The sequence below is a fragment of the Winogradskyella psychrotolerans RS-3 genome, assembly GCF_000427335.1.
Taxonomy (GTDB): Bacteria; Bacteroidota; Bacteroidia; order Flavobacteriales; family Flavobacteriaceae; genus Winogradskyella; species Winogradskyella psychrotolerans.
This window is the reverse complement of sequence record NZ_ATMR01000002.1, coordinates 1-57,671: the sequence shown is the minus strand read 5'-3', so window position 1 is coordinate 57,671 and position 57,671 is coordinate 1. Positions and strand designations below refer to the sequence as shown.

The 57,671-nt window shown below is 33.1% G+C and carries 50 protein-coding genes and 5 pseudogenes (1 of these 55 running past the window's edge); 34 read left to right on the top strand and 21 right to left on the bottom strand.

Annotated features, from left to right (window positions below):
* Both ADIWIN_RS00265 and ADIWIN_RS00260 read right to left on the bottom strand, forming a co-directional pair.
* Window positions 1-2,199, bottom strand: partial view of a hypothetical protein gene (locus tag ADIWIN_RS00265; protein WP_020896542.1) — the 5' portion only. The gene continues 1,314 nt to the left of window position 1, outside the view; 2,199 of the gene's 3,513 nt are visible here — the first part of the coding sequence; the start codon lies at window positions 2,197-2,199; the stop codon falls past the left edge of the window.
* Window positions 2,200-2,520: 321 nt separating this feature from the next.
* Window positions 2,521-4,686, bottom strand: coding sequence for a LysM peptidoglycan-binding domain-containing protein (locus ADIWIN_RS00260; protein WP_020896541.1), 2,166 nt, complete (start codon window positions 4,684-4,686; stop codon window positions 2,521-2,523).
* 351 nt (window positions 4,687-5,037) lie between these two features.
* Between ADIWIN_RS00260 and der the strand changes: the two genes are divergently transcribed.
* From der to ADIWIN_RS00245, 3 genes are all read left to right on the top strand, one after another.
* Window positions 5,038-6,342, top strand: a complete 1,305-nt coding sequence (der, locus tag ADIWIN_RS00255; protein WP_020896540.1) for a ribosome biogenesis GTPase Der — start codon at window positions 5,038-5,040, stop codon at window positions 6,340-6,342.
* A gap of 56 nt (window positions 6,343-6,398) precedes the next feature.
* Complete coding sequence (locus ADIWIN_RS19230) at window positions 6,399-8,795, top strand: T9SS type B sorting domain-containing protein (RefSeq protein WP_051155368.1); 2,397 nt, start codon at window positions 6,399-6,401, stop codon at window positions 8,793-8,795.
* Between the two features lie 87 nt (window positions 8,796-8,882).
* The gene (locus tag ADIWIN_RS00245; protein WP_020896538.1) at window positions 8,883-11,663 is read left to right on the top strand and encodes an outer membrane beta-barrel protein; all 2,781 of its coding nucleotides are present in this window, start codon (window positions 8,883-8,885) and stop codon (window positions 11,661-11,663) included.
* Here ADIWIN_RS00245 and ADIWIN_RS21005 read toward each other — a convergent pair.
* The 6 genes and pseudogenes from ADIWIN_RS21005 to ADIWIN_RS00215 all read right to left on the bottom strand — a co-directional run bounded on the left by ADIWIN_RS21005 (window position 11,660) and on the right by ADIWIN_RS00215 (window position 15,413).
* Window positions 11,660-12,169 (bottom strand): annotated as a pseudogene (locus ADIWIN_RS21005) (TPM domain-containing protein). The gene ADIWIN_RS00245 and the pseudogene ADIWIN_RS21005 overlap by 4 nt on opposite strands.
* A 68-nt stretch (window positions 12,170-12,237) precedes the next feature.
* Window positions 12,238-13,053 (bottom strand): TPM domain-containing protein, encoded by an 816-nt coding sequence (locus ADIWIN_RS00235; RefSeq protein WP_020896535.1) that lies wholly within the window; start codon window positions 13,051-13,053, stop codon window positions 12,238-12,240.
* A complete protein-coding gene (locus tag ADIWIN_RS00230; RefSeq protein ID WP_020896534.1) occupies window positions 13,053-13,490 on the bottom strand; it encodes a TPM domain-containing protein in 438 nt (145 codons plus the stop codon). Before ADIWIN_RS00230 ends, ADIWIN_RS00235 begins: the two co-directional genes overlap by 1 nt.
* Before the next feature lie 12 nt (window positions 13,491-13,502).
* Window positions 13,503-14,099 (bottom strand): LemA family protein, encoded by a 597-nt coding sequence (locus ADIWIN_RS00225; RefSeq protein ID WP_020896533.1) that lies wholly within the window; start codon window positions 14,097-14,099, stop codon window positions 13,503-13,505.
* 12 nt (window positions 14,100-14,111) lie between these two features.
* A pseudogene (locus tag ADIWIN_RS00220) lies at window positions 14,112-14,440 on the bottom strand (MerR family transcriptional regulator).
* A 1-nt stretch (window position 14,441) separates the two neighbouring features.
* Window positions 14,442-15,413, bottom strand: coding sequence for a M23 family metallopeptidase (locus ADIWIN_RS00215; protein WP_020896531.1), 972 nt, complete (start codon window positions 15,411-15,413; stop codon window positions 14,442-14,444).
* A 132-nt stretch (window positions 15,414-15,545) separates the two neighbouring features.
* Here ADIWIN_RS00215 and alaS point away from each other — a divergent pair, with 132 nt between their 5' ends.
* Both alaS and ADIWIN_RS00205 read left to right on the top strand, forming a co-directional pair.
* Window positions 15,546-18,158, top strand: coding sequence for an alanine--tRNA ligase (alaS, locus tag ADIWIN_RS00210; RefSeq protein ID WP_020896530.1), 2,613 nt, complete (start codon window positions 15,546-15,548; stop codon window positions 18,156-18,158).
* 227 nt (window positions 18,159-18,385) lie between these two features.
* Window positions 18,386-19,336 carry a GSCFA domain-containing protein gene (locus tag ADIWIN_RS00205; protein ID WP_020896529.1) on the top strand — a complete coding sequence of 317 codons (951 nt, stop codon included), beginning with the start codon at window positions 18,386-18,388 and terminating at the stop codon, window positions 19,334-19,336.
* 131 nt (window positions 19,337-19,467) lie between these two features.
* On the opposite strand, the gene ADIWIN_RS00200 is transcribed toward ADIWIN_RS00205, so the two are convergent.
* The 3 genes and pseudogenes from ADIWIN_RS00200 to ADIWIN_RS00190 form a co-directional block, all read right to left on the bottom strand.
* Window positions 19,468-20,130: a hypothetical protein gene (locus tag ADIWIN_RS00200; protein WP_020896528.1), complete on the bottom strand. Its 663-nt coding sequence runs from the start codon at window positions 20,128-20,130 to the stop codon at window positions 19,468-19,470.
* 39 nt (window positions 20,131-20,169) lie between these two features.
* Complete coding sequence (gene coaD / locus ADIWIN_RS00195; RefSeq protein ID WP_020896527.1) at window positions 20,170-20,631, bottom strand: pantetheine-phosphate adenylyltransferase; 462 nt, start codon at window positions 20,629-20,631, stop codon at window positions 20,170-20,172.
* 59 nt (window positions 20,632-20,690) lie between these two features.
* Window positions 20,691-21,667, bottom strand: a pseudogene (locus ADIWIN_RS00190) (D-alanine--D-alanine ligase).
* A 126-nt stretch (window positions 21,668-21,793) separates the two neighbouring features.
* Between ADIWIN_RS00190 and ADIWIN_RS00185 the strand changes: the two are divergent.
* The 14 genes from ADIWIN_RS00185 to ADIWIN_RS00120 all read left to right on the top strand — a co-directional run bounded on the left by ADIWIN_RS00185 (window position 21,794) and on the right by ADIWIN_RS00120 (window position 33,828).
* Window positions 21,794-22,342 carry a PASTA domain-containing protein gene (locus tag ADIWIN_RS00185; protein WP_020896524.1) on the top strand — a complete coding sequence of 183 codons (549 nt, stop codon included), beginning with the start codon at window positions 21,794-21,796 and terminating at the stop codon, window positions 22,340-22,342.
* 9 nt (window positions 22,343-22,351) lie between these two features.
* A complete protein-coding gene (locus ADIWIN_RS00180) occupies window positions 22,352-23,389 on the top strand; it encodes an RluA family pseudouridine synthase (protein WP_020896523.1) in 1,038 nt (345 codons plus the stop codon).
* Between the two features lie 403 nt (window positions 23,390-23,792).
* Complete coding sequence (gene yaaA / locus ADIWIN_RS00175) at window positions 23,793-24,551, top strand: peroxide stress protein YaaA (RefSeq protein ID WP_040756043.1); 759 nt, start codon at window positions 23,793-23,795, stop codon at window positions 24,549-24,551.
* Window positions 24,552-24,581: 30 nt separating this feature from the next.
* Complete coding sequence (locus ADIWIN_RS00170) at window positions 24,582-24,785, top strand: hypothetical protein (RefSeq protein WP_020896521.1); 204 nt, start codon at window positions 24,582-24,584, stop codon at window positions 24,783-24,785.
* A gap of 53 nt (window positions 24,786-24,838) precedes the next feature.
* Window positions 24,839-25,300, top strand: coding sequence for a hypothetical protein (locus ADIWIN_RS00165; RefSeq protein WP_020896520.1), 462 nt, complete (start codon window positions 24,839-24,841; stop codon window positions 25,298-25,300).
* A 337-nt stretch (window positions 25,301-25,637) separates the two neighbouring features.
* On the top strand, window positions 25,638-26,969 hold the full coding sequence (locus ADIWIN_RS00160) for an MBOAT family O-acyltransferase (RefSeq protein ID WP_020896519.1): 1,332 nt from the start codon (window positions 25,638-25,640) through the stop codon (window positions 26,967-26,969).
* Complete coding sequence (locus ADIWIN_RS00155) at window positions 26,969-28,216, top strand: alginate O-acetyltransferase AlgX-related protein (RefSeq protein WP_020896518.1); 1,248 nt, start codon at window positions 26,969-26,971, stop codon at window positions 28,214-28,216. Before ADIWIN_RS00160 ends, ADIWIN_RS00155 begins: the two co-directional genes overlap by 1 nt.
* Window positions 28,200-28,631: an alginate O-acetyltransferase AlgX-related protein gene (locus tag ADIWIN_RS00150; RefSeq protein ID WP_020896517.1), complete on the top strand. Its 432-nt coding sequence runs from the start codon at window positions 28,200-28,202 to the stop codon at window positions 28,629-28,631. The genes ADIWIN_RS00155 and ADIWIN_RS00150 overlap by 17 nt, the downstream gene beginning before the upstream one ends.
* Before the next feature lie 366 nt (window positions 28,632-28,997).
* On the top strand, window positions 28,998-30,656 hold the full coding sequence (locus ADIWIN_RS00145; RefSeq protein ID WP_020896516.1) for a tetratricopeptide repeat protein: 1,659 nt from the start codon (window positions 28,998-29,000) through the stop codon (window positions 30,654-30,656).
* Between the two features lie 107 nt (window positions 30,657-30,763).
* Window positions 30,764-31,030, top strand: coding sequence for a sensor histidine kinase (locus ADIWIN_RS00140; protein ID WP_020896515.1), 267 nt, complete (start codon window positions 30,764-30,766; stop codon window positions 31,028-31,030).
* Between the two features lie 4 nt (window positions 31,031-31,034).
* Window positions 31,035-31,679, top strand: coding sequence for a response regulator transcription factor (locus tag ADIWIN_RS00135; protein ID WP_020896514.1), 645 nt, complete (start codon window positions 31,035-31,037; stop codon window positions 31,677-31,679).
* 350 nt (window positions 31,680-32,029) lie between these two features.
* Window positions 32,030-32,329, top strand: coding sequence for a hypothetical protein (locus ADIWIN_RS00130; RefSeq protein ID WP_020896513.1), 300 nt, complete (start codon window positions 32,030-32,032; stop codon window positions 32,327-32,329).
* Window positions 32,330-32,485: 156 nt separating this feature from the next.
* Complete coding sequence (locus ADIWIN_RS00125) at window positions 32,486-33,103, top strand: SIMPL domain-containing protein (protein WP_020896512.1); 618 nt, start codon at window positions 32,486-32,488, stop codon at window positions 33,101-33,103.
* A gap of 44 nt (window positions 33,104-33,147) precedes the next feature.
* Window positions 33,148-33,828 carry a Lipl32 family lipoprotein gene (locus ADIWIN_RS00120; RefSeq protein WP_020896511.1) on the top strand — a complete coding sequence of 227 codons (681 nt, stop codon included), beginning with the start codon at window positions 33,148-33,150 and terminating at the stop codon, window positions 33,826-33,828.
* A gap of 82 nt (window positions 33,829-33,910) precedes the next feature.
* On the opposite strand, the gene ADIWIN_RS00115 is transcribed toward ADIWIN_RS00120, so the two are convergent.
* Window positions 33,911-34,477: a hypothetical protein gene (locus ADIWIN_RS00115; protein WP_020896510.1), complete on the bottom strand. Its 567-nt coding sequence runs from the start codon at window positions 34,475-34,477 to the stop codon at window positions 33,911-33,913.
* Window positions 34,478-34,705: 228 nt separating this feature from the next.
* Here ADIWIN_RS00115 and ADIWIN_RS00110 point away from each other — a divergent pair, with 228 nt between their 5' ends.
* From ADIWIN_RS00110 to ADIWIN_RS00095, 5 genes and pseudogenes are all read left to right on the top strand, one after another.
* The gene (locus tag ADIWIN_RS00110; RefSeq protein WP_020896509.1) at window positions 34,706-35,467 is read left to right on the top strand and encodes a TspO-related membrane protein; all 762 of its coding nucleotides are present in this window, start codon (window positions 34,706-34,708) and stop codon (window positions 35,465-35,467) included.
* Window positions 35,468-35,616: 149 nt separating this feature from the next.
* The gene (locus ADIWIN_RS00105) at window positions 35,617-36,912 is read left to right on the top strand and encodes a DEAD/DEAH box helicase (RefSeq protein ID WP_020896508.1); all 1,296 of its coding nucleotides are present in this window, start codon (window positions 35,617-35,619) and stop codon (window positions 36,910-36,912) included.
* A gap of 3 nt (window positions 36,913-36,915) precedes the next feature.
* Window positions 36,916-37,041, top strand: coding sequence for a DUF6500 family protein (locus ADIWIN_RS21000; protein ID WP_020896507.1), 126 nt, complete (start codon window positions 36,916-36,918; stop codon window positions 37,039-37,041).
* Window positions 37,021-37,127, top strand: a pseudogene (locus tag ADIWIN_RS20995) (DUF6500 family protein); the annotation flags it as partial. The gene ADIWIN_RS21000 and the pseudogene ADIWIN_RS20995, both read left to right, overlap by 21 nt.
* 94 nt (window positions 37,128-37,221) lie before the next feature.
* Window positions 37,222-37,449: a VF530 family protein gene (locus ADIWIN_RS00095; protein ID WP_020896506.1), complete on the top strand. Its 228-nt coding sequence runs from the start codon at window positions 37,222-37,224 to the stop codon at window positions 37,447-37,449.
* Here ADIWIN_RS00095 and ADIWIN_RS00090 read toward each other — a convergent pair.
* The 7 genes and pseudogenes from ADIWIN_RS00090 to trpA form a co-directional block, all read right to left on the bottom strand.
* Entirely contained in the window at window positions 37,446-38,105 is a 660-nt protein-coding gene (locus ADIWIN_RS00090) for a hypothetical protein (RefSeq protein WP_020896505.1), read from the bottom strand. The genes ADIWIN_RS00095 and ADIWIN_RS00090 overlap by 4 nt on opposite strands.
* Window positions 38,106-38,367: 262 nt before the next feature.
* Window positions 38,368-38,616 carry a DUF2179 domain-containing protein gene (locus tag ADIWIN_RS20990; protein WP_235046946.1) on the bottom strand — a complete coding sequence of 83 codons (249 nt, stop codon included), beginning with the start codon at window positions 38,614-38,616 and terminating at the stop codon, window positions 38,368-38,370.
* Between the two features lie 57 nt (window positions 38,617-38,673).
* Window positions 38,674-39,257 (bottom strand): annotated as a pseudogene (locus ADIWIN_RS20985) (YitT family protein); the annotation flags it as partial.
* Between the two features lie 194 nt (window positions 39,258-39,451).
* Window positions 39,452-39,904: a tRNA (cytidine(34)-2'-O)-methyltransferase gene (locus ADIWIN_RS00080; RefSeq protein WP_020896502.1), complete on the bottom strand. Its 453-nt coding sequence runs from the start codon at window positions 39,902-39,904 to the stop codon at window positions 39,452-39,454.
* Window positions 39,894-40,118 carry a hypothetical protein gene (locus tag ADIWIN_RS00075; protein ID WP_020896501.1) on the bottom strand — a complete coding sequence of 75 codons (225 nt, stop codon included), beginning with the start codon at window positions 40,116-40,118 and terminating at the stop codon, window positions 39,894-39,896. Before ADIWIN_RS00075 ends, ADIWIN_RS00080 begins: the two co-directional genes overlap by 11 nt.
* A gap of 60 nt (window positions 40,119-40,178) precedes the next feature.
* Window positions 40,179-40,322: a hypothetical protein gene (locus ADIWIN_RS20690; protein ID WP_020896500.1), complete on the bottom strand. Its 144-nt coding sequence runs from the start codon at window positions 40,320-40,322 to the stop codon at window positions 40,179-40,181.
* A gap of 97 nt (window positions 40,323-40,419) precedes the next feature.
* A complete protein-coding gene (gene trpA, locus ADIWIN_RS00070) occupies window positions 40,420-41,190 on the bottom strand; it encodes a tryptophan synthase subunit alpha (RefSeq protein ID WP_020896499.1) in 771 nt (256 codons plus the stop codon).
* A gap of 334 nt (window positions 41,191-41,524) precedes the next feature.
* On the opposite strand from trpA, the gene ADIWIN_RS00065 reads away from it, so the two are divergent.
* From ADIWIN_RS00065 to ADIWIN_RS00055, 3 genes are all read left to right on the top strand, one after another.
* Window positions 41,525-44,548, top strand: a complete 3,024-nt coding sequence (locus ADIWIN_RS00065) for a tetratricopeptide repeat protein (protein WP_020896498.1) — start codon at window positions 41,525-41,527, stop codon at window positions 44,546-44,548.
* A gap of 57 nt (window positions 44,549-44,605) precedes the next feature.
* The gene (locus ADIWIN_RS00060; protein WP_020896497.1) at window positions 44,606-46,336 is read left to right on the top strand and encodes a TonB-dependent receptor; all 1,731 of its coding nucleotides are present in this window, start codon (window positions 44,606-44,608) and stop codon (window positions 46,334-46,336) included.
* A gap of 134 nt (window positions 46,337-46,470) precedes the next feature.
* Window positions 46,471-48,135: an amidohydrolase gene (locus ADIWIN_RS00055; protein ID WP_020896496.1), complete on the top strand. Its 1,665-nt coding sequence runs from the start codon at window positions 46,471-46,473 to the stop codon at window positions 48,133-48,135.
* 323 nt (window positions 48,136-48,458) lie between these two features.
* On the opposite strand, the gene ADIWIN_RS00050 is transcribed toward ADIWIN_RS00055, so the two are convergent.
* Entirely contained in the window at window positions 48,459-49,157 is a 699-nt protein-coding gene (locus tag ADIWIN_RS00050) for a class I SAM-dependent methyltransferase (RefSeq protein ID WP_040756040.1), read from the bottom strand.
* 71 nt (window positions 49,158-49,228) lie between these two features.
* Between ADIWIN_RS00050 and ADIWIN_RS00045 the strand changes: the two genes are divergently transcribed.
* Genes ADIWIN_RS00045 through ADIWIN_RS00030 form a run of 4 tightly spaced genes read left to right on the top strand, consistent with a single transcriptional unit; the run spans window position 49,229 to window position 52,375 of the window.
* Window positions 49,229-49,723: a YkgJ family cysteine cluster protein gene (locus ADIWIN_RS00045; protein WP_020896494.1), complete on the top strand. Its 495-nt coding sequence runs from the start codon at window positions 49,229-49,231 to the stop codon at window positions 49,721-49,723.
* Window positions 49,724-49,774: 51 nt separating this feature from the next.
* Window positions 49,775-50,674, top strand: a complete 900-nt coding sequence (locus tag ADIWIN_RS00040; RefSeq protein WP_152487182.1) for a hypothetical protein — start codon at window positions 49,775-49,777, stop codon at window positions 50,672-50,674.
* Between the two features lie 5 nt (window positions 50,675-50,679).
* On the top strand, window positions 50,680-51,519 hold the full coding sequence (locus ADIWIN_RS00035; RefSeq protein WP_020896492.1) for a sterol desaturase family protein: 840 nt from the start codon (window positions 50,680-50,682) through the stop codon (window positions 51,517-51,519).
* Window positions 51,509-52,375, top strand: a complete 867-nt coding sequence (locus ADIWIN_RS00030; protein ID WP_235046943.1) for a glycerophosphodiester phosphodiesterase — start codon at window positions 51,509-51,511, stop codon at window positions 52,373-52,375. The genes ADIWIN_RS00035 and ADIWIN_RS00030 overlap by 11 nt, the downstream gene beginning before the upstream one ends.
* Window positions 52,376-52,377: 2 nt before the next feature.
* Here ADIWIN_RS00030 and ADIWIN_RS00025 read toward each other — a convergent pair whose 3' ends face one another.
* Window positions 52,378-53,655, bottom strand: coding sequence for an exo-beta-N-acetylmuramidase NamZ family protein (locus tag ADIWIN_RS00025; protein ID WP_020896490.1), 1,278 nt, complete (start codon window positions 53,653-53,655; stop codon window positions 52,378-52,380).
* An 8-nt stretch (window positions 53,656-53,663) separates the two neighbouring features.
* Between ADIWIN_RS00025 and ADIWIN_RS00020 the strand changes: the two genes are divergently transcribed.
* From ADIWIN_RS00020 to ADIWIN_RS00010, 3 genes are all read left to right on the top strand, one after another.
* Entirely contained in the window at window positions 53,664-54,896 is a 1,233-nt protein-coding gene (locus tag ADIWIN_RS00020; RefSeq protein WP_020896489.1) for an ABC transporter permease, read from the top strand.
* Between the two features lie 398 nt (window positions 54,897-55,294).
* Window positions 55,295-56,275: a PLP-dependent cysteine synthase family protein gene (locus ADIWIN_RS00015; RefSeq protein ID WP_020896488.1), complete on the top strand. Its 981-nt coding sequence runs from the start codon at window positions 55,295-55,297 to the stop codon at window positions 56,273-56,275.
* 237 nt (window positions 56,276-56,512) lie between these two features.
* The gene (locus tag ADIWIN_RS00010) at window positions 56,513-57,550 is read left to right on the top strand and encodes a Rossmann-like fold-containing protein (RefSeq protein ID WP_020896487.1); all 1,038 of its coding nucleotides are present in this window, start codon (window positions 56,513-56,515) and stop codon (window positions 57,548-57,550) included.
* The last annotated feature ends 121 nt before the right edge of the window (window positions 57,551-57,671 follow it).

The following is a 57,671-nucleotide window of genomic DNA, read 5'->3' as shown; positions in this document are numbered from 1 at the left end:
AATGGCAGAATCATCTAAACACGGTGCTGTTCCCGTAGTTGAATAGGTATAAGTACCTCCAGAATCAATACTAGGATCAAATATTCCTGTTCCACTAGATAAAGAAGGAGACCATGTTCCTCCAATTTGAGGCGTTCCTCCAAGACTATCAAAAAGATCAATTGTGCCATCATCACTACAAACTGTAACAGCTCCATCTATTCCTGCGTCAAGGAATGGAGTAACGGTTAATGTAATTGTTGCAGTTGCGTCTGCACATGGAGTTATTCCGGCTACTGTATATATGTATGTATCATCTGTATCGATTAAAGGGTCATATATGCCAGTTCCGCTTGCAAGTGCTGGCGACCAAGTTCCTCCAATTTCAGGTGTACCTCCCAGATAGTCAAATAAGTCAAATGTTCCGTTGTTACTACAGATATCGATTGTAGCGTCTGAACCAGCATTTGGTTCTGGTATAATGGTGACGTTAACATTTGCTGAAGCATCCGGACAAGGAGAAATACCATTTACTGTATAAGTATAAATTCCTGCTGTATCAATCGAAGGATCAAAAACTCCAGTTCCACCATTAAGGGAGGGAAGCCATGTGCCACCAGTTTCAGGAGTACCACCTAGACTATCAAATAAATCTACTGTTGTTAAATCATTACTACAAATTTCTAATATTCCATTTGAACCCGCATTTGGCAATGGATTCACAATGACCGTAACTGTAGAGGATTCATCAGGGCAAGGCGCATTTCCTGTAAATTCATATGTGTAAACTCCTGGACTATCAATAGAAGGGTCAAAAATTCCTGTTCCACTATTTAATGCAGGCGACCAAACACCACCAGTATCTGGTGTGCCTCCTAAACTATTAAACAAATCTATACTTCCTGTAGTATCGCAAATGTCTATAGTTCCATCTTCTCCAGCATCCTTATAAGGAGTTACCGAAACATTTACTGTTGCAGTTGCGTCTATACAAGGTAGAGTACCGCTCACTGTATACGTGTAAATACCATCTGAATCTATAGTTGGGTTAAATTCACCAGTACCGCTTGCCAGTGCAGGTGACCAAACACCACCAGTTTCAGGTGTGCCTCCTAAGCTTAAAAATAAATCGATGACATCATTATTACTACATAAATCTAAAGTTCCGTCTGTACCAGCATTAGGTTCTGGAATTAAAGTTACAGTCACTATTGCAGATTCATCAGGACAGCTATTATTGGAACTTACGGTATAAGTATATATGCCTTCAGTATCAATATTTGGATCAAAAATACCTGTACCACTATTTAAAGTTGGTGTCCAGACTCCTCCAGAATCAGGAGTGCCTTGAAGTTCTGTAAATAGATTGATTGTAGAGTTTGTATTATCACATAAATCTAAAGTACCATCCTCACCAGCATTTGGAGCGATATCTAAAATAGCTAAAACGGATAAACGTCCTGTACTTTCACAAGGAGGATCTAAAGTTGTAGCATAATACGTTTGCCCACTTATTAAAGGAGTAGAAGGTGGTAATTCTAATGCGGAAAACAATGATATATACCAATTGTTGTTACCGCTTGCTACTAAATCACCAACTGTAGGTGTGAATTCTGGCGTAACACAAAAATTTTGAACCATATCTCCAGTTGGTATAGGTGTAGAGCCAACCAATACTAAAACAGATAATCTTGATGTTCTACAGCTTCCATCTGCACTTGCTTGATCTGCGTAATATATAGTGTTATCATTTAAAATATCGGTCTCATTTAAAGGAGTACCTCCGGAAGGTGATAAATACCATTGAACATCATTTCCTATAGCCACTAAGCTGCTAACCGTAGCTAAAGAAGGGTCGTCTAAACAAACTCCTTGAAAGTTGTCTCCAACAGGTGGTCCGTAAATTGTAATATCTACCCTCGCTCTTGTACCACAGCTTCCTGAATTGTCGTCTGCATAATAATCTTGACCGTTAATAAGACTTTCTGAATTGAGTAAAGGAACAGTTGAAGTAGGTGAGTCGTACCAAACAATGCCACCTCCATTATCAATAGCTTGTAAATCACCAACGAGTACAGATTCTATATCACAAAGTGATTGCGAACTATTGGTAACTGTGGGACACTGAGCATTAACGGTTGTTAATCCACAGAATATTGAAATAACAAGAAATGCTAATAGTATAGGATATCTTTTAAAACTGTACTGTTTGGCTTTCATTAAAAAAATTTATAATAATTACTTTTGTTGTAATCAACGCCATATATTTAAGAACAGCAAGTTCTCTTGTCTTGCTATATTGAGAGATCGAGGGAAAACAAATATATGTAAATAGCCCTTACATAGCAAAATTAAAACCTACAGTTTTGTAGTTTTTTTATTGGTCTCAAATGTTAGCTAAAACTAGGTGTTTGAAGGAGTTTTTGTTTTTATTCTTTACAATTTTAGTTGTAAATTATATTGTTTTGCCTAGGTCTATACTATTTATAGATGCATAATTCTCAGTTTATATGCTTGTAGGAATTAGTAATGTAATTGATTTTAATTACCATTGATAAGTTCTATCATGCCTTCGTTAGAATTATATTGCATTAAATAGATACCCGTGTTTGAATAGTTTCTATCTGTGGTTTTTTGATAATCAAACTTTAAATGGGGCTGTTCTGAAAGTGTTGTGTTTATAATGTCTTCAAATGAAGAGTTTTGAGAAATCCTTAATAAAATATCAAAGGTTACATTAAATCCTAAAATGGCATTTTGCGAAGGTTTAGAACTAAATTCATCCTCGTATTTAATTTCAAAAGCGGTAATATCTTCTTTGTTTTGTGGATTTGTAATTGCTGGAAAAATGAGTTGTAGAATTCTAAATCTCATATCTGAAACCTCACTTTGTTTTGGCAGTAGTGAAGATTCAAGCATTACTAATTGAATATTATGATCAGATAATTTACCCATCAAGGCTGTAGTTGTATTGAGGAGAACAATAGTTTTTTCGCTATCAAAAACGATATAGTTGAGTTTGTCTGTGCTCAGTTCATTATTTAATGCGTCAGATTTAAAAAAACCTGCATTATCAACTTTTAGGAACTTAGCATCAGGGATTGCATTTAAAATTAAACCTTTATTTCTAGCGTTATTAAGGTCACTAATTACAATAACATTTGCATTTTGTTTTGCTAAATAGTTTAATGTTTTCGTTTTTTGAATGGTATCTGAAGGAATTGATCTGTATACATTAATGCTGTCTTTCGAAACTAAATTAGATTCAATATCAATTATAGCTATTGGAGTGTTAGATTCAATACTAGGGAAATTTGACTTATTGTCTATAAATGGGACAAGAATAGCATTTTTACTATGAGGACTATCGATTGTGATTTTTGATTTTGCAATATTTTTCTTGATCAGCGTAACATCAAAATCGAGATTAAGTGCTTTAGCAGAATCAATAGCGACTTGAGCACCTTGGAAAAAATCGATATACTTTTGAAAATCGGCATTGATGCTGATCATCTTCTGTCGTTCTTCTGAAGAACCAAGCTCTTCACTAGAAAAAGGAGAGTAGAAATACAGTCCGGTTGACGTTTCTGTAACTAAGTTAGTAAATAAAGCTTCGTTTTTATTCGAGTGAATTTTCGTTGTTGCATTTTTTGTGTTAGTATCAACAGTATCAACAGTATCAACAGTATCAACAGTATCAACAGTATCAACAGCATCTGTAGTCGCTATAGTTTGTGAGGGATTAATAGGCATTTTAATAATGTCACCATTATTAACTGACGTCAGTAGTTTAGGATTTAGATTTGTAAAATCTTCAATCGTCATGCCTGCTTTTTTAGCCAAGCCAAAAAGTGTTTCTTTTGGTTCTATGACGTAATTCTTATAGCCATTAGTAGTGTTTATAGAATCTACTTTAGTAATTGCAACTTCATTTGTGTTCGGAATTTCTTCAGAATTATTTACGTCTGAGTTATCTACATTTAATCTGTGACCTGCCATTAACATTGGGACGGTGTGCGGATTTTTTTCTTCAAGCTCAGCTATAGTCATGTTAAAATGTTTAGCTAATTGAAACTTTGTGTCACCTCGTTGCACTAAATAACCTTCATCAGTAGAACTTTCTGAATCTTTAGTTGGTATAATTAAAGTTTGTCCTATTTGTAAGAATTCGGACAAACGTCCATAATTTGCAGCCTCTAATTGCGCAAGACTAATACCGTTATTTCTTGCAATTCCCCAAAGTGTTTCACCTTTTACCACATAGTGCTCTCCTTTTTTTGCTGTACGTGGATTTTCTTTTATAGTTTTGTCTACATTAAGAATATGACCTGCCTGAAGCATCGCTATAATGTGAGGATTTTGTTGTTCTAAGAGGTTGATACTAACGCCAAAACGTCGAGAGAGACCAGATTTTGTTTCGCCCGATTTTACAACATAGTTACTGATGTTGTCATCGTTAATAACAGTGTTATAGGTTGGGGTACTTGTATTGCTAGAATTTGGGATGCGTAAAGTACTGCCAGCGTAAATTACATCTTCAGAACCTGGGTTAAGTTCAAAAATGGCATTGACACTTACTCCATATTGTCTAGAGATCTTATAAACATTTTCGCCTTTTTGTATAGTATGATCTGTATAATTATCTTGAGCGAAACTAAGATTAGAGCCTAAAATAAATAACAATATAAGCGTAAAAAATCTCCTCATTATTTTTTGTAATTTAAATATAACACATTGTTTTTTATGTGTTTGCGTGAAATGTGTTTTGCCGTTATGAATAAAAGTAAGTCTACAAGAAAGGAGCAGTTCTTGGGGAAATAGACCTCTAAATCTGGCACTACAAATGTAAATAAAATCCTATTTAATACACGCATTAAAAATACTAAAAATTAACCCTATCTATCTTAAATTAATACTTGTTATCAACAGGATGTTAACAATATTGTAAGCTAACTTTCATTTCGTTTTATTAGGTTTTAAGATATACAGTGAAAAGTCAATAATAGTTCACTATAAAACGTAAGTATATAGTATCTTTGTAGCCTTAAATAAAAATCAATGAGCAATATAGTAGCGGTCGTAGGTCGTCCTAATGTAGGGAAATCCACATTTTTTAATCGTCTAATAAAAAGGCGTGAAGCTATTGTTGATGCTGTTAGTGGTGTCACAAGAGATCGTCATTACGGCAAAACAGATTGGAACGGTAAAGAATTTTCTTTAATTGATACAGGCGGATACGTTGTAGGTAGCGATGATATTTTTGAGGCAGAAATAGACAAGCAAGTAGAATTAGCTATTGATGAAGCAGATGCTATAGTTTTTATGGTAGATGTTGAGACTGGTGTTACAGGAATGGATGTAGACGTTGCTCAATTATTGAGGAAAGTTAAAAAACCGGTGTTCTTAGTTGTCAATAAGGTCGATAATAATAAACGTCTAGAAGATGCTGTTGAGTTTTATTCTCTTGGTTTAGGTGAGTATTTTGCGATTGCAAGTATCAACGGAAGTGGAACAGGAGATTTATTAGATGCTATCGTAGAGGCGTTGCCAGAAAAGGAAGAAGTTGAGGAAGATCAGTTGCCTCGTTTTGCAGTAGTTGGAAGACCAAATGCTGGGAAATCTTCGTTTATTAATGCATTAATTGGAGAAGAACGTTATATCGTTACTGATATTGCAGGTACTACTCGTGATTCTATTGATACAAAATATAACCGTTTTGGATTTGAATTTAATTTAGTGGATACGGCAGGTATACGTCGTAAAACTAAAGTGAAGGACGATTTAGAGTTCTATTCTGTAATGCGAAGTGTGAGAGCTATAGAACACAGTGATGTTTGTTTAGTAATGTTGGATGCTAATCGTGGATTTGATGGACAGGTTCAAAATATATTTTGGTTAGCCGAACGCAACCGAAAAGGTATTGTGATTCTTGTTAATAAATGGGATTTAGTTGAAAAAGACACTAAAACAGCTAAAGAATTTGAACAGCATATTAGACGAGAAATTGCACCGTTTACGGATGTGCCAATCGTTTTTATATCAGTACTAAATAAGCAACGTATTTTTAAAGCTATTGAAACAGCTGTCGAAGTCTATAATAATAGAACTAAGCGAATTAAGACAAGTGTACTTAATGAAGCATTATTGCCTATTATAGAGCATCAGCCACCACCAGCAAATAAAGGTAAGTTTGTGAAAATAAAATACATTATGCAGTTGCCAACTCCGCAACCTCAGTTTGCATTTTTCTGTAATTTACCGCAATATGTAAAAGAGCCATATAAGCGTTTTTTAGAGAATAAATTAAGAGAGCAGTTTGATTTTAATGGTGTTCCAGTAAGTGTGTATATGAGAAAAAAATAGTAGCTTTAATTTTTTTATGAAAAAATAAAGTTATTTATTTTATTTTATGTTTCTGGTTGTGTCATTTCTATGGGGTTACTCAAAATCTTCCTCCGGAAATAATCGTTACTGGCGAACAAGTGTATTGTCCAGAATCACAAACGGCAATAGTGAGTTCTGTAGCGATTACAGATCCTAATCCCGAAGATACATCGTTATCCGAGATTTTTGTGCAAATAGCTGAAGGTTATCAGAACGGACAAGATACTCTAGAATTAATAGGAATCAATCCTAATATTACGTCTAGTTGGAATCCTGTAGAGGGTCTTTTAACCTTAACAGGGCCAGCAACTTTTGCTGAGTTTGACAATGCTATCGAAAATGTTGTTTTTTATACAACGCAAACGGTATTTACTCAAGATAGACAGTTTTCAATTAATTTAGGAGACGCTAATTACTTGCCAAGTACTGGGCATTATTATTTTTATGTGTCAGAACCAGGAATTTCATGGACAGAAGCTAGAGATGCTGCTGCACAACAAACTTATTTTGGTTTACAAGGCTATTTAGCCACACTAACAACACTAGAAGAATCGCAATTAGCAGGTGAGCAAAGTGCCGGAACGGGATGGATTGGAGGTTCTGATGCCGAAATTGAAGGTACATGGAAATGGGTAACAGGCCCGGAAGCAGGTACTGTATTTTGGCAGGGTAACGCTAATGGGAGTGCACCCAATAATGAATTTGCATTTTGGAATTATAATGAGCCTAATAATGTAGGTAACGAAGATTATGCACATATTACAGATCCATCAATAGGAGTCTTAGGTGCATGGAATGATTTAGCTAATTCAGGTGACCTAGATGTCAATAACCCTTATCACCCACAAGGCTATATTGTTGAATATGGCGGTATGCCTAATGAACCTGATATTAGCTTATCCGCAAGTACAACACTTATAATGCCAAGAGTTTTGGATAATGATATTGCTGTTTGTGGGGCAGATACGTTTGCATTAACGGCTGAAGCTTCAACTTCAGAGGTTTGGTGGTTTGAAACGTCAACTTCAATGACACCAATTCATGTTGGGTTAAATTATGATGTAAATATTAATTCTACGACAACCTATTGGTTATTGCCAGTTGTGCCAGGTTGTACAACTAATACAGAACGATATCCGTTAACAATAACCATAAATGCTATACCAAGTGTCAATAACATTACGATTAGCCAATGTGAGGATGATGTAATGGATGGTATTTCTAATTTTAATCTTAGTACTTATAACGATGTTATTGTCAACGGTGATTTAAATAATTTAGACGTTAATTTTTTTGAAACACTAGACTTATCGAATCCTTTAGATAATGATAGTTATACCAATCTAACCAATAATCAAGTGGTTTATGCACACATATTAAATACTATAACTGATTGTGGTGCAATAGCAGAAGTACTTTTATCTGTAAATACAAATGTTTCAAGTTATACTGTTTTAAATGAATGCGACAATTTAAACGAGATGGGCTTAGTTAGCTTTGACTTAACACTAGCAGAAAGTCAAATTTTAAATTCTCTTGCATCAGATGTTGTTGTTTTAGGCTATTATGAAACACATAGTGACGCATTGCTTCAAGAAAATCAATTGAATAGTAGTTTTACTAATACTGAACCTTATAATCAAATCATTTTTGCGAGATTAGAACAAAATGGAAGTTGTTATAGTATTGCAGAGGTAAATTTAAATGTTCAACATTTGCCAAACCTACTTGAAGACGAAACTGTTTTTTATTGTACAAATACATTTCCAGATACTATATCACTTAATGGAGGTATAGTGGATGATGTTCCAAATAATTTTTATTATAATTGGTCTACAGGTGAAACGACAATGACTATTGAGGTTAATGCTCCAGGTACTTATACCGTAGAAGTAACAAAACCTTTCGGTTGTACTAATATGAGGACAATTACAGTGTTGCCATCAGATACCGCAACTTTTGAAACGATTGATGTTACGGATTTATCTGATAATAATACGATATCAGTGGTGGTTTCAGGAGATGGAGATTATGTTTATGCCTTAGATGACGAAAACGGTATATATCAAGATTCAAATAGTTTTGAAAATGTACCAGCAGGAATTCATTCAGTTTACGTTAAAGATATAAAAGCCGACTGTGGAATTGTATCAACGGATGTTGTTGTTTTAGGATTTCAAAAATTCTTCACACCAAATGGCGATACTGTAAATGATACTTGGCAAATTAAAGGTTTTTCTCTAGAATTATCTGAAAATGTACGTATTGAAATATTCAATCGTTATGGGAAACTAGTGGGATTAATAAATTCTTCGAACCCAAAATGGGACGGTTCTCTCAATGGAGAATTACTACCAACCGATGACTATTGGTTTACTGCAACACTACCAGATGGTAGAACCTTTAGAGGTCATTTTAGCCTTAAAAGATAACTTTACAATAATTTTAAGAAATTTCATACGATTTCTAGCTTTCTTGCGTTTCTAAATCAGCTATTCATCAATCAACCAATCAATCACATGAAAAAACTAACTCTAGTTTTTGCATTTTTATTTGCATTACAATCATTTTCTCAAGAAAAATCATTCGAAATTACAGGAACACTAAAAGCAGAGGATACTGAGTTATCTTTAGAATCTGCAACCGTTTATTTAGAGCGTGTAAAAGACAGTTCGGTAGTTACCTATACCATTTCAGATAAGGATGGGAAATTTAAAATTGAAAATTCAACCTATGATAAAGATCTAAATTTCTACGTCTCATATGTTGGCTATAGAACATATTTTAAGAAAATAGCAATAGATAAAGAGAAAATCGATTTAGGCACAATTGTAATGCCTCTAGATAATCAACTAGGGGAAGTTCTAGTGAAATCTACAGCTCCGATAACGATTAAAAAAGATACTTTAGAGTTTAACGTAAAATCGTTTAAAACGAAAAAAGATGCCAACGTTGAAGATTTATTGAAACAATTACCAGGAGTAGAAGTAGATGAGGAAGGTAATATTACGGTTAATGGAAAATCAGTAAATAAAATTTTAGTGAATGGTAAGCCCTTTTTTGGTGATGATCCTACCATTACCACTAAGAATTTAACCAAAGATATTATTGAAAAAATTCAGATTGTAGATACCAAAACAAAATCGGAAGCCTTCACAGGAGAAGAAGGTGATGATGAGAATAAAACCATTAACCTTACCATTAAAGAAGAAAATAATAAAGGAATTTTTGGGCGTGTTTCTGCAGGTGCTGGTACAGATGATCGCTACGAATTTGCAGGTATGGTTAATCTTTTTGATAATGATAGAAGAGTTAGTGTTCTTGTCGGTGGGAACAATATTAATACGCCAGGTTTTAGCTTTGGTGAGATTTCTAAAATGTTTGGTAATGGAGGTGGAGTTTCTTTTAATAGCAATGGTTCGTTTTCTATAGGAGGTCGATCTTTTGGTGGAGGAGAAGGGATTACAACCTCACAAAATGCTGGTGTAAACTACGCAGATATTATTGGTAAAAACACAGATATAGCAGCAGATTATTTTTATGCGTCCAGTAATTCTGAAAACGAATCCTCATCACAGCGTGAAACCATTTTATCCGATTCCCGCTTTTTTACCAACTCTAATTCAAGGTCAGATAATGATACTGATAATCATTCGGTTAATTTAGAATTTGAAATTGAAACAGATTCTACATTTATGATTAGTATTCAGCCGTCTTTTGGGTATTCAAAATCAAGAACGAGATATTATAGCAACGAAGAGACCTTAGACGAAGACTTAGTGTTAACAAATCAGTCTGAAGTCAACTCTAATGTTGAAAGTTATGCGAAGGAATTTTCTAATCAAATTTCTGCGACAAAACGTTTCGGTAATAAAGGGGCTTTTATTAAAGCGGAAATAGAGACAAGTGTTAACCAACAAGACAGTGATGATTTTTTAAATTCGAACACCGAAGTATTTGGCGCTAATCCAGAGCTGATTGATCGTAATCAATTTACAGACGGTGAAAAGAACAGTTATGGAGTGTCCACAGAATTATCTTACCGATTGCCCATTATTGCAAAAAAGTTCTTTTTAAATTTTGAATACGAATACGCTAGAGATAAAGATAAAAGTAAGGAAAGTACTTATGATTATAATAACACCTCACAAGGTTTTACAGATTTTAGTACAGACTTAAGTACAGATTTTAAATACACAGACTCTCGGAGTATCCCAACGTTTGGGTTAACCTATAATGGTGAAAAATTATATACACGCTTTAACCTTGGTTATAACTTACGTACATTAAAAAATGAAGATGTGTTAAGACCACAATTTAATGTTGAACGAAAATTTGAAAACATAGAAGCCAATTACAGGTTTAATTATAGATTTAGTCCAAAAGCATCTGTTTACGCGAGTTATTGGTTAGATAATAATCCACCAGGCCTACGACAATTGCAAGCCTATGAAGATGTGTCTAATCCATTACAGACTATTATTGGTAATCCAAACTTGGAACCGTCAAACAGACACAGTTTTTACGCAGGTTATAATGGATTCGACTGGCAAAAACGAACTGGTTTTTATGCTAATGTGAATGCTAGCACAACTAACAATCAAGTTGTTTCAAAAACGATTGTAGATCCCGAAACATTAAAGCGAACTACCACTTACGAAAATGTAGATGGTAATTATAATTATGGTCTTTCGGGTAATTATACGAAAGATATAAAATTAGATACCTTAAGGACTCTAAAATTAAAGTTTAGAGCGCGCTATAATTTTTCTGAAAGAATCAATTTTAATAATGACGTAAAATATGCAAGTCAGGTTAAAACGGTTTCACCTAGAATCGGTGTCGATTTCATTTGGGATAAAGTAATGGAGTTTAAACCGTATTACGAATTAAATTTCACTAACAACGCTTATGATATTGCAGCTTTCGAAGATCGCGAATTTACAAGTCATAATGCTGGATTAAGAACGGCAACTTTTTTACCTAAAAAACTAGAGTGGAGAAATGATATCAGCTTTAATTATAATCCTAATGTGGCTGATGATTTTCAGAAAAGCGCATGGTTTTGGAATTCAACTTTGGCCTACAGCATGTTTAAGGATAAAGCCATAATTACGCTAAAAGTTTATGACTTACTAAATCAAAATACAAACGCAAGACGTATTGCTACACAAGATTATATTGAAGATAAACAGAGTACCGTATTAAGGAGGTATTTCATGTTAAGCTTAAGTTATAAGTTTAATAGTTTGGGAAGTAAAGGAGAAACAGGTGGTGGTGATATGATCTATTTTGATTAACCCCAAAGCGTAAATAAAGAGTTTAAAGCTTTGCTGACTCCTTTGTAGTAATTACCTGTACTAAATTCTGGAATCATTATATCATCAATGATGACTTTACATTCGTAATCAGAAATGGTTTGTTTTGTTCCAATTCCTGTTGAAATTGCCATGCTTCTATCGTAATTAGAAATTGTGATGAGTAGACCGTTGTCTTTTTGTTTTGTGCCAACTCCCTATTTTTTACCAACTTCAGTTCCAAATTTCTGAATGTTTGTATTTTTGGGTAAGGAATCTATGGTTAGAATCGCAATTTGGTTGGTCGTTTGTGTTTCGTATTGAATGATTTTGTAAGCTAAAGAATCGCTTTCGACTTTTGAAAATAAATGAGCTAAATCTACAACTCGTTTTTGAGATGAGTTTAATGGAATATGCGATGGGATTGTTTCGACATTAGTCTGCTTTTCTTTACAATTCGAAAATAAAAAGAAGAGCAATATAATTTGAAAGGCTAGTTTTAAGCGCATGAATAAAATCTGAAAGTGAAACAATTTTTTTAAAATAGTGTACTAGAAGCAGAAGGCTGTGATTAAAATTACCAGCCACCTGAAGCGCCTCCACCACCAAAGCTTCCGCCTCCAAAGCCTCCTCCAAAACCACCTCCGCCACCAAAACCTCCTCCTGAGCTGCCGCCAAAGCCACCTGAAGATGACCCTCTAGAATAACTTCCACGTCCCATATTACTTAAAATAATGGCTTCGAGAAGTCCTCCGCTTCCAGCGCGATTTCCTCCATTTCCTCCTCCACGAGTTTTAGAAATGGCGATTATAAAAATGATGAAAATGATAAATAGGAAAAAGATAACTTCAGTTGGGAATCCGTTTTCGGTTTGTCGTGTGCCTTTGTATTCACCAGTCATGACTTCAAAAATCACATCTGTAGCACGGTTTAATCCACCGTAATAATCATTTTTTTTAAAGTAAGGAATGATATCATTATTTATAATACGCTTACTTAAAGCATCCGTTAGTAAGTGTTCAACGCCTTTACCAGTGCTGATATTTATTTTTCGATCGTTTCTAGCTAAAAGAATAAAAATACCGTTGTCTTTATCAGCTTGGCCAATTCCCCATGCTTCTCCCCATTGTGCGCCTAAATAATTAATATATTCCCCATTGGTAGAACCAATGATTGCGACAACAATTTGTGTTGAGGTTGAATCAGAATAGCGTATTAGTTTTTGTTCTAAACTACTTTTTTCTGACGCTGATAATAAATTAATGTCATCATCGTAAACACTAGTTTGAAACTTTGGTTTTTCTGGAATATTATATTGTGCTAATCCAATGAATGGACTCGCCAAAAGTAATAGAACTAAGACTTTAAATACTATGTGTTTTGTTTGTTGCATTATCCTTTTGAGATTGTATTATCCAACTCGTCTTTATCGTTATGATCCCAAGGAAAATATAGCGACAATGCTTTGCCTGCCTCCTGAATACCATCAATTAAACCTTGTTTAAAACGGCCTGACTTAAACTGACTAGAAATTTTATCGCGTGTAGAATTCCAAAAATCGGCACCAACACTATTGTTAATGCCTTGGTCTCCAAAAATCACAAAAGATTTATTGTCTACCGCAACATAGATGAGTACACCATTGCGCTGAATGGTATTATCCATTTTTAAATAATGAAACACTTCTAAGGCATGTTCGTAGACATCAATATCACATTTCTGTTCTATATGTACACGAATTTCACCAGAGGTTTTGCCTTCAGCAATTCTAATAGCTTCAACAATTTCGGCTTCTTCTTTGATTGTTAGGAACTGCTCAATATTTGGCATAAATAGATTTAATTAAAAGTCGAAATTAACGTCTGGAGCATTTTCGCTACCAGCATCTGCTTTATATCTAGGCATTTCTTCAAAGCCAAACCAACCAGCTAAAACTGATCCTGGAAATTTTGACGTATGGATATCATAAATATTTACCTTTTCATTAAAGCGATCTCTTGCTATATTAATTCGGTTTTCAGTACCTTCTAGTTGACTTTGAAGTTCTAAGAAATTTTGATTCGCTTTTAATTCAGGGTAACGCTCTACAGACACTAATAATTTGGATAATGCTCCGCTTAATCCACTTTGCGCTTGTTGAAATTGCGCCATATTATCAGCAGTTAAATTGCTGGCATCAATTGTTGTAGATGTTGCTTTTGCTCTCGCTTCTATTACAGCTGTTAAGGTTGATTTTTCAAAATCAGCAGCGCCTTGTACAGTTTTAACTAAATTACCAATAAGGTCATTTCGTCTTTGGTAAGAACTCTCAACATTAGACCAAGCTGTCTCTGCATTAGCTTCATATTCTACAGCAGTGTTGTTAAATCCTACAGCCCATTGATAAATTGCAAAGCCTAATAGTGCGATAATAATAACTGGAATTAGCCATTTTTTCATGATAGTTTAGTTTTAAAGTTGTGTTTTAATTTTGTTAAGTTGTGCCTTGATGCTTTCAAGTTTCTCGATAATTTCAAATTTCTCTAAAGCTTGTTTTTTTCTTCTTTAAGATGTGTTTTTGCACCTTCAAGTGTAAATCCTCTTTCTTTTACTAAATGGTAAATAAACTTGAGATTTTTAATGTCTTCTGGAGTGAATTTCCTGTTCCCTTTAGCATTCTTCTTTGGTTTTAAAGCATCGAATTCTTTTTCCCAAAATCGAATTAAAGAGGCATTCACTTTAAAAGCTTTAGCTACTTCTCCAATACCGTAATATCGTTTTTCTGGTAAGTCTATATGCATCTTAATCGAGGGATTGGTTTTCTAATGACGCTTTCTTAAGTAAGATATCGTATTCTTCAGCAGATAAGTTACCATAATAAAAATTAATAGGATTGATACGCTCACCATCTTTAAAGACTTCGTAATGCAAATGCGGTGCTTCAGAACGACCTGTACTTCCTACAAAGCCTATTAAATCACCACGTTTTACGCGTTGGTTAACCTTAACATTATATTTATATAAATGGGCGTATAAAGATATGTAACCATAACCATGATCTATTCTAATATGATTTCCATACCCTGTAGATTGGCTATCTGCACGGGTAATTACTCCATCTCCAGAAGCGTAAATCGGTGTGCCACGTGGTGCTGTAAAATCCATACCGTAATGAAATTTCCGAACCTTAGTAAATGGATCCGTTCTATAACCATAACCAGATGCCATACGCGTCATGTTCTCATTGCTTATAGGTTGAATGGCAGGTATCGCTTCTAAAAACTTTTCTTTGTCTTCTGCTAATTTTGCAATTTCATCTAACGATTTAGATTGCACAACAACAGCTTTTTCTAAAATATCTAAACGCTTATTACTTTCAGCAATTAATTTACTGTTATCAAAACCTTCATACTTTTTATAACGGTTAATACCACCAAATCCTGCTCTTCGTTGTTCTGTTGGTATAGGGTTGGCCTCAAAATAGAGTCTATAAATAGCATTGTCGCGCTCTTCAACATTTTCTAAAGCAGCAAAAGCATCATCTGTTCGCTTATTTAACAATTCGTATTGCAATTCCATATTTTGCAATTCTCTTGCCATTTGTCTCTCTTTTGGCGACTCAATATATTGACTAGCAATAAAAACCATCAAAAAAGCAAATAAGGCAGCAGCAGTTAAAAATACAGCAGCATACTTAAGAGTTGTTGCTTTTTTACGCTTTATCTTTCGGTAAGAAAGCGTTTCGGAATCATAATAATATTTTACTTTAGCCATGTTTGAATTTATGCTATTTTTGCAGTATTACAGACATAATTTCGGTTTGTAATTTATTCGCAAAGCAACCAAAGATAAAAAATTGTTTTGCATTTGTGGTAATTAAATACAAACAAGCTATAAATTCAGTATATGAAGTCTCAAGACGTACGATCTAAATTTTTAAAATTCTTTGAAGGAAAACAACATCTTATTGTGCCTTCTGCACCAATGGTATTAAAGAATGACCCAACATTAATGTTTGTTAATGCAGGTATGGTGCCTTTTAAAGAATACTTTTTAGGGAATTCAGAACCAAAGAAAAATAGAATTTCGGATTCACAAAAGTGTTTACGTGTTTCTGGTAAACACAATGACTTAGAGGAAGTTGGTTATGATACCTATCATCATACCTTGTTTGAAATGTTAGGTAACTGGAGTTTTGGAGATTACTTTAAAGAGGAAGCGATCGCTTGGGCTTGGGAATTGCTTACCGAAGTTTACGGGGTTGATAAAAGCATACTTTATGTAACCGTTTTTGAAGGAAGTGATGATGAGGATAACCTTAAAATGGATACGGAGGCTTACGATATTTGGAAGAAATATATTTCTGAAGACCGCATTTTAAAAGGTAATAAAAAGGATAATTTCTGGGAAATGGGAGATCAGGGGCCTTGTGGACCTTGTAGTGAAATTCACGTCGATATTAGATCTGCAGAAGAAAAAGCAAAGGTTGATGCCAAAACTTTGATAAACATGGATCATCCGCATGTGGTTGAAATATGGAACCTTGTTTTTATGCAATACAATCGTAAAGCAAATGGTTCTTTAGAGGCTTTACCAAATAAGCATATTGATACAGGAATGGGTTTTGAACGCTTGTGTATGGTATTACAAGGAGTGCAATCTAATTATGATACCGATGTTTTTACACCGATTATTCGTGAAATAGAAACCATTACAGGTAAGACCTATGGTGATAACGAGGAAGTTGATATTGCAATACGCGTTATTTCTGACCACGTTAGAGCTGTAGCATTTTCTATTGCAGACGGCCAATTACCTAGTAATACAGGTTCTGGTTACGTTATTCGTAGAATTTTACGAAGAGCTGTGCGATATGGATTTACATTCTTAGATAAAAAAGAACCATTAATATATCGTTTAGTAGATGTGTTAAGTAAAAAAATGGGTGAGGCGTTCCCTGAAATAAGAGCACAAAAAGTTTTAATTGAAAATGTAATTAAAGAAGAAGAAGCTTCTTTTTTAAGAACATTAGATCAAGGTTTAGTATTATTAAATCGAATTGTTGAAGAAACAAAAGGAGATACCGTTTCAGGTGAAAAGGCTTTTGAGTTGTATGACACTTACGGATTTCCTATTGATTTAACGGCTTTAATTTTATCTGAAAAGAATTTAAAATTAGACGAAAAAGGATTTAACGAGCAATTACAAAAGCAGAAAGAACGATCGCGCTCTGCTAGTGAAACGTCAACCGAAGATTGGACGGTTTTATTTGAAGACGATGTTCAAGAATTTATTGGGTATGACACTCAAGAAGCTAATGTAAAAATTGCAAGATACCGAAAAGTAACCTCTAAAAAAGATGGTGAAATGTATCAGTTAGTTTTCAATTTAACACCATTTTATCCGGAAGGAGGTGGACAAGTTGGAGACAAAGGAGTATTGCAAGATACACATGGAGATGTGGTTTATATTTTAGATACTAAAAAGGAAAATAATGTTATTATCCATTTATGTAAAAATTTACCAGAACATTTAAACGAAAGCTTTAAAGCTGTAGTGAATAGTGAACACCGTGCATTATCTTCTAGTAATCATACAGCGACACATTTATTGCACCAAGCTTTACGAACAGTATTAGGAGAGCATGTAGAGCAAAAAGGATCTTTGGTGAAACCAAAATCATTACGATTCGATTTTTCTCATTTTTCAAAAGTAACACCAGAGCAATTACAAGAAATAGAAGATTTTGTAAATGCCAGAATTGAAGGCAAGTTACCTTTAGAGGAACATCGAAATATCCCAATGGAAAAAGCTATTGAAGAAGGAGCTATGGCTTTATTCGGAGAGAAATATGGCGATACGGTTAGAACGATTCGTTTTGGGAAATCAATGGAGTTGTGTGGTGGAATTCATGTAAAAAACACCTCAGACATCTGGCATTTTAAAATTGTGTCAGAAGGAGCTGTTGCAGCTGGTATTAGACGAATTGAAGCTATTACAAATAAATCGGTTAGGGATTATTTCGCTGAAAATAACACGGCTTATCTTGAAATGAAAGGCTTGTTGAATAATGCTAAAGAACCTGTAAAAGCATTAGAAAATCTTCAAGGTGAAAACAGCGACTTAAAAAAGCAAATAGAAGAACTTTTAAAGGATAAAGCAAAAAATATTAAAGGTGAGCTTAAAAGTGAATTAACTGAAATTAATGGAATTCAGTTTTTAGCTAAGAAACTAGATTTAAATGCATCTGGAGTTAAAGATGTGTGTTTTGAATTAGGAAGTCAGTTTGATAACTTATTCTTATTGTTTGGTGCTGAAAATGATGGGAAGGCCATTTTGTCTTGTTATATTTCTAAGGAATTAGTGGCGAGCAAAAACTTAAATGCTGGTACAATCGTCAGAGAATTAGGAAAACACATCCAAGGTGGAGGTGGAGGTCAGCCGTTCTTTGCCACTGCGGGAGGTAAGAATCCTAATGGAATTGAGGCTGCTTTGGAGGCTGCTAAGGATTATTTATAGAACGGTTGTAACACAGAGTTTCGCAGAGCAAAAGCGCAGAGATTCACAGAGGGTTAATTTTAAATTTTCATGATTACGTTTTTTTTTTTTTAACTGTACTAAATGCTTGAAACACTTTTAAAAACTAAAAAAAAATGTGATTTGAATTCCTGTTTTTCTCAGTGAATATCTGAGAGACTCCGCGAATCTTTGTGTAATAACTTTAAACCCTAAGTAATAATTAACAAATGAATCTTCAAACTCAGATACCATTAAAACCACAACAGTATAATCAAATAGATTATAACTCTAAAGTGTTGTTGCTTGGTTCATGCTTTTCTGAAAACATTGGAAATAAGTTTGCATATCATAAATTTCAATCTATAATTAATCCGTTTGGAATTTTATTTCATCCTATAGCGATAGAACATCTAATTACGCGTGCCATAAATAAAGACTATTATTCTGAAGATGACGTATGCTTTCATAACGAACAATGGTTTTGCTTAGATGCACACTCAAAATTAAACAAGGCCTCAAAAGACGAATTGCTAAGTGTTTTAAATTCTCAAATTGATGAGACTCTCGATAATTTAGTTAATGCAAGTCATGTTATAATAACCTTAGGAACAAGTTGGGTTTATAGACATATTGAATCGGATAAAGTTGTTGCTAATTGTCACAAATTACCTCAAAAACAGTTTCTAAAAGAATTAGGTTCTGTCGATACGATTACTGAATCACTTCAAGCAATTATCACATTAATTAAAAGTGTAAATCCCAAAGTAAATCTTCTATTTACAGTATCGCCTGTAAGACATATTAAGGATGGTTTTATTGAAAACACGCAGAGTAAAGCACATTTAATTACAGCAATTCACAATGTTGTTGAACCTAGACAGCAACTTTATTATTTTCCTTCTTATGAAATTATGATGGATGAATTACGGGATTATAGATTTTATAGTTCAGATATGCTTCATCCAAACGATGTTGCAATAAATTATATTTGGGAGAAATTTAAAACAGTTTGGTTATCAGTAGATGCTTTACAAACCTTAGATAAAATTGCAGCCATCCAAACAAAAAAGGAGCATCGTCCTTTTAATTCAAATTCTGAATCACATCAAAAATTTTTATCAAAACTTCACCTAGAAGAGGCAGATATATGTGCAAAATTCCCTCATATATCGTTTTAAATTTAATAGCATAATAATCTTATGCTTTCTGAGGTAGTATTAGAAAGCCGATTGAGTATATAGAGGAAGTTACAAGTAAAAAAAACTCAAATATTATAGGTTAAGTGTTTTTTTGTGATAAAGCTTCTGGGTTAATTTAAAATTTGACTCACTACTCTAAAAAGTATGGTAGTTGGTGCAATGACTAAACTTATATAGAATATATATTTTCCGTGTTTTCTGTCATTCTCAGCATAAGTGTAAATCTTCTGTCCATCTGGTAGGGTTTTTTTAGATGTCCATAAAAAATAACCGATTATTAAGCCTAGAAAACCGCCTAAAAAAGCAAAAAAATAGCCTGCAATAATCCAAGGTTTTTGGTTGCCCTCAGGTTCTGCTAATTGCTTTAAGCGTTCATCTTTTAAAGAATTGAGCAAGTCTTTATCTATAGGTTTTCCTCGTTGTAACAATATTTTTTGGGCAAGGGTATAATCAAAGGCATTCCATTCGTCTGACTTTAATAAAATGTCATAAAGTTCTTCATCTGTAAATTCAAATAAATAATAATCTTTATCTATGGTTTCAATTAAATTCTCAACCTCTTTTTCAAGAATACTTTCAGCTTTTTTAAAGTCGGTTTGTTTAATCCTGACTTCAATCTCATTCTGTAAAGTATTTCCGGTGAAGGTAACATCAACAGAAGGTGCATTGTCGTCAAGTATGGTTTCAATGTTATTTTCGTTCAACAAAGCTTTTAATTCAGAGGCTTGTTCTAAACTCGGGAATTTTCTAAATATCGAATAATTATCTTCCATTTGTTGATTTGTTAAATTGATTAATAATCTAAATTCAATTTATTTATCATCAACCCTAACACTATCTGGCACCAAAACAGTGTAGTCTCCATTATTCCTTATCACATCGCGTACAATAGATGACGAAATAAATGAGGTTTTAGCTGCTGTTAACAAGAATACAGTTTCAATTTTTGATAACTTTCTATTGGTATGTGCTATGGCTTTTTCAAATTCAAAATCAGCAGGATTTCTTAGTCCTCTTAGTATAAATTCGGCATCAATTTCTTTACAGAAATCAATTGTTAAACCTTTGTAGGTTAGTACTTTTACTTTAGGTTCATCTTTAAAGGCGTCTTCAAGAAATGCTTTTCGGTCTTCTAAAGAAAACATGTATTTTTTTTCGGCATTAATACCAATAGCAACCACCACTTCATCGAACAATTTAATACCACGTAATATAATATCGTGGTGACCGTTTGTAATAGGATCAAAGGATCCAGGGAATATTGCTCGTTTCATAAACTTGGTTTTAATGTTTCTGTAATAATTGAAAACATTTATAATTTCAAATATAATTATTATTTATTCAAAGCTTCCTCAATGGCATTTCCAAATAAGTCTTTCAGACTAATGCCAGCTTCTGTAGCTTGCTGAGGTAATATGCTTTCTTTTGTTAAACCAGGAACCGTGTTTACTTCCAATAAATAAGGGTCATCATTTTTAAAAATAAATTCACTTCTAGAAAAGCCTTTCATTTTTAAAGTTTCATATATCTTTTTAGCTTCGGTTCTTACTTTATTCGCATAATTATCAGATATGCGTGCAGGAGTAATTTCTTGTGATTGCCCCAAATATTTTGCTTCATAGTCAAAGAAATCATTATCAGAAACGATTTCTGTAATAGGTAAAACGAGTGTTTCACCTTTATACGAGATAACACCAACAGAAACTTCTACACCATCTAAAAACTGTTCGATAATAATTTCATTATCTTCTTTAAAAGAGTTGTCAATGGCCGTTTGTAAATCTTCTTTTTTATAGACTTTAGAAATTCCAAAACTACTACCAGCTTTATTGGCCTTTACAAAACAAGGGAGTCCAACCTTTGCAACTATGGCGTCTTCATTTATGGTGTCGCCAAAATTGAGATAATAGCTTTCAGCTGTTTTAATACCATAAGGTTTTAAAGTCGCTAACAAATCGCGCTTGTTAAAAGTTAATGCCGCTTGGTACATGGAGCAACTGGTTTGTGGCATTCCTAATAATTCAAAATAGGCCTGCATATAACCATCTTCACCTGGCGAACCATGGATGGTATTAAAAACACAATCGAATTCAATTTTTGTTTCGTTTACTAAACCGAAAAATTATTTTTATCTATCGGAAATTCTTCGTCCAAATCATTAACAAAAACCCATTTATCTTCAAAAATATGAATGCGATACGCATTGTATTTATCATTGTCTAGAGTATCAAAAACGACGTTACCACTCTTAAGGGAGATCTGGTATTCACTAGAATAACCGCCCATTATAATTGCAATATTTTTCTTCATTATTTAATTTAAAAATGTCACAGTGTAAAAGTATCATTTATTTTCAATAATCTAATTCTCTTATTCATACGTATTTTATTTTTGTGTCGTTATTATTTCTTAGTTTTGTCAACAATTATTTTACATATGAGTTTTGTTAAGTTTCTTACGAGTAAAGTGTTTTTTAAACAACTGGCATTAGCCCTTATAGCCCTTGTGGTGATTTGTTTTATAGCCCTAAAATGGTTAAGTGTAACCACTAATCATGGTGAATTTGTAATTGTACCAGATTTAAAAGGAAAATCTTTAGAGACCGTTGGTATCGAATTAAAGGACCATGATTTAGCAATGGAAATACAAGATTCTGCGAATTATAATCCAAAATATCCGAAGTATTCTGTTATTGAACAAAACCCAATTGCAGGATCAGAAGTTAAGGAAAACCGCAAAATATATTTAATATTAAACCCTTCTGGTTACCGTAAAGTTGAAGTGCCAAATATTTTAAAACGTACGTTTAGACAAGCGAAACCTCAATTAGAAGCTCTGGAGTTTGAAATAGGAGACATCACCTATAAAGATGCCATTGGTGAAGGTGTAATTTCTATGTCTCACAAAGGTAAAACATTAAAACCAGGTACATCATTACCCTTAACTTCTAAGATAGACTTGGTATTAGGTAACGGTAAACTATAAATTAAAATAATGCCAAATATTTCTGATATCTCAGACCAAGACGAAAACGAATTATACGAGCATCATGCTTTTAGAGTTGTTGCAGGTCAGCAAGCACTTCGTATCGATAAATACTTAATGAATTTTATTGAAAATGCGACGCGTAATAAAATTCAAGCTGCCGCAAAAGACGGTAGCATTTTTGTGAATAATGTACCCGTTAAGTCCAATTACAAAGTAAAGCCCAACGATTATATTACCGTTAAGTTTGAACACCCTCCTCACGAAAATCTTCTAATTGCTGAAGATATTCCTATCGATGTGGTTTACGAAGACGATGATTTGTTGGTGGTGAATAAACCTGCAGGTATGGTAGTACATCCAGGACACGGTAATTATTCTGGGACTCTAATAAATGCACTTATTTTTCATTTCGAAAATTTGCCTAATAACTCTAGTGAAAGACCAGGTTTGGTTCATAGAATTGATAAAGATACCAGTGGGTTATTAGTAGTCGCAAAGACCGAACTAGCTATGGCTCATCTGTCTAATCAGTTTGCTAAAAAAACGAGTGAGCGCGAATATATTGCCATTGTTTGGGGTAATGTAGAAGATGAGGAAGGTACTATTGAAGGTAATATTGGTCGTCATCCAAAGAACAGATTACAAAATACAGTGTTCTTAGATGATGAAGACGAACAAGGAAAACCAGCCGTAACACATTATAAAGTTCTTGAGCGTTTAGGTTATGTCACTTTAGTAACTTGTAAGCTTGAAACTGGTCGGACACACCAAATTCGTGTCCACATGAAACATATCGGTCACACTTTATTTAACGATGAGCGTTATGGTGGAGAGCGTATTTTAAAAGGGACTACATTTACTAAATATAAGCAGTTTGTAGATAACTGTTTTAAAATTTTGCCACGCCAAGCTTTACATGCTAAAACATTAGGGTTTGTACATCCAACTACAAATGAATTCATGAGATTTGAATCTGAAGTTCCTGATGATATGACACAATGTATCGAGAAATGGAGGCATTATGCCAAGCATGCCAAAGACTAATGTTTTTATAGCGTTTCATTTTTACTAGAAGGTTTAAAATTTTAAACCTTCTAGTAAAAATGACCAGGCTGTCCATTATATCTTTTTATTTGGTAGCTTCGATTTCGCTCAGCTACCAAATAAAAGGATGCCATTTCCATCCTTAACGCTCCTTACAATAAGTGATAGCGTAAAGATTAACTAAAAATGCACCATTTTTATATTGGTGCATTTTTAGTTATAGGTGCTTTATAGCTAAGCTTTATAACACTATCAATATTAGTTTTCACTAATGTTAGAAATTTTTTCATTTACATCGTATTTTTACAATGAGAAAGAAAAATTGTTTAACCTTTAATGAGACACGTGCTTTTATGAGTGTTGATTTAAATTTAAAGAGATACCCACTTTCGTGGGCATTATTATGAAACTAGTATTGTCACCAGCAAAATCGTTAGACTTCGACACTAAACTACCAACTTCTAAAACCACAGAAGGTATTTTTTTAGACGAAGCAGAACGTTTAAATAAAGAGTTAAAAAAGAAGTCTGCAAAGCGTTTATCAGCGCTTATGCACATATCAGATAATTTAGGACAACTGAATTACGAACGCAATCAAGAGTGGGAATTACCCTTTACAAAAGATAATGCACGGCAAGCTATTTACGCGTTTAGCGGAGATGTGTACAGAGGATTAGATGCGTATACGATTGATACCGAAAAGTTAGATAAAGTAGAAGATACCGTTCGGATTCTTTCAGGGTTATATGGTGTATTAAAACCCTTAGATTTAATGCAGCCCTACCGACTAGAAATGGGAACAAAAATGCCAGTTGGTAAAAATAAAAACCTATATGAATTTTGGCAAAAGAAAGTGACAAAGGCTTTAAATGAGGAGTTAGACGACGACGAAATTTTCCTGAATTTAGCAAGTCAAGAGTATTTTAAAGCCATAGATACAAAAGCCTTAAAAGTGCCTGTTATAAATGTGGCATTTAAAGAGTTTAAAAATGATAAATATAAAATCATAGCCATCTTTGCAAAATTAGCTAGAGGTTTAATGGCGAGATATATTATTGATACCAACGCAAAAACCTTAGATGATATTAAGGGATTTAATTACGATAATTACGGATTTAGTGAAGCCTTATCTTCAGAAAATGAATTGGTTTTTACGAGATAAAATAGACTTATATTCGCTTAAATTTTAATTATGTATTACTTACTTATAATTGTTCAAGTATTTTGCTTGTATCATGCTTATAAAAATCGCAAGCCCTATTATTGGTATTTTCTAATATTCTTTATTCCTGCGATTGGTTCTTTAATTTACATTATTACTCAGATCTATAATAAGAGTGATGCAGAAAAAATTCAAGAAGAAATCACTACGGTTCTTAATCCAACCAAAAAATAAAAGACTTAGAAAAGAAGTTAGAGTTTGTTGATACGTACACTAACAGAATTGAATTGGCTGATGCTTATTTTATAAATAAAGATATTCCTAATGCTATTGTTAATTATAAGAAAACATTAGAAGATACCGTTCAAGATGATTTATATGCACGGCAGAATTTGATGTTGTGTTATTTTCAATTTAAGGATTATAACGCCGTCATTGAACAGGCAGAATTTATAAAAGATAAATCGGAATTTAAAGGTTCAAAACAGCAATTTTGTTATGGTTTAGCTTTAAACGAATTGGGTAAACCCGATGAAGCTGAAGCACAATTAAAACAAATAGACAGACCGTATTCTAATTATGCAGAACGTTTAGAGCTGGCAAAATTTTATGTAGAAAACAATAGAACTTCCGAAGGAAAGGAACTGTTAAATGAGATTTCTACTGAATCGAAACGTTTAACAAAACCAAACAGAAAACTTTACGGAGCAACCATTGTTGAGGTTGAGCGTATGTTGGCTGCGCTTTAGTTACCACACTGATTTGCTGAAACTCTAATTTTGTCATATAGAGTATCTTCGTTCGTATATTGCTTTTACACTGTAGTAAGTCATTATTCCCTCTAGCTTTTTTATACTTTTTAGACTGGTTGCTTTTGTTAGTATGTGCGAAATCAGTAATCACTTGAGTCTTTTTTCTTTTAGATGGAAAATTAGAAAGTTTAATTTAATATATTCGCTTTTTGCAATATTGATAACAATCTTTATTCTTTTAAAGATATTTTTTTACTCAATTATTAGAATGTATGGTTTTTAGTTCCTTACTGTTTGTTTTTGTTTTTTACCCTTTGTTTTATTACTAAATAAATTGCTACCAGCCAGTTGGAGAAATTATTTTCTGTTAATTGTCAGTTTAACGTTTTATGCTATTGGTGAAGAAGAACTAGTGTTGGTAATGATTGGTTCTATCATTGTGAATTATATCGCAGGTATATTAATTAATCGTTATAGACACTCTAAAAGTGGTAAATTTTACTTGGGTTTAGCCATATGTTTAAATTTAGGAACGCTAATTTATTTTAAATACACTAATTTCATTTTTGATCAATTTGCTTTTAAAATTGAGAATATCCATCTTCCAATCGGAATATCATTTTTTACATTTCAAAGTATATCCTATTTAGTTGATGTCTATCGCGTCCCTAGTTTATATCAAAAGAATCCTTTTAAACTTGGTTTGTATATATCTTTATTTCCACAACTTATCGCAGGTCCTATAGTTAGGTATGCTGATATTGCTAAAGAAATTTCATCGCGAACAGAAAGTGCAGAACTTTTTAAATCGGGAGTACTTCGTTTTGTTACTGGGTTAGCAAAAAAATTGCTGATAGCTAATACCTTAGCTTCAATTGCAGATACTGCTTTTTATATGCCGGCGGAGGAGCTGCCATTAAGTATGGCATGGTTGGGTATTATTTGTTATACGCTTCAAATTTACTTCGATTTTTCAGGTTATTCAGACATGGCTATTGGTTTAGGTAGGATGTTTGGATTTCGTTTTCTAGAAAACTTTAATTACCCTTATATTTCTAAAAGTATACAAGAATTTTGGAGAAGATGGCACATATCACTTTCTTCCTGGTTCAGAGATTATGTGTATATACCTTTAGGTGGTAATAGATTAGGTGAAAGAAGAACGTATTTAAACCTTATCGGAGTGTTTCTTCTAACAGGTATTTGGCATGGCGCAAGTTGGAATTTTATAGTTTGGGGTTTATGGCATGGAGCTTTTATTTTGATTGAAAAATCGAGTAACTTCCCCATTAGTAATGCAGCTTTAAAGTCCGTATTAAGTAGGGTTTATCTACTTTTAGTAGTAATGATAGGTTGGGTGTTTTTTAGAGCAGAAGACTTAAGTTATGCGCTTGTATATATTAAACATTTAATATGGTATTCTTCTGAGAATACAAATTACTATGCTTTGTATCATGTAAATGCAAAATCTATTTTAGTTTTAATTTTAGCGATCATTATTTCTACACCTGTAAAAAGAATAATTCTTAGAAAACTAGATACTAATACTTTCTTTGTAAATTATAAAGCATTTGTTTTACCATTTTATGTTGGTGTTTTAATGATATTGTGCACCATTGAGATGGCGTCTAATTCATTTAATCCTTTTATTTATTTTAGATTTTAATGAAAAGTAAATCATTTATTAAATTTTGTCTTTGGGTCATAGCATCAATTTTGATTTATCAAATCTTGTTGAGTACTGTTGCTCTGCTCTTTTCTTCTCAAATTACATCTGTAAAAGTTTATACTAACAGAAACACTAAAGGAGGGATTAATTTATATTCTTTTGATCGTAAAGAGGTAAAAGAGGATGTTACAGTACTTAGTCAATTGCATGATTCAACAGATAATTTTTATAACTTTGAGTTGCCAAAGAAATTTAAAAATGATAGAATAAGTCTTCATTTTGTAAATGATAAACAAAGAACTGCAGAGATTTTTGATATTCATTTGGTGAGTCCATATTTTGATTTCAAAATTCAAAGAAAAAATCTTCCTGATTTCCTGCTAGAAGCTTCTCCTTGTTTAATTGTAGATGGCGCTTATGTATTCCAAAAAAGCGAGGGTAATGTTATCGTTCTTGATTTTTTACCATTCTCAGATATTATAAAAGAAAACATTAGGTATAAAACATTAGGTCTATTAATACTTGTTTTAAGTATTTTAATTGTCTTTTTGGTTAAATATTTTAAAGTATTTGATAAAATAACTAAAAATAATGAGTCATCTGCATTATCTGTTAATGGGGTTTTTATTTTAATTCTCTTTACACCAATGGTTATCTTTTTTATGCATTGGGATAATGAAGAGACGTCTGAAAATAGAAAATTAAACTCAATAGAAGATATTAGATCATACATGGATGTAATGTTTCCTTTCAAATCTTCGTTGGTTTATATGAATAGTTTTATTAATGATAAAGTATTTTTAGGACCTAATAATACGAAGCAGGTTGCTGTCGGTGATGATGACTATTTATTTAAGTATTCGGAAGGCTCAGATTTAGCATTGTATAATCTCAGAAGAAAATATTTATCAAAAAACCTATTAGATACTATAGAGGACCGCATAATTGATCATCAAAATTATTCTAAATCAAAAGGGATTGAATATTTGAGAGTCTACTATCCCGGCAAATATGACATTTATCCAGATAAATTACCTTTTGCGCTTCGTTCTGCAATAAAAGATACCATTTCTAGAAAAGAACAGATAGCTAAGCGATTATTTGAACAAGGAATTAACATCATAGATTTTGAGAAAACTTTAGAAAAAAAGAGTTATAAAACAATCTATAGAAAAAAAGATACTCATTGGAATAATTTGGGAGGGTTTTTTTGCATATCAACATGTTATGCAAAGTTTATTTGATAGGACTAATGTAGAAGCTTATGCTCCAACAAAACTCGATGATTATACTTTGATATATGAATTAATTACTTCTGGTGATATTATCGCTAAGTTAGCGGATTATCCTTATGATATTACAGATATGGGACCTGTTCTTTACCCTAAATTTCCTTACGAATTTAAGAAAGAGACAAATGATAAAAGATTACCATATAATTCCATGAAAATCACTAATTCTAAATCAAAAAGTGATAAAACAGTTTTAATATTTAGTGACTCATTTGTTCTATCGCAGCGATTATTTTACGCGATGAATTTTCGTACTGTGTATCACTTAAGGGATCAGGCTTTTAATAAGGACTTAATAGAATTGCTTAAACCTGATGTAATTATTGAAGGTTATTCAGAAATGACTCATAATAATTTAATATATTGATATTAAATTAGAGGTAGTCTCAGAATATTCTTAGTATATCTTTTATTAAATTTTAAACTCTACTGAGTCGAAACGTTTAACAAAACCAATAAGAAAACTTTACGGAGCAATTATTGTTAAGCTTGAGGGTATGTTGGCTTCGCTTTAGTTTACCTTCAAAGTGTTGCATGGAATTTATTTGGTTGTCGTCAATGACATTTTGATATAAAGTGCTTTAAACACTTCTGTTTTTAAACGAAGTTGATAAAATTTATAAATACCTGTTTTCGGGGATGAATACAAGTTCTACTATCCCTAAATTTGCGCATGTTTATTAAGCCCCAAAACATTTTTGTTTTTCTCTTTTTGTGCTATACTTCAATTTGTATGGCGCAAACAACTCCTGTAGTTGAAAGTGAAGACAAAAAAGTAGATCAGCTTTTTTACTATTTTAATAATGGTTCTGAAACCAAAGCATATCGGGAAGCTCATAAATCTTTGCGCACTTTTAAATCTAATAACGCCATAACCAATACCAATTTATTATTGGCTTACTACCATAATAGATATGTTGCTATAGATTCTTCTATTTATTACACTCATCAAGCACTAAATAGTAAAAAGAATGTTAACGACTCTTTAGGCGTTAGACTAACCATATTATCTTACCAATTATTGGCTTTAAATAATAAAAACAAAGGCTTATATCAAGAAAGTAAAAAGTGGCATATCAAAGGAGCTGAACTCAGTGAAAAACATAATGAAACAAACCTATATTATACACATTTACACGGGTTAGCAAGTACATATGTTACTCTCGGTAAAACGGAAGAGGCCTTAGAGCTTTTTGAAAAATGTATTAAGTTTTCTAATGATGAAGAACTTATTTTGGGGAGTTACATCAATTTAGGTTCTATTTATTCGTCGCTTTCCCAATACGAAACATCTAATACATATTTACAGAAAGCAAAAGCTATTTGCGAAAAGGATACTCATAAAAAACAAGCCTTAGTAAATGTTATTATTAATATAGGTGATAATTATTTAGGTAAAGGAGAAACAGATAAAGCACTTTTGGCTTTCTACGAAGCAAAAGATATAAGCAATGACACTAGATCTTATAATTTAGAACTCATCATTTTAGGTAAAATAGGTACTTTGCTATTTAATGAAGAAAGAAATAATGAAGCCCTTTTAATTTTTTCTAATACCTTAATTAAATCTGTCAATTTGGGTAATTTAGATATTGAGATGAATAGCTATCTTATGTTAGAAAAACTCTCACTTCGAAAAGGGGATCATCGCAGTGCATATAACTATGGAAAATACTATTACCAGATAAAAGATTCTATTGAGAATTCGCAAAGGCAACAAGAGATTAACAATTTAGAAGTTAAATTTAAAACGCTTGAAAAAGAGAAAACGATAAAAGTCTTACAGATAGAAAATCTTAATAAGAGCTTAAATATTAAGAACAAGGATGCAGATATAGAAAAGTATAAACTTCAAAAAGCTATAATTGCAAAACAAAATGAAAATCAGGTTTTGCAACTACAAAATGGTGTTGAAAAACGTAAAAACGAAATTGCATTACTTAAAGAAAAAGAAGCTTTAAAAGCAGTAGAGCTAGATAGAGAGAAGACCATTAAATATATTGTTCTTGTGGCGTTTTTTATTCTATTAATTCCTATTGTTGGACTTTTAGTCATCTACTATCAAAAATTACAAGCACAGAGTTTACTTAATCTAAAAGAGAAAGAAATTAACGAGCAGCAAGTCATTTCATTAAAAAAAGATCAAGAATTAAAGTTAATTAAAGCATCTGTTAGAGGTCAAGATCAAGAGCGAAAAAAAATCGCTCAAGAAATGCACGATAGTGTTGGTGGTAATTTGGCGGCTATAAAATTACAATTCAGTCAGCTTTATAATCAGCCAGATAAATTAAAATTAATCTATAGTCAGTTAGATGATACTTATGAACAAGTACGAAATTTATCACATAACTTGTTGCCTAAAAAAATTAGAGAGAACGATTTTGTTTTCTAGTTAAAGAATACATCCATACGGTTGAAGACGCTAGTGAGATCACCATTAACCTTTCGTTTTACGATGAGGAAAAAATCAATACACTAAGTAAGATTTTACAAAATGAATTGTTTTCAATTTTTCAGGAATTAACAACCAATACTCTTAAGTACGCAAAAGCAAATACCATAGATATACAGTTAGATGTGTTAAATGAATGTCTGTTTTTTGTTTATGAAGATGATGGTATTGGGTTTGATTTATCAATGATTACATTAGGCATAGGTTTAACAAATATAAAGAATAGGGTAGAAAATTATAACGGTATATTGCATATCGATTCTAAACCCAACAGAGGCACCAATATTAATATAGAAATTCCATTAAAAGCATAAATAAATGAAGCATAACCTCATTATAGCAGACGATCACAAAATGTTTTTAGATGGTTTATTAAGTATTCTAAATTCAGAAAGTAGTTACAATATTTTATATACCGCAAAGCATGGTGGCCATGTTCAAAAATATATTTCTATAAATACGGAAGAAAAAATAGACCTTGTAATTACTGATGTTACAATGCCAGAAGTGGATGGTATTACTTTAAATAAGTGGATAAAGAACACCGATAGAAATATAAAGACATTGGTGGTTAGTATGCACAACACACCAGAAATTATCGATAGTCTTATTGAAAATAATGTGGATGGGTATCTTCAGAAAAATGCACAAAAGGAAGAATTCTTAAAAGCTATAGAAACCATTTTAGGAGGAGAGAAATATTTCTCTAAGGAAATTAAAGATATCTACCTTCAAAATAAATTTGAAAAGAATAAAGAAAAGGAAATCAAACTCACCAAACGAGAAGTAGAAGTCATCTCACTTATTGCAGAAGAGTTTACTACTCAAGAAATCGCGGATCAGCTGTTTTTAAGTAAGCATACGATTGAAAGCTACCGAAAGAATCTGATTACTAAGCTAAATGTTAGAAACCTCGCTGGACTTACAAAATACGCTATTAAAAAAGGCTATGTGTCTTCATAAGATAGCTATAGTATCATTAATTTTATACAAAGGTTCTATATTATAATGGAGCATTTTTTTATTTCCTAAGTATAAGACCTTTAAAGCCTCAGTAAACTACATTCTTAACTAGTTTTTATATGAAATGCGATTTTATCTAAAAAACACAAATTCAAAGCATAAATAATGTGTTGGTATTTAGTTAGTTGTGAGTCATCACCCTGTTTACAGGGTGATATTTTTCACTTAAAACGGGGTTAAAACAAGGTAGCTATTGGTATAAATTTGCATAAGAAAATAAGAAACATTATAAAAAACTAAACGTGTTTCTATTACAAAACCAAACAAATTTTAACCATTAAAACAAAATTATGACTTTCGGAATTACACTTATTTTATTAAGTATCATCGCAGTACCATCTTTATTATTATCAAAAAAACCTAACGCAAAAGAATTGTTAGAAAAAATAGAACCTTACCAAGGTTGGATCGGACTTATTTTATGTTTTTATGGAGTTTGGGGTATTATTTTTTCCATTTTAAACTTAGGTTGGTTGACAACATTCCCTATATGGTGGGCAACATTATTAGCAGGAAGTATCGTACAAGCTGTTCTAGGATTTATGTTAGGATTTAGCCTTATTAACAAATACGTTTTATCTAAAAAATGATGCCGCAAAAGAGAAAGCTATCGTTCTTAGAGAGAAACTAGCTCCAAAACAAGGCAAGCTTGGTATTGTAGGGTTGTTTGTTGGTGGTTGGATGATCGTTGCTTCAATCCTTTTCTTTTAACCAATTCTTTTAAAATTTTAAAATCAAATTTATACATGAAAAAAATTATCTTTTTAATGGCATTGTTATTTACAGTGCCATTAATAGCCCAAGAACATAAAAACACAATTACTGTAGTTGGTGAAACAGAAACAATAGTTGATGACGATAGTTATATAGTTCTAATCGGATTGCAACAGGTGCTTGTTTATGAAGGACAAGGTGAAGTAGAAGTAACCTCTTTAGATGAAGTTAAAAAGAATTACATCAAAAAATTAGAAGCTTCAGGAATCGAATTTAGCCAGTTTACTAGAAATACATACTATGAGTTTGCCATGTCGTATTCACAAAACAGAGAGTCGGAATATTACCACTTTAAAACATCAAATAAGGAAGATGTTCGAAAATTATCAAAGTTAAAGTCCGCAGGAATGTCTGTTGTTAATACAGAGGTAGAAGCTAAGAAATTAACCAACGAACAGTTAGTCGATCTTTCAAAAAAAGCAATAGATAATGCCAAAGAAAGAGCAAATGCTTTAGCTAAAGAAATGAATAAAACTATTGGTGAAATTATTTCTATTGTCGATCAAAATTCAAGTGCACAGTACATTCAAAGTTATGGGACTTCAACGTTACAAAGTCATGCCGTAACCGTCTCTTTTGAATTAAAATAATAAAATAACGAATGTCTTTAAATAATCAAAATCACTTAAAAATTATGAAAATTAAATTAGTAGCATTATCAGTATTTGCTTTCAGTTGTGTGTTTAACGCAGAAGCTCAAAAATTAAAAAAGTTTGGAAGTTCAGTTGAGAAAAAAGTGGGTCCAAAAACAATAAAAGTACCATACACAGATGTGATATCGTATTTAGGATATGCCTCTGCAGGAAATGAAGATGAAATCGTAGATGGTAAAAAATTCTACTACATTTATTTATGGGTTCCTGCTGTAGCACCAGAACTTGGAGTAAGAATGCTATCTCCTGTTGCTAAAACAAAAGTTAAAGATGCCATAACATCTGAGGAGTACACAGAAAATGCATCTTCAAGCGATTATTTTGATACTTATATTACTTTAGAGCGTTCTACTATTTTTACAAAAGAAGGTGTTACCGAAGAGGCTGCTAAAAGCGCTACTTGGACAACCCTTGCTAGTAATGATGATAATAGCGAAATGCCTAAACAACCTAGTGGAAGCAGCTACAATTCTTTATTAAGATATAAGAGTGAAGTGGGAAGCCCTACAAAAGCTTTAACTGCTGGTTTGTATCGTATTGGTTTTACAACTTACAAAACAGGAGAAGTTAAAGGAACATTTTTAGCCGAAGTTGCAGCGCCAATTAAATTACCAGGTGTTGTAATGGCTAAAACTATTGAAGACCTTAAAAAAGAACTATAACAGAAGAATAGATATTCGTATTTTAATGAAACACCTCTTTATAAAAATAAAGAGGTTTTTTTGTTTTAGTACTCGCTGATTTTTAATCCTCAGTTCCCCAAGGAGCATCTGGCGTTTCAATAGTTTTAGTTAAATCAAAACGAACCGTAAACAAACGATCCGTACCTAAACGACGTAGGTTATAAGTCAGGCTTGTTTCATCTATTGTAAACCACCAAATGTTGGTTGAGGCCGCAGGTAATATTTTTGCCGTATGAGCATCGGCAGGAAACATTTGTAAATTAGCCAAACCTTGATTTGCACTTGTGCCTCCATATTGGGTTAAATCTTCTTCCGAACCATCTTCATGTCTATGGTCGTGCTTTAATCGTATTATTTTTTCGTCATTCATATGTAAAACCCAAGTACGCGATTTGTTCTCACCTACAAAAAACGGAACTCTAATATCATTAGTGTCGCAAGAACGTACATGCATTACTAATTTTTCACCTGTAAAGCCGTCACCTTCTTTGCCTCCTTCTGTAATTTCGCCTTCATAAGCGTTACCACAATGTGCTTCGAGTTGTTCCCAAAATTTTTCTGAATTGGTTTGTTCTTGTGCTAAGAGTGTTAGTGGTAATACGAGTAAAAGAAAGAGTAGTGTTTTCATAATTAAATTTTATTAATGGGTATTTCTCTAACAGCTAATATACATGAATTCTTCAAGTTAAATAATTTTCTAAAAACCATGAAAGTGTCATGGGAATCTAATGATTTAGCATTTTAAAGTTTGATAAAGAGCGCTTAACAAGATTTGTTTATTTCATTTACGTTAAACAATGGCGAGAATAAGTCAATCTAATGCGTCATAAGTCTTAAATTAGAGAAAAATTAAATCATGAAAAAGACGCTTCAAATCGGAAATATAATAGCTCTAATTTTAACCATATTTATCAACTATCTTTCTAATACAGGACTCTTAAATAATACCACTATTGGTGAAGTATCTAATAGTTATAGATCTCTGTTTACGCCTGCAGGTTATACGTTTGCCATTTGGGGACTAATTTATTTATTCCTAATTGGGTTTGCAGTTTATCAAGGTCGAAGCTTATTTAAAAACGTAAAAAATGACGCTGTTGTACTGAGAACAGGATGGTGGTTTATGCTCTCGTGTTTATTTAATTCGCTTTGGGTATTTGCTTGGATTTATGAATATACAGCCGTGTCTTGTATTTTTATTTTCTTATTACTGTTTTCATTATTAAAGATTGTAGTTAACAACAGAATGGAATTAGATGACGAGCCATTACCCATTATTGCTTTTGTTTGGTGGCCTTTTGTGATGTATTCGGGTTGGGTAACTGTGGCCAGTATTGCTAATGTTTCAACGTATTTAGTAAAAATTGGTTGGGATGGTTTTGGGTTATCTGATGTCACTTGGACTATTATCTTAATTGTAATTGCAGTGGTCATCAATGTATTGGTAACTTGGAAACGTAATATGAGAGAGTTTGCGCTTGTAGGTGCTTGGGCATTAATTGGTATTGGAAATGCTAATAAACTTAATAACGAAACATTGATGTACATGGCTTTTGTGAGTGCAAGTGTATTAATAATTAGTAGTGCTATTCATGCTTTTAAAAAACCGTGGCACTAGTCCGTTAACTAAGTTACAAGAACGTAAGAATTCATAGTGTTAAGAATATAATAAGCATTTTTTTAGAGTCAGGCTTAAAATAGCTGTAACTTTGCACCAAATTAAAGGAGTGACCTAAATAAATAGAGTTTGCTTCATAAACACTATTTATGTCATTTAAATCTTTGGGCCTATCTGAGCCTTTACTTAAAGCTATCCAGAAAAAAGGATACGAAATACCTTCACCAATTCAAGCAAAAGCCATTCCTCCAGTATTAGAAGGAAAAGACGTTTTAGCATCTGCACAAACCGGAACAGGAAAAACAGCAGGTTTTACATTACCGCTGCTTCACTTATTATCTAATGGGCCTGAGCAAAGGCACAGACCAATTAGAGCCTTAATATTAACTCCAACACGTGAGTTAGCGGCGCAAGTTTACGCCAATGTTAAAGAGTACAGTGAGTTTCTAAACATTAGAAGTACTGTTATTTTTGGAGGAGTCAATCAAAAACCTCAAGTTAATAAATTGAGTCAAGGAGTCGATGTTTTGGTTGCAACACCGGGACGTTTAATCGATTTAGAAAACCAAGGAGTTTTATCTTTAAATAAGGTAGAAATATTTGTTTTAGACGAAGCCGATCGTATGTTAGATATGGGTTTTTTACGCGATATAGAACGCGTTATGAAGCTTATGCCAGCTAAACGTCAGAACCTTATGTTCTCTGCAACATTTTCTAAAGATATTAAGAAATTAGCATATTCAATTCTTAATAATCCTATTCAAGTTGAAGCCACACCAGAAAATACAGCTGTTGAGGTTATTCAACAAAAGGTTTACAGAGTTGCTAAAGGCAAGAAAACAGAATTAATTATTAAATTGATTACAGAAGGGAATTGGAAACAAGTTTTAGTTTTTAATAGAACTAAGCATGGAGCTAATAAACTTTGTAAGAATATGATTAGTGCTGGTATTACAGCCGCTGCTATACATGGTAATAAAAGTCAAGGAGCAAGAACAAAAGCATTAGCCGGATTCAAAAATGGATCGGTTAGAGTTTTAGTCGCTACAGATATTGCAGCAAGAGGTTTAGATATACCATTATTGCCACATGTTATTAATTTTGAATTGCCTAATATTTCTGAAGACTACGTTCACAGAATTGGTAGAACAGGTAGAGCAGGAGCTAGTGGAGAAGCTATTTCTTTAGTAAGTGCAGATGAAACGACTTTTTTACGCGACATTGAGAAGTTGATTGATATGAAGATTGAAGTTGAAATCCTCGAAGGTTTCGAACCAGATCCTAATGCTTCAACAGAACCGATAAAACCAGGTCAGAATAGAAATCAAGTACGAGGAAGAGGTTCTAATAATAAAAATTCGGGAAACTCAGGGAAGTCTAAAAGCACAAGTTCAGACCGAAATAAAAGTAGAAGTCGTAACAGAAACAACGATAGTAGACGTTAAGCTATGACTTCAGCTTTAAAGGATAAAATCATAGCGGTTTGCGATAAAAAGATTGCCCAAAAAGGTACTAATGTTGGTATTTCATTTTATGCATTCTTTAAAAATAAAATGACAATCCAGAATTATTAATGGAAGCTGCAATTTGGTGGATTAAAACCCATCAGTTAGATCATTTTGAAAAAGCGGTTAAGATTAAGGAATTGGTGCAAGACTAATTAATTCTGTTGTCATTCCTGCGAAGGCAGGAATCCACTTAAGTATTAAAAAAAAGACAGTTTCCTGCTTTCGCAGGAATGACAAATAAAAACGATGTCATCACAACCCAATAACCCACTTCACGGAGTAAAGCTAGAGCAGATTATTACAGAACTGCAAACGCATTATGGTTGGGAATATATGGGCTATCAAATAAACATTCGCTGTTTTACGGAAAATCCATCTGTGAAATCGAGTTTAAAGTTTTTAAGACGCACACCTTGGGCAAGAACCAAGGTTGAGGATATGTATTTAGACTATTTAAAAAAGAATAAAAATTAGTCCTCTTCGTCTTCAAACTCAACTACTGTTGAGTCAAACTCTGCATCTTTAAATTCGTCTCTACTCATCCAGTATTCGGAAGTTGTTAAAGTGTAAGAGTTCTCACCAATCGAAGTTAAATCCCAAACTATAGATTCAGCTTCATCAAACGCTTCTTGTCCTGCAAGATGATTTGAAAAGAGTCTTTTAATCACATTGTTATTGGCTAAAGTTTTATCAAACGCTTTTAAAACGACCTCTTTAGTAATATCTTTATTGGGTGTGATTTCAAATTCAACTACAGTCGCTTTTGCATTTGGAAATGTTCCATTATAAGCTTTATGCAATAATTGGTTGATATTAAAGAGTTGATGATGTAAAGTAATATCAGCATATTCTTCAGATATTTTATCGAGTAACATTTCGTGCGAAATTTGCTCAATCTGATTTTCATTAAGCTGATCAGCTAATTTGTAATCTAAGATTATAGCTGCGGCTTCTTCAGGTTCAAAATCTGAAATAGCCATAAACAATAATTCTAATAATTCTGAAGTTGAAGATTCGCTTGAGTCTTCTATACCAAATTTTTCTAATAAAAAAATATAGTCTTCTTTTGTCCAAGCGTCTTTTAGCGCGTCAACTGTTTTTACGCTATTGATAATAATGTGGTATTTCATGTGTTATGATTTATTGCTTTTTTTGGACACATGCTGTTCGCTGTTTATCATTTCCTTGAGTGATAAAATTTTGAACATGCTCGTTTCATGTGTTTTCTTTATTCTTTATTTTGGACACATGCTGTTCGCTATTTATCATTTCCTTGAGTGATAGAATTTAGAACATGCTCGTTTCATGTGTTTATTTCTACTGTTTTTCAATGGTCACATGGTTCATCCATGTTAATATTGACATAATGAAGTAAAGTTGGTTATGGATGTTTCATAATTTCCCTAAGGTTTTGCCTTTTTTCTTATCTAGATAGTGGCGTAATACACCACCTTTAACATTGTTTACATCAAACTCAACAATAAAAGCGTTTTCGTCTATTTCTTCAATGATGCGATGCATTTTTTTGATGTCTATACGATTAATAATGGTGTGAATAATATCAAAATCTTGCTGAGGTCCATTACTACCAAATCCTTTAGAACCTTTGTAGGTGGTTAATCCTACACCTAGTTCAATCATAATGGCGTGCTTAATGTCTGCGTATTCATTAGAAACTATAGTAACACCAATAAAATCTTCAAAACCTTCAATAGTCATATCGGTCACTTTAGCGGTAACGATGTATGTAAGAATGGAGTAGAGCGCAACTTCCATTGAAACCACCATTGCAGTAATACTGAATAATATAATGTTGAACATAAGAATAACTCTACCAATACTTAGTCCAAATTTATCATTAAGGTAGATTCCCAGAATTTCCGAGCCATCTAAAACGGAACCATTTCTAATGGCGATGCCAATACCACCACCCAAGCATAAACCGCCAAAAATGGAGATAAGGAGTTTATCGTCCGTAATGGTATCATAATTTCCAAAATGAATTAATAAAGCAAAGGCGAGGATACTAAGTATAGATTTTATAACAATCCGTATGGAAACCGTATAGTAACCCAAAATTAAAAGGGTAAACTGAAGATGACTAAGAGTAATGAAATATCTACTCCAATTAGTCTATTAACCAATAGCGCTATACCTGTAACGCCTCCATCCATAAAACCATTGGGTAATAAAAAGGCTTTTAAACCAATACTGGCTAAAATAATACCAAGGGTGATTTGACCAAATTCAGAAAAAAAATTATAGGTTTTTGAATGTTTCAATGTTTAGATTTTAATTCAGGAAAAGTTACAAAAACCATTTAAAACGGATGTGTTTTACGTTTTTTATTTATCAGAATTGAATTTTTTTTTAACACGAACTAATCTTGATTATTCTTGAATCAGACCTCAAGATTTAAATACGTACTATTTAGTCATGAAATAAAAGGAAAGTGTCTTTTGTAAAGTTGAAGACACTATTTAATTTGCCTTAAGCCTTCATATACAATAATACCCACAGCATTAGCTAAATTTAAGCTTCGGATAGATTCGCTATACAGTGGAATTTTGAAAAGTTGTGTTTTATGACGTTCAATTAAAGGTTTTGGTAAACCCACGGATTCTTTGCCAAAAACTAAAAACATATCATCTTCAAAGGTTATGTCCCAATGCGATTTGGTACCATGACTAGATAAAAACACCATTTTAGCGTCTTTGTTTTTTGAGAAGAAATCGTCGATATTATCGTAATAGATAACTTCTAAATGTTGCCAGTAATCGAGTCCTGCACGTTTTAAACGTTTATCGTCAATTTCAAATCCAAATGGTTTTACTAAATGTAATTTTGATCCTGAAGCTAAAGCTAAACGACCAATATTACCAGTGTTATTAGGTATTTCGGGTTCTATAAGGACGATGTTAAGCGACATTTTTTCGTGTTAATTTTACAATAATTAATCGTATTAGTAATATAAATGGAAAGCCGTGAAAAACCACATCAAACCAATCTTTTAAAGTCATTCCGTTTGCTCCTCCTGCAATCCACTTTAATTTACCTAAAATATGTGGCTCCGGAAAAAATGGAGCTAAACCTAAAGTTAGACACAACAGGATTATAATTCGCCAATCGTTAAGTAGTTTCATAGCATAAAAAAAGTCTATTCAAAGATATGAATAGACTTTACAATTTCTTGTTTTTAATAATTACTTTTTGGTCTGCTGACCTTTTATTGTTTTTTTGTCAATGTCAAACTCATTTGTTACTTGATTTACATTGCCAGTTGGATTTGTTGGGTTTGTTTGAGTTTTTGTTGTTTTAAATTTTTTACTGTCTTTTATAATTCCCATGATTTATCATTTTTTAGATTCATCATAATATAAAAAACTTAAAATCCTTTCTCTCACAAGGCTTTCACAAAATATCTAAGACAAATGTTAAAATCGTTTAAGACTTAGGACGAATTGACGTAATGAATTTATCAATAGTCTCAATACCATTTGTTGTTATATGCTTAATAAAAGCACTACCAATAATAGCTCCTTTTCCATATGCTGTGGCTTGCGTAAAGGTTTCATTATCGGAAATACCAAAACCTACAATTTGAGGGTTTTCTAATTTCATGTCTGCAATACGTTTAAAGTAATCGGTTTGTGTATTGCCAAAGCCAGAATTACTTCCTGTAACACTTGCAGAACTTACCATATAAATAAAACCGTTAGAAACAGAATCGATATAACGAATGCGTTCTTCAGACGTTTGAGGCGTAATTAAAAGGACATTAATTAAACCATATTTTTCAAATGTAGATTTGTATTCTGAATGGTAAACATCTACAGGTAAATCAGGAATAATGAGTCCATCAATTCCAACCTCTTGGCATTTTTCACAGAAGGCTTCAACACCATATTGTAGCATCGGATTAAAATAGCCCATAATGATCAATGGAATGGATACCGTTTTCCGAATGTCTTTGAGTTGTTCAAATAGCAATTCGCTTGTCATGCCATTTTTTAAAGCTTCTGTAGAACTGGCTTGTATGGTTGGCCCATCAGCAAGTGGATCACTAAACGGTAAGCCTATTTCTAGCATATCGACACCATTTTTTTCTAAGCGTTCAATAATGGTAACAGTATCGTTTGTATTCGGATAGCCAGCTGTAAAATAGATGGATAATAGCTTATGGCTTTCGTTTAATTTTTGGTTTATTCTATTCAAAATATAGGTCTTTATCAACCAATTCTGCAGTTTTCTGATGTTCAGAAATGGTTAGGATGTATAAAATCAATTATAAGAAAAATCAGTGGTTATCATGGATAAAAGCACTGATTTTACGAGCTGTAAAAATAGAACTTAAAAATCGAATCTCCCAATGTCGTAATAAACTTCTATAATGGCTTGCTGACCGTTTTACTTGCGAATACCTATAGACAGCAACTGAAAATAAATATTTAATAACTCCGTGTATAATTATAAGCGTTTTCTATCGTTATAGATTTGGTATTGAATTATATTTGCCACAACATAAAATCATCAATAAAACACTCAACAAATGATGTTCTTTAAAAAACAATTAATCATCGTTTTTCTTGTATTTTCTTCACTTGCTATAGCGCAAAAATCTGCGATATATACCAATGAGTTTCAAGATTATCAAAAGGCATTGACTTTATATAATAACAATCAATTTAAAGCAGCTCAAACTTTATTTGACGATGTAAAGTTAAATACAAACGACGCCACAATAGAATCCGATTGCGCTTATTATATAGCGAATTGTGCGGTGCGTTTAAATCAAAATAATGCCGATAATCTTATTACAGAATTTGTAGAAGATTATCCGACAAGTACCAAACGAAATACCGCATTTTTAGATGTTGCCGATTATTATTTCAACAACGGAAAATATGCCTATGCACGTAAATGGTACGATAAAGTTGACGAACGTAATATGGCTCAAGCAGAGAAAGAGCGTTTCAATTTTAATTATGGTTATGCCTTATATTCAACTAAAGACGAGAAAAAAGCAACTAAGTATTTTAATCGTGTTGTAAATTCTAAAGAATACGGCTCGCAAGCGAAGTACTACATTGGTTTTATGGCGTATCAAGGTGATGACTACGATAAAGCAAATGAGTATTTTGATCAAGTTAGCGATAACGAAAAGTACAAAGAGAAGTTGTCTTATTATCAGGCTGATTTAAATTTCAAATTAGGAAAGTTTGAAAAAGCCATAGAGCTTGCCGAAGCACAATTACCAAAAAGTAATGCGGCTGAAAAATCTGAATTATCTAAAATTATTGGTGAAAGCTATTTTAACCTTGGGAAGTATGCCGAAGCGATTCCGTATTTAAAAGAATATAAAGGGAAAGATAGAAAGTGGAATAATACTGATTATTACCAATTAGGGTATGCGTACTACAAACAAAATGATTTTGAAAGTGCCATTTCAGAATTCAATAAAATTATAGGAGGAGATAATCCAGTCGCTCAGAATGCCTATTACCATTTAGGTGAGAGTTATATTAATTTAGAGAAAAAGCAAGAAGCATTAAACGCGTTTAGAAATGCATCACAAATGGATTTTGATTTAAAAATTCAAGAAGATGCGTGGTTAAATTACGCTAAGATTAGTTACGATATTGGGAATCCATACCAATCCGTTCCTCAGGTTTTAACAGGATATTTAAAGCAATATCCAAACACAAATTACAAAGATGAAGTTGAAACCTTATTAATAGATTCATACATCACATCAAAAAATTATAAGGAAGCCTTAGAGCTTTTAAAAGGGAAGAACAGTTTTGAAAACAAAGCGGCTTATCAAAAAGTGGCCTTTTTTAGAGCGGTGGAATTATATAATGAGAATAAGTATAACGAAGCCTTAGCGCTTTTTAATGGATCGCTAAAAGAACCTAGAGACCCTATTTTTGTGGCTAAAGCGACCTTTTGGAAAGCGGAAACGGAATATAATTTAAGTAATTATAACGATGCCTTAATTGGGTTTAAGCAGTTTAATGGTTTTAGTGAATCTTCAAGTTTAGCAGAAAATGAAAATCTAAATTACAACTTAGCGTACACGTATTTTAAATTGAAAGACTATACGAATTCTTCAAACTATTTTGAGAAATTCATTAAGAATAAATCAAATGACAAATTGCGCCAAAACGACGCTTATTTAAGATTGGCAGATGGCTATTTTGTGTCTAGTAATTATAACGATGCTATTGCTGCTTATAAAAAAGCCATTCAGATTAATGAAATTGAAACGGATTACGCAGCGTTTCAAGTCGCTATGAGCGAAGGGTATTTAGGAAAAGGTTCTGATAAGATTTCAGCATTACAGTCTTTTATAAATACATATCCTAAATCGGCATTACGAGATGACGCGATGTATGAATTAGCAAATTCGTACGTAAAATCTAATGACACAGACAAAGCCATGCAAACGTATGATCGCTTAAATTCTGAATACAAAACAAGTGCCTTTACTTCTAAAGCCTTATTGCGTCAAGGTTTAGTGTATTATAACGGCAATGATAACACGCGAGCATTGACGAAATTTAAAAAAGTAGCGACTGATTTTCCGGGTTCTGGTGAAGCGGTTCAGGCAGTGTCTACAGTACGTTTAATTTATATCGATTTAGGTAAAGTAGATGAATATGCAACTTGGGTAAGGACTTTAGATTATGTTGAGATTTCTGATGTGGACTTAGATAATACTACCTATTTAGCAGCAGAAAAGCCATACTTAGATAATGAAACCGATAAAGCCATTCGTCAGTTTAATAACTATTTGACGCAGTTTCCAAAAGGGATTCATAATCTAAAAGCACATTTTTATTTAGCGCAATTGTACTATAAAAAAGAATTATTAGATAACGCACAACCACATTATAAGGCGGTTGTTGAGGCTTCAAAAAGTGGGTACACAGAACAAGCTATTGTGAAGCTTACCGAGATTTACTTAAGCACTTCTAATTGGGAAAAAGCTATTCCGGTATTAAAACGTTTAGAGCAAGAAGCTGATTATCCTCAGAATGTGGTTTATGCACAATCGAATTTAATGAATGCCTATTACCAAACCGAAGATTACGTTAAGGCAGAAAGCTATGCTGAAAAAGTATTGAGCAATTCAAAATTAGATAACAAAGTTAAGAGTGATGCTAAATTAACGATTGCACGTTCTGCGATTGAAACAGGTAATGAAGCCAAAGCAAAAACAGCTTATGCCGAAGTTGAAAAAATAGCGACAGGAAGCGTTGCAGCAGAAGCCTTATTTTACAATGGTTATTTTAAAAACAAAGCTGGTGATTACGAAGCCTCAAATACAACCATTCAAAAATTAGCTAAGGATTATGGGAGCTATAAATTGTTTAGTGCAAAAGGATTGGTGGTTATGGCTAAGAACTTCTATGCTTTAGGAGATGCGTTTCAGGCGACTTATATCTTAGAAAGTGTGATTAGTAACTTCCCGGATTTTACAGAGGTTGTAAGTGAAGCCAAAGTAGAATTAAATAAAATAAAAGCAGAAGAAGCGAAGACGAATTCATCAATCGAAACAGACGATAATTAATAAAGCAACAAGACAATTTAATTAGCGTTAAACTTATTTTCAATCAAATTAATACACATGAAAATTAAATATATAGGATTAGCAATGTTTACTTTGAGTCTGACATTTAGTTATGCTCAAGAACGTACCAAAGACACTATTGGAGACCAAACGGTTAACGTTATAAAACCATATACTCCAACAATTTCGGATGCCTTTAAAATTAAAGATAATCCAAAGTTGAACGATTCTAATGCCGTGAAGAAAAAGGAAATTAAGTACAATATTTTCTCAATTCCTGTGGCTTCAACATTTACACCAGCAAAAGGTAAAGCAGCAACGGTTGACAAAGCCAAGGCAATAAAATTATATGATAATTATGCCTCATTAGGATTTGGAAGTTATACCACAATTTTGGGTGAAGTTTATTTGAACCATGAGTTGAGTAGAGATGAAAATGTCGGTGGTTATTTTAGTCACCATTCGTCTCAAGGAGGTATTGATGATGTGCTTTTGGATGATAATTTTTCGAAAACCAAGTTAAACGCTTATTATAAAAAGAGCGATAGAGATTTTACATGGCAAGTTGATGGAGGTTTTAATTTACAAACCTATAATTGGTATGGTGTGCCTCAAGATTTTTATGATGAAAGTGACTTAGATGGTATTGATGCAGGTCAGACGTATAACGACTTGTATGTTGGTGGTAAAATTGATTTTGAAGACGCTATTGTTAAAGACGCAAGTCTTCGTTTTAGACGTTTTGGAGATAACCATGATTCTGCTGAAAACAGATTAGTTGCTAAGACTAGCTTTGATTTTGTGGTACAAGATGCTGTTATTAAATCAGAGTTTTCTATAGATTATATTAGTGGGACTTTCGATCGCGATTATTCTAATATTGGTGAAATTAATTACGGGAATGTCACTTTTGGATTTGCACCATCGTATCAATTGGTACAAGATGATTTAACAATTGATTTAGGTGTGAAATTAGCCTACCTTAACGACACAGAATTTAGTGAGAATAAATTTTTTATCTATCCAAACATAGAAGCGTCTTACCGATTGGTGGATGAGATCTTAATTGCATTTGGTGGACTTAAAGGCGATCTAATTCAGAATTCGTATTACGATTTTGTAAACGAAAATCCATTTGTATCACCAACACTTTTGGTAACTCCAACAGATCAGCAGTACAAAATGTTTGTAGGTGCTAAGGGGAAGCTTTCTCGTAATATTGGCTATAGCTTAAAAGGAAGTTATAGTTCTGAAAAGAATAAAGCCTTATACAAATCCAATGATGTGCCGAGTGATGCCTTAACAGAATATAAATATGGTAATTCATTTTTTGTCGCTTACGATGATGTGACTACGTTTTCTGTGGCAGGTGAGTTGAATGTAGATTTAAATAGAAACTTTACTTTAGGAGTAAAAGGGGAATACTTTGGTTATAGCACAGATAACGAATCTGAAGCTTGGAATTTACCGGATCTTACAGCCTCTGTGTTTTTAGATTATCAAATTTCAGAACAATGGTTTGCAGGAGCAAGTATGTTCTTTGTTGGTGAACGTGAAGATCAAAGTACTTATTTTGATATTTTGAATCCGTTGAATACAACCACTACAGCAGTTACTTTAGATAGTTATTTTGATGCTAACGCGCATGTCGGTTATAAAGCAAATGATCAATTATCATTTTTCGTTAAAGCGAATAACATAGCGAGTCAAAATTATAACCGTTGGTCAAATTTCCCTGTGCAAGGCATACAGCTTCTTGGAGGTGCGACTTACCAATTTGACTTTTAAAAGTAAGCACTAAAAATTAGTGTTCCGTCGTTGCGAGAGCAGCGAAGTAATCTTTTTAAATTGACTAAAAAAATCAAAAGCGTTCCAATTTGGAGCGCTTTTCTTATTTTTACATATATCAAAACCAACAATACATGAAATTTCAGTATTACAATCACGCAGTTACAAATTGTATTAAACGAAGTAAAAAGGTAGTGGTGTTAATCGCTATTTGTGCTATGTTTTCTTGTGAAAAAGATAAACAACAAGCTGATTTAATTGTCACAAATGCCAATATTTATACGGTTGATGATAGCTTTAGTAAAGCTGAAGCATTTGCTGTAAAAGATGGAAAAATAATTGCTGTTGGTACGACCTCTGAAATAGATAATACATATAAAGCTAACGATACACTTAATGCCGAAGGCAAAACTATTGTACCAGGATTAATAGATGCACATTGTCACTTTTTAGGTCTAGGACTAGACCAACAAGCTGTAGATTTAGTTGGAACAAAAAGTTTTGAGGACGTTGTAAAACGTGTTTTAGATTTTCAGAATGAAAGAAATAACGAATTTATTTTTGGTCGAGGTTGGGACCAAAATGACTGGGAAGAGAAGGAATTTCCTAACAAACGCTTATTAGATAAACTCTATCCAAATACACCTATTGCATTAGTACGTATTGATGGCCATGCTATATTAGCAAATCAAGCAGCTTTAGATTTAGGAAATGTAACCGTAAATTCTAAAATTGAAGGAGGAGAAGTTGTTGTAGAAAATGGCGAACTTACCGGTATTTTAGTAGACAATGCGGAAATGTTTGTGATGGAACATTGGCCACAACCCACCCGAAATGATATGGCTAATGCCTTATTAGAAGCACAAAAATTATGTTTCGATTTGGGGTTAACAACGGTTGATGATGCAGGCTTAAATAAAGAAGCTATTGAAATTATTGATAGTCTTCAGAAATCAGGAGAATTAAAAATGCGTATTTATGCCATGGTCTCTGCGTCTAAAGATAATCTGGATTACTTTTTAGATAAAGGGGTTACTAAAACAGATTACCTAAATGTGCGTTCGTTTAAGTTTTACGCAGATGGAGCTTTAGGGTCTCGAGGTGCGATGTTAAGAGAACCATATTCAGATAAACCTGGCCATTTAGGATTGCTAGTTACAGATTTAGAAACTTTAAAAATATCGGCTGAACGCATTGCAAATTCAGAATTTCAAATGAATACACATGCTATTGGAGATTCTGCTAATCATGCGGTGTTACAAACCTATACTAAAGTGTTAGAAGGAAAAGAAGACCGTCGTTGGCGTGTAGAGCATGCTCAAATTGTATCACCTGAGGATTTTGAATTGTATAAAAATATCATGCCATCCATACAACCAACACATGCCACAAGCGATATGTATTGGGCAGAAGATAGAGTAGGAGCAGAACGTATAAAAGGGGCTTATGCTTATAAACAATTATTAGAAGCTTATGGTAAAGTGGCTTTAGGAACTGATTTTCCTGTGGAGCGAGTTAGTCCGTTTTTAACCTTTTATGCCGCTGTCGCACGACAAGATTTAGAAGGGTTTCCAGAAGGAGGTTTTCAAATGGAAAATGTTCTAAGCAGAGAAGAAGCCTTAAAAGGCATGACGATTTGGGCGGCCTATTCTAATTTTGAAGAAAATGAAAAAGGAAGTATTGAAGTTGGGAAGTTTGCCGATTTTATCATCTTAGATAATGATATTATGACGGTTGAGGCCAATGAAATTCCAAAAATTAAAGTTCTGAAGACTGTGGTTGGAGGTGAGGTACAGTAATTATAAGTTGTAGCTCGCAAAGTCGCAAAGTCGCAAAGTCGCAGAGCCGCAAAGACTCAAACGCAAAAAAAATATAACGCAATTTTCTAATATAACTTTGCGCCTCTGCGTCTTTGCGCGATAACTATTTTCTCTACGAACCTCCGAGAAGCTCAGTGCAACACCCTAAAATATCCATGCCAACTCATCAAAATGCTTACCTAATTGGTTTTTGCACAGAGGCGCACGGAGAAATTAGATTTAACTTTTATATAAAATTCTTAAAACGGACAAATAAACGCTCCGTGAATCTCTGCGAACCTCAGAGGAGCCCAGTGTAACAACTAAAATATTCGTGCCAAATAATCAAAATGCTCACCATCCATAACCTTCTCACACTTTAAACCAACCGTTAAACAAGCTGTTTTCAAGGTTTTAAAATCGAGATACAACCATTTCATAGGGACTTCCTTTTCACCTTTATACGATAAGAAATAATCTAATTCACCAGGATAACCTTGGTTAAGATCTAGCCACATGCCTCCATCTTCATCTTCATACATATAAGAGATATCAGAAGAGTCAATTAAAATTTGACCATCAGGATTTAAAAGTGATTTTAAATGCTTTAAATAGTTCGCTACTTCAGATAATTCTTGGAAAATTCCCGTACCATTCATCAATAGTAAAATCGTATCAAAACTTTCGGTCTCTTCTAAAAGTGGTTTCAATTCAACATTTAAAACACCACGTTTCATAGCGACTTCAACCGCACCTTCAGAACTATCAATAGCTTTTACTTTGATGTTTTGTTCTTGTAGCCACAACGCATGACTTCCAGAACCACAACCAACATCTAACACATTGCCTTTTGCTAATTTTAATGCTGCTTGCTCAAGTTTTGGCATTTCAGAATAATTCCTAAATAAATAAGGAAGCGGTAATTCATCTTCATCAGAAATATTTGTAGATGTTATGATGTCCTCAGAATAATTTCCATTCTGATAATCTAATAGGGCTTTTCCAAAGAGGTCTTTACTCATAGTCATTGGTTAGTTCGTGTGATTTCTATTTTTATATAAATTGTATCGAGAACTTTAATTAAATTTGTTTTATGCAAGACCAAATTAATAATCTTCCTAAGCTCGCCAAAGATAAGCATAAGGAGAATAAAACCTTTTTTACCAAGCTAAAAAAGAAACCACCAAAACAGTTAGACTATTTAATGCAAGAGTTGCATGAAGAAGAATTTGAACGGACAGATTGTTTAAAGTGTGCTAATTGCTGTAAAACCACAGGGCCTTTATTTACGCCAAAAGATATCCAACGGATTTCAAAGTTTTTCAAAATGAAAGAACAGCAATTCATAGAAACCTATTTGCGCTTAGATGACGAAAATGATTATGTGTTGCAATCTGTGCCGTGTACATTTTTAGGGGCAGATAATTATTGTTCTATTTATGATGTACGACCTAAGGCATGTAGTGAGTTTCCACACACGGACCGGAAGAAGTTTCAACAGATTTCTAATTTAACGATAAAGAATGTTGCTATTTGCCCGGCCGCATATAACATTGTTGAAGAAATGAAAAAGCGCATTCAGCTATAATAATGTTGCTTTCGGAATAATTTTTGATGCTTAACAGATAAAAAAAACACTATGAATAATTTAGTTATAAGATTCTTATTTCTCTTATTTGCTTTCAATTTATCACATTCACAAGCATGGATGACCAATTTAGATATTGCTCAAAACTTAGCCATAACACAGAATAAAATGGTGTTGATGGTTTGGGAAGAAAGTACCCAATATCCTTATGGTGTTTTAGCAAATGATGATACTGGTAAAACTGTTTTTATTGAAAATTTGTTTGAAAGCGAAATTCTAAGCCCTTTAGTTTGGGAACATTTTGTGCCAGTTATTGTTAGCGAGTATAAATATGCAGATTTGTATGAAGATATTAAGGATAAGCGATCACAAAAATATATTGATAAGTTTAATGATGACTCTATTAAAATAATGGATGTTAACGGTAACATCTTAAATGTTTCTAGTGATCCTGAAAATTTTCAAAATATCACAACTATAATTAATGATTATGCGATAAATACTGAGTTTATTGCACCTGAGTTAATTGGTTACAACACTAAAAAGGATTTTTATTCTGCATATTATTTGGCTTCAAAATATCTGGATTTTTCAATATATATGAAAGAAAAACTTCGACCAGAATTTATTGATTTAGGAATTATTTATTTAAATGAAGCTTCTAATTTAGTTGAGACACAGCCAACTGACGATCAACAAGCATTAGCACAACGGGTAGCGCTTTTAGACCTTCAGCAGTATTTAATATTAAAACGTCCTAAAAAAGTACTTAGGCAATTAAAAAAAATGGATGCAGAAAGTTTAGAAACGACTAATGAGTCTTTTGTAGCGTTTTTGTATTACACCGTATATAAGATTTTAAATGATGAAACTAACGCGGCATTATGGGAATCTAAAATTTCTTCTGTAAATTTGAAGAAAGCACAACTGCTTATTAATCTTAATTCTTAATTGTATTGGAAAGTATTATCGCATACTTTGAAACCATTCCTTCATCTCATCGAAGCCTTATTTTAGTTGGTGGTTTGACGTTCTTTTGGTTGCTAGAAGGTGGTATTCCATTATTTAAGTTTAAATATAAAAAATGGCGACATGCGCTTCCAAATCTCTTTTTTACGCTTACAACAATAATTATAAATTTTGCTTTGGCATTTTTACTGTTATGGATGTCAGATTGGGTAACGGCCAATAATTTTGGAATTATAAACTGGTTGCCGCAAATGCCGTTATGGTTATATGCGTTGCTAGGAGTTGTGTTACTCGATTTTTTTGGCGCCTATTTAGCGCATTATGTAGAGCATAGAATAAAACCGCTTTGGATGGTGCATTTAGTGCATCATACCGATCATAGTGTAGATACAACTACAGGAAATAGACATCACCCAATAGAAAGTGTCATTCGATTTTCGTTTACATTGCTTGGTATTTTTATCGTTGGGACTCCAATTGCTTTGGTGATGATTTACCAAGCGCTATCACTAATATTTACTCAGCTTACGCATGCCAACATTAAAATGCCAAAAGGTTTAGATAAAGCATTAAGCTATGTCATTGTCTCTCCAGATATGCATAAAATCCATCACCATTATAGATTGCCATATACAGATTCAAACTTTGGAAATATCTTCAGTATTTGGGATCGCATGTTAGGAACCTATATGTATATGGATCGTGAAAAGTTGATTTATGGAGTGGATGTGTTTCCAGATGAAGTTAAAAATGGAAATATTAAAGAGCTATTAAAACAACCTTTTCAGAACTATGAAAAATCAACGCTTTCTGCAGATGAAAACTAATACTATTATCGTCTTAATAATCTTATGTATGAGTTGTAATTCTAAAAAGCAAATTGATATTCAAGGCCACAGAGGTTGTAGAGGTTTGTTGCCAGAAAATTCGTTGCCTGCTTTTGAAAAGGCTATTGATTTAGGAGTGCATACTTTAGAATTAGACATTGTAATTTCTAAAGATCATAAGGTTGTGGTTTCTCATGAACCTTATATGAATCCAATTATATGTCTAAATCCTGAAGGAGATGTTCTGCCTGATAACTCAGAAAAAGATTATAATTTATATCACATGAATTATGATGAGATTAAACAATTTGATTGTGGTTTAAAATTTCATCCCACGTACCCTCAACAAGAAAAATTAAAGACTTACAAGCCGTTATTATCCGAAGTTTTTGATTTGGTTAAAGCTAAAGATTCAGAGGTTAAGTTTAATATTGAAATTAAATCTGAAACGTCATATTATGGCATTTATACGCCACAGCCTGAAGCTTATGTTAGATTGGTTTTAGACGAAATTGAAAAAAATGACATGCTTAGTCGTGTGAATTTTCAATCTTTTGATGTTGTCATTCTTGAAGAAATTAAAAAGCAATCACCAAAAATGGTGGTCGCCTTATTAGTAGAAGATAACGAAACGATCGACGTAAAACTTGAAGAGTTATCCTTTAAACCAGAAATTATTAGTCCATATTTTAAATTATTGACAGCAGAATCGGTAAAAGCATATCAAGCTAAAGGGTTTCAAGTAATTCCATGGACAATTAACGCAACAGAAGATATGAAGCTCATGCAGTCTTGGGCTGTAGATGGTATTATTACGGACTATCCTGATCAGCTTATTGAAATACTAAAACAGTAGATTTATTTATAGAGTAAATACTGACGACGTACTTTTTTGTAGGCGTCTAAATCATCTTTCCACGTCCCTTTAATTTCAGCTTCAGTTAAACCCGCTTCAATCTGTTTTTGCAATATTGCCGTTCCTGCATGCGTAGTAAAATTAGCCGTATTAAATACTTTGGTTTTATCGGTAGCATTATGATAAGCATCCATAATATATTTTAAAGTAAAATGGCGTTCTGCCTTTACTTTAGATAAATCAACACCATAACAAATTTCATTTTCATGTTTTGGGTGTTTAGATCCAAAATTTGGAACAGGAGTGTACTTAAACGTATAATGATTCTTATCTAAAAACGGTGCTCCATAGCGTTGAAACTGAAATTCTGTTCCTCTACCAGCATTGATATTAGTGCCTTCAAACAAACCTAAACTCGGATATAGCTCAATAGATTGGTCGTTCGGTAAATTTGGAGACGGTCTTAAAGCTAAGCTATAGGTGCGATTATGATCATAGTTAAGCATTTCAATAATAGTAATATCACAAGTCACTTCATTAGTTAACCACGCTTCACCATTAATCATTTTTGCATATTCACCAATGGTCATACCATGGACCAAAGGAATAGGATGCATACCTAAAAAACTACTGTGCTTTTTTTCTAAAACAGGACCATCAATATAATTACCATTCGGGTTTGGACGATCTAAAATTAAAAGGGGAATGTTTTGTTCGGCACAAGCTTCCATAATATAATGTAATGTAGAAATGTAAGTGTAAAATCGAACACCAACATCTTGAATATCAAAAATCATGATATCCACATCTTCAAGCTGTATTTTGGTTGGTTTTTTATGTTTACCATGTAATGAATAAATCGCTAAACCAGTTCTGGTATCTTTACCATCTTTTACCAATTCACCCGCATCTGCAGTTCCTCTAAACCCATGTTCTGGAGAAAATACTTTTTTGATATCAACATCTAAACTCAACAAGGAATCTACAATATGGGTATAACCTTCACTTTTAAAAACCACGCTCGTCTGATTAGCAACCACAGCCACACGTTTTCCTTTTAATAAAGGTAAATATGTAGATGTTCTATTGGCTCCAACAATAATTGGTTTAGCGGTTTCGTTGCTTACCATATAAGGAGTAGAAATACCGTTATCCGCTAAGTCTTTTAGAGCAGAGCTTTCAACGTCTCGCTTTACACTATTTCCACATGAAAATGTTACAACGGAAATCCCAATAATTATAGAGAATAAAACTGTATTTTTGAAAACCTTTAAAAGCATATCTAAGAGTGAATTTCGAGTTATTTATAGCTAAACGTATAATTGGCAATAAAACGTATAAAAGTAGTGTTTCGGCACCAATAATTAAAATTGGTATCGCAGCAATTGCTATTGGAATTATTGTAATGCTTATTGCCATTGCAACAGGGATCGGTTTACAACAAAAGATTAGAGATAAAGTTATAGCGTTTAATGGTCATGTAGAAATTGCAAATTACGACTCTAACGCTTCAGACGAATCACAAGTGCCAATTTCTATTAATCAGGATTTTTATCCAGATTTCGCTGCTGTAGAAGGAGTGAAGCATATACAAGGCGTGGCTCAGAAGTTTGCTGTTATTAGAACCGAAACCGATTTTGAAGGTGTGGTTGTAAAAGGAGTAGGAGCCGATTATAATTGGGACTATTTTAAAGAGTTTTTAGTTGAAGGCCGACTCCCCGATTTTACAAAAGAAATAAACCAAGAAATTTTAATATCTAATTATTTAGCCAATCGTTTAGGATTTAAAGTCGGAGATAAATTTCAAACCTTATTTGGTAATCCTTTAAATGATAGGCCACGCATCCTTAATTATGAAATTGTAGGGGTTTACAATTCTGGTTTTCAAGAGCTAGATGAAAAATTTTGTATTGCAGACTTAAGGCATATTCAACGCATCAATAAATGGGAACCCGATCAAATAGGAAGTTTTGAAGTCTTTATAGATGATTTCTCTCAGATTGAAGAAAAAACGGTTGAAATCTTTAAAGAGGTACCGTCCTTAATGAACGCCACGTCTATTACCCGAAAATATTACACGATTTTCGAATGGATTAAGATTTTTGATAACAATACATATGGTATTATCGCTATTATGATTATTGTAGCTGGTATTAACATGATAACCGCCTTACTGGTTTTAATTTTAGAACGTACCCAAATGATAGGCGTCTTAAAAGCCTTAGGAAGTTCTAATTGGACCATTAGAAAAGTGTTTCTTTATAATGCGTCTTACTTAATTGGTTTAGGTTTATTATGGGGAAATACGATAGGTTTAGGCTTGTTGTTTGCGCAGAAATACTTCAAGCTATTTCCATTAAATCCGGATACCTATTATGTAAATAACGCTCCGGTTTATATCAGTTGGGATTATATATTTCTACTAAACATAGGCACATTTGTAGCTTGTTTATTAATGCTTTTAATTCCTTCTGTAATTATTTCTAAAATTTCTCCAGTCAAAGCCATTCGATTTGATTAATAATGAGGAAATTCCTCAGTAACCATACTAGATTTAATATTTGCTTTTGCATTTCAACTTTGCGCCTCAGCGTCTTTGCTCGCGCTTTTTAATTGAAACATTCAGTTTATAGTTTAAAAACAATCTCTCCATGCATCTCTGTGATGTCTCCGTGCAACTTCGTGTAACAGCATTTAAGATTAATCATAACCTTTTGCATTACAACTTTGCGTCTTTGCGTCTTCGCGAGAATACTAAATTTAAAATATTCAGTCCATAGTTTAAAAGAATCTCTCCATGCATCTCTGTGATGTCTCCGTGCAACTTCGTGTAACAGCTTTGGATTATTAGAATTTAACTTTTTTTGGATTTTTATAACACAACATTTAACGTAACTTTGCTCCCTCGAAAAAACAACTATGGAATACGCAGAAAATATACTAGGTACAATAGGAAATACACCATTAGTAAAGATGAATAAGCTAGTGGAAGATTTACCTTGTTTAGTACTTGCTAAATATGAAACTTTTAACCCAGGGAATTCAGTAAAAGACCGAATGGCTTTGCAGATGATAGAAGATGCAGAAGCCGATGGACGATTGAAGCCTGGCGGAACAATCATCGAAGGAACATCTGGAAACACCGGAATGGGATTAGCATTGGCAGCCATTGTAAAAGGTTACAAATGCATTTTTGTAATGGCAGATAAACAATCTAAAGAAAAAGTAGATATTATGCGTGCTGTAGGTGCAGAAGTTATTGTTTGTCCAACAGATGTAGAACCAACTGATCCTCGTAGTTATTATTCGGTATCGAAACGTTTAGGAGAAGAAACACCAAATTCTTGGTATGTTAACCAATACGATAACCCAAGCAATACAAAAGCACATTACGAAAGTACAGGTCCAGAAATTTGGAAACAAACCGACGGTAAAATCACGCATTTTGTAGTTGGTGTTGGTACAGGCGGAACGATTTCAGGAGTTGGAAAATACCTAAAAGAGCAAAATCCGAATATTAAAGTTTGGGGAGTGGATACTTATGGTTCTGTATTTAAAAAATATCACGAAACCGGAATATTTGATGAAGATGAAATCTATCCATACGTTACAGAAGGTATCGGTGAAGACATCTTGCCAAAGAATGTAGATTTTGATATTATTGATGGTTTTACTAAAGTTACCGATAAAGATGCTTGCGTTTACACACAACGTTTAGCTAAAGAAGAAGGAATGTTTTTAGGAAATTCAGCAGGTTCAGCTATTAAAGGTGTTCTGCAATTAAAAGAGCATTTTAAACCAGACGATGTGGTTGTGGTTTTATTTCACGATCATGGAAGTCGTTATGTTGGTAAAATGTTCAATGACGACTGGATGCGTAAGATGGGGTATATCGATTAACAAATTCCTAACGTATTGGCTATTGAGCGAAGTCGAAGTGTTCATTATATAAAAATAAAAAATCCTGATGTAATTATCAGGATTTTTTTTGTTTCAACCGTTTTGACAGCGCTAATAGTCTCCATTTGCTTTTATTTCAATGTAATAGTAAGCAATTCTATTTTAATTCATTTCCGAATTCATCATTGTTGGCAGAAGCATTTGCCTACCTTCACCAAAAAGGGAAGCCCTACTATAATGACAGATCTTAAAGTAAATAAACCAGAACCATTTTTACCACTAAAAGATGTCACTATATATAATAGAGGAGAAGATATTAAAAGTATTATAAAAGTACTAGAAGCTGGTAATCCTGTTTTAATTACTGAGTTTTATAACAATGGATCCGTTCTACTGAAAGGTTTACAAGAGCATCTTAATAAAAAACTACCCAATAAATCATTTAAGGAGCAACGCGCCTATCGTGCCGAATATCATAAGCTTTCAAACCTTATACTTTTAGAAATTGAAAACCATCAAATACTAGTAAAGAAAGCTCCTGCTATCGGATGGTTTGAAAAACTATATCCGGAAACAAGTGATTTTTTACTAACCCTTCCGCAAGTGCAAGGTTTAAACAGTGCATGGCAATGGTATACAAATGGCATTACAATACCAGTATTACGAAACAAAATTCATCCTTATTATGGTACTTACTTCCCAACACGTTTTGAGCATTTAGAATTGTTTGATAATTGGTTAAAACGTTACTCAGGTCCTAAAAAGTCTGCGATAGATGTTGGTGTTGGTAGCGGTATTTTAGCATTACAAATGATAAAGCATGGATTTCAAAAGGTTTTTGCAACAGATACGAATCCTAATGCTATCATTGGTTTAACAGAAATGATGGGAGATACTAAACTCTCTCGAAAAATAGAATTAGATTTTGGATCGCTTTTTGGCAAGTGGAAAAATAAAACCGAATTGATTGTTTTTAATCCGCCTTGGTTAGCCGAAACACGAGATTTAAATAATTTAGATGAAGCTATTTATTATAATGACACGCTGTTTTCTGACTTTTTTGAAGCCGCAAAAGAAATGTTATTGCCTGATGGAAAGTTGGTACTCATCTTCTCTAATTTAGCACAAATATCAGGAGTAGCTAAATCTAATCCTATCGAACAAGAAATCGCTGAAGGTGGACGGTTTCAGTTAGAAAAGTGTTTTAAGAAAAACGTTAAAAAGGATCTGAAAAAACAAAGCGTGACTCACAGTATCGTGAAAGTGAAGAAGTAGAACTTTGGGTGTTGACACATGTATAACGTGATTGAGAAAATTGAAACGAATTACTTCTTGCTAAAACTATAGCAGAATAGATGCTGTCAGACTGAGTGCAATCGAAATGCTCATAAAAAAA

Bases quoted from the DNA above. Each gene is read 5' to 3' on its own strand.
- ADIWIN_RS00260 (WP_020896541.1), bottom strand. From the start codon at position 4,686: ATGAGGAGATTTTTTACGCTTATATTGTTATTTATTTTAGGCTCTAAT.
- der (WP_020896540.1), top strand. From the start codon at position 5,038: ATGAGCAATATAGTAGCGGTCGTAGGTCGTCCTAATGTAGGGAAATCC.
- ADIWIN_RS00245 (WP_020896538.1), top strand. From the start codon at position 8,883: ATGAAAAAACTAACTCTAGTTTTTGCATTTTTATTTGCATTACAATCA.
- ADIWIN_RS00235 (WP_020896535.1), bottom strand. From the start codon at position 13,053: ATGCAACAAACAAAACACATAGTATTTAAAGTCTTAGTTCTATTACTT.
- ADIWIN_RS00230 (WP_020896534.1), bottom strand. From the start codon at position 13,490: ATGCCAAATATTGAGCAGTTCCTAACAATCAAAGAAGAAGCCGAAATT.
- ADIWIN_RS00225 (WP_020896533.1), bottom strand. From the start codon at position 14,099: ATGAAAAAATGGCTAATTCCAGTTATTATTATCGCACTATTAGGCTTT.
- ADIWIN_RS00215 (WP_020896531.1), bottom strand. From the start codon at position 15,413: ATGGCTAAAGTAAAATATTATTATGATTCCGAAACGCTTTCTTACCGA.
- alaS (WP_020896530.1), top strand. From the start codon at position 15,546: ATGAAGTCTCAAGACGTACGATCTAAATTTTTAAAATTCTTTGAAGGA.
- ADIWIN_RS00205 (WP_020896529.1), top strand. From the start codon at position 18,386: ATGAATCTTCAAACTCAGATACCATTAAAACCACAACAGTATAATCAA.
- ADIWIN_RS00200 (WP_020896528.1), bottom strand. From the start codon at position 20,130: ATGGAAGATAATTATTCGATATTTAGAAAATTCCCGAGTTTAGAACAA.
- coaD (WP_020896527.1), bottom strand. From the start codon at position 20,631: ATGAAACGAGCAATATTCCCTGGATCCTTTGATCCTATTACAAACGGT.
- ADIWIN_RS00185 (WP_020896524.1), top strand. From the start codon at position 21,794: ATGAGTTTTGTTAAGTTTCTTACGAGTAAAGTGTTTTTTAAACAACTG.
- ADIWIN_RS00180 (WP_020896523.1), top strand. From the start codon at position 22,352: ATGCCAAATATTTCTGATATCTCAGACCAAGACGAAAACGAATTATAC.
- yaaA (WP_040756043.1), top strand. From the start codon at position 23,793: ATGAAACTAGTATTGTCACCAGCAAAATCGTTAGACTTCGACACTAAA.
- ADIWIN_RS00170 (WP_020896521.1), top strand. From the start codon at position 24,582: ATGTATTACTTACTTATAATTGTTCAAGTATTTTGCTTGTATCATGCT.
- ADIWIN_RS00155 (WP_020896518.1), top strand. From the start codon at position 26,969: ATGAAAAGTAAATCATTTATTAAATTTTGTCTTTGGGTCATAGCATCA.
- ADIWIN_RS00150 (WP_020896517.1), top strand. From the start codon at position 28,200: ATGCAAAGTTTATTTGATAGGACTAATGTAGAAGCTTATGCTCCAACA.
- ADIWIN_RS00145 (WP_020896516.1), top strand. From the start codon at position 28,998: ATGGCGCAAACAACTCCTGTAGTTGAAAGTGAAGACAAAAAAGTAGAT.
- ADIWIN_RS00135 (WP_020896514.1), top strand. From the start codon at position 31,035: ATGAAGCATAACCTCATTATAGCAGACGATCACAAAATGTTTTTAGAT.
- ADIWIN_RS00130 (WP_020896513.1), top strand. From the start codon at position 32,030: ATGACTTTCGGAATTACACTTATTTTATTAAGTATCATCGCAGTACCA.
- ADIWIN_RS00125 (WP_020896512.1), top strand. From the start codon at position 32,486: ATGAAAAAAATTATCTTTTTAATGGCATTGTTATTTACAGTGCCATTA.
- ADIWIN_RS00120 (WP_020896511.1), top strand. From the start codon at position 33,148: ATGAAAATTAAATTAGTAGCATTATCAGTATTTGCTTTCAGTTGTGTG.
- ADIWIN_RS00115 (WP_020896510.1), bottom strand. From the start codon at position 34,477: ATGAAAACACTACTCTTTCTTTTACTCGTATTACCACTAACACTCTTA.
- ADIWIN_RS00110 (WP_020896509.1), top strand. From the start codon at position 34,706: ATGAAAAAGACGCTTCAAATCGGAAATATAATAGCTCTAATTTTAACC.
- ADIWIN_RS00105 (WP_020896508.1), top strand. From the start codon at position 35,617: ATGTCATTTAAATCTTTGGGCCTATCTGAGCCTTTACTTAAAGCTATC.
- ADIWIN_RS21000 (WP_020896507.1), top strand. From the start codon at position 36,916: ATGACTTCAGCTTTAAAGGATAAAATCATAGCGGTTTGCGATAAAAAG.
- ADIWIN_RS00095 (WP_020896506.1), top strand. From the start codon at position 37,222: ATGTCATCACAACCCAATAACCCACTTCACGGAGTAAAGCTAGAGCAG.
- ADIWIN_RS00090 (WP_020896505.1), bottom strand. From the start codon at position 38,105: ATGAAATACCACATTATTATCAATAGCGTAAAAACAGTTGACGCGCTA.
- ADIWIN_RS20990 (WP_235046946.1), bottom strand. From the start codon at position 38,616: ATGATTGAACTAGGTGTAGGATTAACCACCTACAAAGGTTCTAAAGGA.
- ADIWIN_RS00080 (WP_020896502.1), bottom strand. From the start codon at position 39,904: ATGTCGCTTAACATCGTCCTTATAGAACCCGAAATACCTAATAACACT.
- ADIWIN_RS00075 (WP_020896501.1), bottom strand. From the start codon at position 40,118: ATGAAACTACTTAACGATTGGCGAATTATAATCCTGTTGTGTCTAACT.
- ADIWIN_RS20690 (WP_020896500.1), bottom strand. From the start codon at position 40,322: ATGGGAATTATAAAAGACAGTAAAAAATTTAAAACAACAAAAACTCAA.
- ADIWIN_RS00065 (WP_020896498.1), top strand. From the start codon at position 41,525: ATGATGTTCTTTAAAAAACAATTAATCATCGTTTTTCTTGTATTTTCT.
- ADIWIN_RS00060 (WP_020896497.1), top strand. From the start codon at position 44,606: ATGAAAATTAAATATATAGGATTAGCAATGTTTACTTTGAGTCTGACA.
- ADIWIN_RS00055 (WP_020896496.1), top strand. From the start codon at position 46,471: ATGAAATTTCAGTATTACAATCACGCAGTTACAAATTGTATTAAACGA.
- ADIWIN_RS00050 (WP_040756040.1), bottom strand. From the start codon at position 49,157: ATGAGTAAAGACCTCTTTGGAAAAGCCCTATTAGATTATCAGAATGGA.
- ADIWIN_RS00045 (WP_020896494.1), top strand. From the start codon at position 49,229: ATGCAAGACCAAATTAATAATCTTCCTAAGCTCGCCAAAGATAAGCAT.
- ADIWIN_RS00040 (WP_152487182.1), top strand. From the start codon at position 49,775: ATGAATAATTTAGTTATAAGATTCTTATTTCTCTTATTTGCTTTCAAT.
- ADIWIN_RS00030 (WP_235046943.1), top strand. From the start codon at position 51,509: ATGAAAACTAATACTATTATCGTCTTAATAATCTTATGTATGAGTTGT.
- ADIWIN_RS00025 (WP_020896490.1), bottom strand. From the start codon at position 53,655: ATGCTTTTAAAGGTTTTCAAAAATACAGTTTTATTCTCTATAATTATT.
- ADIWIN_RS00015 (WP_020896488.1), top strand. From the start codon at position 55,295: ATGGAATACGCAGAAAATATACTAGGTACAATAGGAAATACACCATTA.
- ADIWIN_RS00010 (WP_020896487.1), top strand. From the start codon at position 56,513: ATGACAGATCTTAAAGTAAATAAACCAGAACCATTTTTACCACTAAAA.